Below are 56311 nucleotides of genomic sequence, written 5' to 3' on the forward strand. Positions count from 1 at the left end.
GACGGCATGACCCGCATTCTGGAGATGTTCTACAACGACGGCTCACGCCCCCATCCCATGCTGCGGGACGCCGAGGCGGCGAAGCGGACACCGCCCATGGTCGAGCAGGGCCTGCCCGGCAACGAGATCACCCTGGCCGAAGTGCTGAAGGCCCGCGGCTATCACACGGTCCATATCGGCAAGTGGCACCTGGGCGACACCGAGGAGTTCAACGCCAACGCCCAGGGCTTTGACGAAAGCCTGCTGATGGCCAGCGGCCTCTATCTGCCCGAGGACCACCCCGACGTGGTCAACGCCAAGGTCGACTTCGACCCGATCGACCGCTTCCTGTGGGCCCGGATGCAGGCGGCCGCCAAGTTCAACGGCGGGCCAATGTTCGCGCCGCGGGGCTATCTGACCGACTACTACACCGAAGAGTCGGTCAAGGTGATCGAGGCGAACCGAAACCGCCCCTTCCTGCTCTATCTGGCGCATTGGGGCATCCACACGCCGCTGCAGGCGACCCGGGCCGACTATGACGCCCTGCCGGAGATCAAGGATCACCGGCTGCGGGTCTATGGCGCCATGATGCTCGCCCTGGATCGCAGCGTCGGAAAGATCATGGAGGCCCTCGAGGCCCAGGGCCTGGCCGACAACACCATCGTGGTCTTCACCAGCGACAATGGCGGGGCCGGCTATATCGGCCTGCCTGAAGTCAACGCCCCTTACCGTGGGTGGAAGCTGACCTTCTTCGAGGGCGGCCTGCGGGTGCCGATGTTCATGAGCTGGCCCGACCGCATTGCGCCGGGCACGGTGATGAGCGACCCAGTCCACCATATCGACCTCATGCCGACCCTGGCCGCGGCGGCCGCCGCAGCGACGCCCAAGGACCGGATCATCGACGGGATCGACCTGCTGCCCTGGCTGAGCGGCGCGAGGCCGGCCCAGGCGCCTCACGACACCCTGTTCTGGCAGAGCGGCTATTATCGCGCGGTCCTGCACAAGGGCTGGAAGCTGCAGACCTCCGATCGGCCCAAGAAGGACTGGCTCTACAATCTCGTGGCCGATCCCACTGAGCAGACCAATCTGGCGGAGGCCAATCCCCAGAAGGTGGCCGAACTCAAGGCCCTGCTGGCCGCCCATCAGGCGGCCGGTCGCGGGGCCCTGTTCCCCAATGTCGGTTCTGTGCCGGTGACGGTGGATAAGACCCTGGAGGAGCCCGCCACCAAGGCCGACGAATTCGTCTACTGGCCCGGATGATGGCAAGCGCCGAGGCGAGGCGCAGGCCCCCTCCTCGGCGCCTCACCTGCCTCAGGCCAGGCTGGCGATCAGGCCGATGGTGGGCGGCGTTTTGCCCGCGACGAGGTCGCTGAGCGCCGTGCGGACCGCGTCAGGACCGGACACATGGCGCAGGGCCAGGCTGCCCTTCAGCTCTTCCACCATCCGCAGGGTTTCGGTCTGGGTGCGGCGCTGGATGACGCCCGGGCCGAGATCACCGTCGCGCTTGGCGATATGGGCGGGGATGAAGATGAAATCGTGGGAGGGCGCGCCCGCCACCTTGCCGGTGGAGCGGGGCTGGTCCCAATGGGTGGCGCCCACCGCGCAGCTGAGCTTCAACTGCGGCCCGAAGCGGCGGTGGACGGCGCCGATGACCGCCCCGTCCCCAGCCATGTCGACGAAGGCCGAGGGGACTGCGCCGTCCAGGCTGTCGATATCCCCGTAGGCGATGACCTGATCGCAGAGTCCCAGGCCCTCGACAAACGCCATATTGCCGGGCGACGTCAGGCCGATCACCTGGGGCCGTGGCGCCGGATGGCGGGCCAGCATGTTGAGCAGGCCGATGGCCGTCTTGGACGAGGCGCTGCCGACCAGCACCTGTTCGGCGCCGAAGAAGCCGTTGTCGACCAGATAGTCATAGAGCAGGTAGCCGGTGCCCAGCAGGGGCAGCAACAGGCACCGCTGGTCCTCAAGCGCCTTCATGGCCTCAGGCTCGCCAGTGGTCCGCTGATAGTGGTTGTAGAAGGCCGGCAGCTCCGCGCGGTGGGGCGCTGAGTCCACAAAACCCCGCGGACCCACCGCATCGGGCGCCAGGACGACGTGAGAGGCAGTGGGGAAGAAGCCATAGATCCGCTCGCCCACGGGCAGATCGGTATGGCGCGAGGCCACCACATCAGCAAACCCCCAGACCGGGACCAGGCCCCAGGGCTCGGGCGCCGGGAAGTAGCCCCAATAGCCGATGCTGGCGCCCGACAGGGCGTAGCTGACATTGTTGGCGGTCAGGGCGAACCGGTCGATGGCCAGCAGCACTTCGCCCTGCGCCAGCTCTGGCTGGGGAAGCTCCACAAGACGGCTCTCGGTCAGCGCGTCGCGGCGCAGCTGGAGTTGGGTGATCACGGCGTCACAACCTTTCGCGGGCGCATGGAGAGCAGCAGGAAAACCACGGCCAGGGCCGCCTGGGCAACCGTGGTGTAGTGCTCGGGCGGGTGATGATCACCCGCCCCGCGGCCGAACCAGGCGTCCAGGGCCACAAGTCCCCGTTCCAGGATGACCAGCAGCAGGAAGAGTGGGACCAGGGTGCGATAGCGCAGGGCCACCGCCAGCTGAGCCAGCCCGTGGGGGATCTGCAGGGCGCCGTACCAGGCGAAGACCGCCACTATGGTCTCCCGCCGGGTGGAGAGATCGATGCCGGCGATGGTCCCGGCCCCGCCGTCCGGCAAGCCGTAGTGGATCAGGCCCGGGACCAGGGAGCCAAGGGCCGAGAGCCCCAGAAACCAGGCCGAAACCGCCGCCCCGCCATAGGCCGCATTGGTGGACGGCGGCAGCAGGCCGGCCCAGCGCATGGCTAGCTGACCGACAGGAAGGCGGTGACCGCGGCCACCAGCGCGTCGGCGGCGTCCTCCTGGATGAAGTGACCGGCGCCCGGGATGATCTGGTGCTTCTGGCCCTGGGCGCCGGGGATGCTCGCCTGGGCGCGGACCTCCCAGCCCTTGGCCACCGGATCCAGTTCGCCGAACAGGGTCAGGAACGGCTTTTCAAAGCGTTGGAGCTTTTCCCAGGCGGCCTTGTTCAGGGGCACGCCGGGATTGTCCGGCTGGACGGCGATCAGCAGGGGGAAGGAGATCAGGCCCCACTCATAGTCCGAGGAGGGGAAGGGAGCGAGATAGGCCGCCCGCTCGGCCTCGCTGAGCTTGTTCTCCATGCCCTGGTCGAGCATGGGCCAGGGAAAGGCCGTGGCGGCGTTCATCATGCCGACCCACATCTTCATGAAGTCGCTCTCGCCCTCGCCGATGGGCAGGCCGGTATTGGCCGCCACCACCCGGTCGAACAGCTCGGGGTGCTGGGCCACCAGATAGAGGCCGATCGTGCCGCCCCAGTCCTGGCAGAAGAGCGTGATGTGGCGCAGGTCCATGGCGGTGAGCCACTTGCCCATCCAGTCGTAGTGACGGGCGAGCGTATAGTCGTCCTTGGCGGCCGGCTTGTCCGAGCGGCCACATCCCACCAGGTCGACGGCGATCACCCGACGCCCCGTGGCCAGCAGGCCGGGGATCATCTTGCGATAGAGATAGGCCCAGGTGGGGTTGCCGTGCATCAGCAGGATGGGCTCGGCGTCCCGTGGCCCCTCGTCCACATAGTGGATGCGGATATCGGTCCCATCGTCATCCTGGATGGTGAGATAGTGGGGCGCCCACGGGAAGTTGGGCAGGTTGGCGAAGCGCTCGTCGGGGGTGCGCAGGACGTTCATGGCGGTCTCCAGGAGCCAGCCGGTCTCAGCCGGCCAGGATCGGGGTCGAATTCAGTTGGGCGTGAAGGAGGGCGAGGTGGCCGAGCGCCGCGGCGAGGGCCAACGCCAGGGCAAGCCAGACTTTGGGCCCGGCCAGGGTCATGATCTGGGGCTTGGTCGGGAAGGAATAGGTCTGCGGCATGGCCGCGAACTTGAACTCATGGGCGCCTGCGAACCGGGGATCGACCACCAGGGCGGCCAGGTCGCGGCGGCTTCGGTAGCGCATGTAGCCGATGATCGACCAACCGGGGTCGGCCTCCACCCCCCAGGCGTCGAAATAGCCGCCGACCTTGCGCGCCGCGATGGCCGGATGACCGCCCCTTGCGAACAGGGCCGGCAGGAACATGCGGGTATAGCCCTCCATGACCTGGCGAGCCGGCTTGGCCTGGCCGGTAACCGGATCTGGAATGTCGCCTGGCGCGATCCGCACCAGGTTGAGCATGAAGAACTCACGGCCGTCGTCGGCCTCAAGGAAGGCCTGCAGGGTCGCCAGATCATTGCGCCCATCCATCTCCAGACCTGTGGCGACCAGATCGGCCAGGACTGACTGAACCTCGGCCTTGGACAGGGGTCCGCGCCAGTTGACGTACCAGGCCAGGAACAGGGCGTAGGCCAGGAAGGCGAGGCCCCAGGGCAGCAAAAGGATCGCCATCAAGCCCCCAATCGCGCGCCTTTTATGACACGCATAATGTCATTATATTCGCAAGCTTCGCCTTGGCAACCGCCAAGCCACTGGCGCGACTCAGCGCTGGGCGTTCATGCGCCGCCCCAGGCGGACCTCGTCGCTTCCCGCCGGCAGGGAGATCAGGTCTCCGTCCCGGCCGACCTTCAATGGACCGGAAAACTGGCCGCGGGCCTCGCCCAGGAAGGGGCCTTCCAGGGCGCGGATCGGCAGGGGCGGCACGATGTGATTGAGCAGCAGAAACTTGACGCCGGCCCGCTCAGCCAGCTGCGCGGCCTGTTCCGGCGTGGTGTGGTAGTCGGTGATGTCCTCGAAGATCCGGGCGAGGTTGGCGCGCCCCGCCGCCTCGGCCGCTGCGCGCTGGCGGTTCACCAGATCGATGGACAGGGCCTCGTGCACCAGCAGGTCAGCGCCCCTGGCCTGGGCCTCCACCACCGGCGAGGGCGTGGTGTCGCCGCTGATCACGGCGCTGCGCCCCTTGTAGTCGAACCGGTAGCCGACCGCCGGCTCGATGGGATCGTGATCGACCCGGAAGGCAGTGATCTTCAGGTCTTGCTCGTCGAGGATCACAAGACTCGTCTCGCCCTCGGGGATGGCGAAGGGGCGCGGCGTCGCGCCATAGCCGGCCGGCGGGGTGACGTCCGGCCCGTGGTGAGCGATCCGGTAGCCTCGGTCGAGGCTGTAGGCCTGGGCGAAGCCGGCCAGCACGGTCTCGACGCCCGGCGGGCCATAGACAGGGGTCGGGGCCGCCGCCGAACTGGACGCCCAGCGTTGCATCAGGAGCTCTCCCAGTCCGTCCATGTGGTCGGAATGGAAGTGGCTGAGCAGGATGGCCTCCACCCGGGCCGGGGGTAGGCTCATCAGGGTCAGGTTGCGGCTGGCGCCGGATCCTGTGTCGACGATGAACAGGCGCTGGCCAGCCACCACCGCCGTGCAGGGACCGCCGCGGCTGACATCGGGCATGGGCGAGCCGGCGCCGCACAGGGCCACATGCAGTCCGTCCGGCAGATCGGCCAGGGGATCAGCCGCCATGTTGCGCGCCATCACCCGGTCCATCAGGGCGAGCGCGAGGGGGCCGCGGGCGAGCCAAAGCCCTCCCCCGGCGATCAGGACAAGAGCCAGAAGGATCAGGGCGAGCTTGGTAGGCCAGCGCATGGCGAGGCTCCGAGTGTGGATATTGAGCTGGGGATCAGCTGGCCTCGGGCGCGGCCGGGATCCTCAGGACCGTTCGGAACCCCACATGGGAGGCGCCGCTGTCATGGGGCCCGGGCGCCCGGGCTGCGGGGCGATAGCGAAAGCAGAAGTTGTCGGCGCACAGGAAAGAGCCGCCCTTGATCACATGCTTGGGCTGGCCCGGTTCGTCCGGGTCCCGGGACATGGCCCGGGACGGGCCGCCCTGCTCCAGCACCGAGGCCGGAACCAGGCCCGGCCGGTACCAGTCCGACGTCCATTCCCAGACATTGCCGGTGATGTCGTAGAGGCCATGGCCATTGGCCGGGAAGCACCCCACCGGCGCAGGCTGGGCCTTGTGTCCGTCCTCGCCACTGTCGGCGACCGGGAAGACCCCCTGCCAGGTGTTGGCGAGCGGCTGGGTCTTCGGCGCCGGATCATCGCCCCAGGCGTAGCGCGCGCTGTCGAGCCCGCCCCGGGCGGCGTACTCCCACTCCGCTTCGGTGGGCAGGTCGCGGCCGAGCCACTGGGCATAGGCCTGGGCGTCCTCCCAGCCAATATGCACCACCGGCCAGGACTCCTTGCCCGCGATCGAGCTGCCGGGACCCTCGGGATGTCGCCAGTCGGCCCCGGGAATGATCCGCCACCAGGCCGCCGGGTTTCCGCCCGCGGCGCCAGCGCCGACAAAGACGAGGGAAGCTGGCCGCCGCTCTTCAGTCGAGAGCCCCGGATAGGCCGCCTCCGGCAGGGGGCGCTCGGCCTGGGTCACATAGCCGGTGGCGTCGACGAAGCGGGCGAAGGCCGCATTGGTGACCTCGGTCTGGTCGATCCAGAAGTCCCCCACCCGCACCTGGCGCGGCGGACCTTCTTCGGGATGTTCGGCCGAAGCCCCCATGGCGAAGACCCCACCGGTCAGCCGGACCATGCCGGCGGTGGGCTCAGCCGGATCAGGGAGGGTCAGGTCGGCCAGACAGGCCTTCTGCGCTTCCACGCCCTGCTCGCAACCGCCCAGGGCGCTGAGGACCGTCAGGCCGAGGCCAAGGGCCAGGGGAGGTCGCATGCCCCGTCCCGTTCGCTGGCCGCCCCGCCTCACCTGCGCCTCCCTCGAGCCTTGCGCTCTTCGCAACTATTGGCATAGTTCGTGCTGAGATCAAGCGGAGCTGACCGATGCCCGACCGCCAGCCCATCGCCTTCTCCGGCTCGCCGGGATCGCCCTATACCCGCAAGATGCTGGCCCTGTTGCGATATCGGCGCATTCCCTACCGCTATCTGATGGCCAACAGCGCCGCAGTCGCCGACCTGCCCCAGCCCAAGGTCCGGCTGCTGCCGACCTTCTACCTGCCCGACGAGGCTGGCGCCTTGCAGGCCGTGGTGGATTCCACCCCGCTGATCCGCCGCCTTGAGCGCGAGGCGGAGGGACGCTCGGTCATCCCCGACGATCCGGCGCTGGCCTTCCTCGACGAGCTGATCGAGGACTATGCGGACGAATGGCTGACCAAGGCCATGTTCCATTACCGCTGGGCCTATGCGGACGACATCGACCGGGCCGCCCGCATCCTGCCGGCCTGGTCGGGACTGTCGATCCCAGACGATACCCTCGCCCAGAGGGGCGCGATGTTCAGCCGTCGGCAGATCGACCGGCTCTATGTCGTGGGCTCCAACCCCGTCACCGGGCCGGTGATCGAGGCCAGCCACCGCCGCTTCCTGGAGGCCTTCGAGGCCCACCTGACCCATCAGCCTTACCTGCTGGGGCGCAGGCCAGGGGCCAGCGACTTCGCCGTCTATGGCCAGCTGACCCAACTCGCCCAGTTCGACCCCACGCCCATGGCTCTGACCCTGAAGATCGCGCCCAGGGTGTTCGCCTGGGTCAGCCTGCTGGAAGATGCGTCTGGCCTGGAGCCGCAGGCTAGCGACTGGACGCCGCTCGGCGACCAGCCGGAGACCCTGGCGGCCCTGCTGGCGGAGATGGGTCGGGTCTATGTCCCGGTCATGCTGGCCAATGCCCAGGCCCTGGCGGACGGCGCGGCCGAGGTGCGCACCGAGGTGGACGGCCTTCCCTGGACCCAGTCGCCCTTCCCCTATCAGGGCAAGTGTCTGCAATGGCTGCGCGCTTCCTATGCGAAGCTGGAAGCCAACGCCCGATGCGCCGTCGATCCGCTGCTGTATCGGTCCGGCCTGATGGCGATTTTCGCCTGAGCACTGGCGCCCGCCTCCGCTGCGTTCTAATCAGCCCTTTATGACTGGGCAGAGCCTCCAAGCGTGAACGCGCCCCGCGCCATCAAGGTCGAGGTGTCGACCCCTGCGCCCGCCGCCCCCGAAGCGGATGGCCGCCGCCGCCGCTCGCAGGACAGCCGCGCCCGCATCGTTCAGGCCATGCTGGAGCTGGTGCATGCGGGCGAAACCTCGCCGGCCGCCGAGCTGGTGGCTGACCGGGCCAAGGTGGGCCTGCGCACCGTCTTCCGGCACTTCAACGACATGGACAGCCTCTATCGCGAGATGTCCGCGGTGATCGAGGCCGAGCTGCAGGGCATCATCAGCCAGCCCTTCAAGAGCGCCGACTGGCGCGGCCGGATGGTTGAACTCGTCCAGCGCCGGTCGACCGTCTATGAGCGGATCGCCCCGTTTCGGCGGGCGGGCGACATCCACCGGCAGCGCTCCCAGGTCCTGGCCGCCGACTATGCCCGGTTCGTGGCTCTGGGTCGGGAGATCCTGCGCCGGGAGTCGCCCCCGGAGCTGCTTCGCGACAAGGTGCGGTTCGAAGCCCTCGACATGCTGCTCAGCTTCGACGCCTGGAACCGGTTGCGGCGGGACCAGGGCCTGTCGCCCCGCCGCACGGTGGAGGCCCTGGAGACCGCCGTCTCAGCCCTGGTCGACGCGCTCTGAGGCTTTAGAGCCCGCGACCAGCCTTAGAAGCTGGCGCGGACGCCGGCCATGACAAGACGCGGCGCGCCCGGCCGCGCCCCGGCCGGCGAGAACGAGACGTTGTAGGTCTCATCGGCCAGGTTCTGGACGGTGGCGAACAGGGCGAAGTTCGCGGTGAGGGCGTATTCCGCGGCCAGATCGATGATCAGGCGCTCGTCGATCTTGTCGCCAGCCGCGATGGGGCCAGAGCCCGCCGTCTCCCGGGCCTCGGACACCCAGTTGAAGCCGCTGGTGAGCTTCAGCTTCGCCAGCTCCAGACCCACGGTGAGGTTCAGCTGGTGCTCCGGCAGATAGGGCAGCTCGTCCCCGGCGGCGACCGTCCCCCAGGGGCCATAGGCGCTGGCGAAGGCCGATTTGAATTCCGCATCCGTCAGCGTGTAGGCCAGCGAAACCGGCACGGCGAAGCCCCGGGTCGCCAGGTCGGCGAAGGTGTGCGAGGCGGTGACCTCCAGGCCGCGCACCTCGACGGCGCCGCCATCGAACTGGTCGCCGATATTGCAGCCGCCCCCGGTGGAGGCGGTGCAGGTGCCCACCAGATTGTCATAGTCGTTGAGGAAGGCGATGGCCTCGGCCTGCCAGCCGCCGCGGCTCCAGCGGGCGCCGGCCTCATAGGACCAGCTGGTCTCGGCGTCGGCGGTGGAGCCAGGACCCGGATTGGCGAAGCCGCGATGGGCGCCGGCCAGCAGCAGCACCTCCGGGCTCAACCGCCAGGTGGCAGAGACGCCGGGGATGAGAACGTCGGCCTTGGAGTGGATGACGCGGGTGGGGGTGGCCCGGGACAAATCGCCCAGGGTCCAGTCGGTGCGCTTAAGGCGGATGGTTTCGTAGCGCAGGCCAGGGGTCAGGGTGAAGGCGCCGAACGCCATCTCGTCGCGCAGGAAGAAGGACCAGGCCTTGGCCTCGCCCAGACGGTTCTCCTGGCTGCCGGGCGCGCCGGCCGAGGCCAGCACCATACGGCCGTTGACCATGGTGTAGCGGTCGTCCTGCTGGAAGCGGTCTTCCTCGTCCCGGTGATGGCGGACGGAGAACTCGATCCCATGGTCGATGGCGCCGGTCTGGACATCCACCGCCACGACGCTCTGAACGCCGCTGGCAGAATAGAGCCGGTTGTTGTTGCGCACCCGCAGGGCGCCCGCGCGCCCGGTGAAGCCCGGCGCGCCGATCAGGTCGGCCATCTGCAGGGCGTTGGCGCCCGGATTGGCCACCACCGAGCTGATGCCGACCCAGCCGGTGTTGGCGTTGTTGCGCACGTCATTGAGCTTGTACCAGGCCCGCGCGGTCTCGTGGTGGTAGGCGAGCGTCGTCAGGCTGACATTGGGCGAGATCTGGAAGCGGTGGGTCAGCTGGAACGTCTCATGGTCGACGTTCATCACATCGGCGCCGCTACCGTTGTAGCGGCGATAGGGACTGGCGGTGAAGTCGCTGAGCGTCAGGCCGAGATAGGTCTCGTCGCTGGTTTCGTCATAGCGCTGGTACTTGGCCTCCCACTGGTGGCGGCGGTCGGCAGAGCGCAGGCCCACCTTCACCAGACCGTCGGAGATCTCAAAGCCGGTGACGCCGCCGGCGTCGATGACCTTGAAGCCGTCGGAGGCCTCGTACAGGCCCTCCACCAAACCGCCGATCTCCCAACCGCCGCCCAGGGCGGCCCAGCCGCCCACGGAGCCCAGGGCGCGGCGGCCGCCGTACTCGCCAGCCAGCAGGTCGAGGCGACCGGAGACCTCGCCATTGGCCACGTCCGGGATCGGGGTCGAGAACAGGTTCAGCGCCCCGCCCACGGTCAGCGGACCGTACTTGATGGCGGCCGGCCCCTTGCTGACCTCCACGGCGTGGATGCGGGTCATGCGCGGGAAGTAATAGGCCGCCGGCGCCGCATAGGGGGCCGGGGCGATCAGCACCCCGTCCTCCATCACCGCGATGCGACTGTTGCGGTCCGAGCCCGAGCCGCGGATGCCGATATTGGGCCGTAGGCCAAAGCCCTCCTCTTCCTGCAGATAGACGCCGGGCGCCTGGCGCAGGATGCGGTTCACGTCGCTATAGGCGAAGGTCGACAGGGTCTCGGCGTCGATCACCTGCACAGACCCGCCGATCTCCCGCACATCGGTGGTCGAGCCGGTGACCAGCACCGCGTCCAGCAGCGGCGCGCCGGCATCGTCCATCACCTCCGCCTGCGCAGAGGCCAGCGTCAGGGCGCAGACGGCGGCGCCGCAGAACAGGGCGGTGAGACGGTGTGCGGACATGGATCCCCCAGGGCGAATAAGAATGCTTCGCACTCGCCCTAGCGCCAGACCCCCGGAATTGCAAGCAATTCGCATTCTCTTGATATTCCAGTCGAGGGCGGCGCGCGGGGGCGGCGCGGCATTGCGCCGCAGGCGAAACGGTTGAGCGGCCACGCCCTTCAAAGGTCGGCTGAATTCACTGCGTCGGCGGCGATGGCAAACCGGCTGGAAGGGCCATGACGGCCCTGTCACGGTTGCGTTGACGCGATCTTTACCACGCAAGGGTGACGCAAGACCTGCCGCCCACCGCACAGGACCTTCCCGTGAGACTGATGAAGCTGAACAAAATCTCCGCCAAGCTCATGCTCGCGGCCGGTCTGACCATCGGTCTCTTGCTGCTGATCGGGGCCGTCATCCTGTCGCAGCGGGTCCACGCGACCACATCCAGCCTGTCGTCCGACTATGCGCAGGCGGTCGGCAAAGGCGCCGCCGAGAGCGTGGCGGCTGATCTGGACACCCTTCAATCCACAGCCTCGGCCATGGCCAGCGCCATTGGCGTGCTGCATGAGCGCGGCGTCCGCGACCGCGCCGTGGTCACCCAGATCGCCCGCGAGAACGCGGCGGCTTCACCGCTGGTGATGGGCAGCTGGTTCTTCGCCGCGCCGGACGCCTGGGACGGGCGGGACGCGGAGTTCGCCGGCCTGACCGAAACGGGATCCAACGCCCAGGGGCGGCTGGAACCCTACTGGGCCCGGGTCGAGGGAAATCTGGTGCTGGAGCCGCCCGCTGATGAGCTGGTGTTTGGCGAGCCCTTCTTCCGTCTGTCGGCGGACTCTGGAAAACCCGCGATCACCGAGCCTTACATCTATCCGGTGAACGGCAAGGACGTGCTGATGACGTCGATCACCGCTCCTGTGTTCTCGGACGGCAAGATCATCGGCGTGGCCGGCCTGGACATCGCGCTGGACACCTTCTCCAGCGAGCTGGCCGAGCTGCGGCCCCTCGGCGACGGCAGGGTCACCCTGCTGTCGGCGGCCGGCGCATGGGTCGCTCACCCGGACGTCAATCTGCTGATAAAGCCCTATGAGGGCGAAGATCTGGCGCAGCTGAAGTCGGTGCTGGCCGAGGGGCAGCAGGCGCTCCTGCCCGGCCTCGATCTGGATGGCGTGAAGACCAACCGCCTGATCCTGCCGGTGGATCTGCCGGCCTCCAACGCCCGGTGGGCGGTGATGGTCGATGTGCCTCAGGCCACCGTGTCGGCGCCGGCGCGCCAGCTGGTGATGGGGCTGCTGATCGGCGGCCTGGTGCTGACCGCCCTCGTCCTGGCCGGCCTGTCGTTCGCCGCCAACCGCATCGTCGCCCAGCCGCTTGGCCGCCTGACCCGCAATGTGGCCCAGCTGCGAGAGGGCAAGTACGACGCCGACATTGACGGCGTCGGCGGTAGGGACGAGGTGGGCGAAATCGCCCGCGCCCTCGACGCCTTCCGCCATGACCTGGCCGGCGGCCAGACCGCCCGGCGCGAACAGGAGCAGCTGCGCGCCCAGGCCGAGGCTGATCGCCGACGCAACGAAGAAGGTCAGCAGCGGGCCGCCGCCGAACAGGCTGTGGTGGTCGAGGCCTTGGAGAGCGCCCTGTCGCGGCTGTCCGACGGAGACCTGACCGCCCGGGTCCAGGCCGACTTCGCCCCGGAATACGAGAAGCTGAAGGTCGACTTCAACGCCGCCATGGGCAAGCTGCAGTCGGCCATGCAAGGGGTCGTGGCCAACACCTCGGCCATCACCTCCGGCGCCCAGGAGATCAGCCAGGCGGCGGACGATCTGTCCCGGCGCACCGAGCAGCAGGCCGCCAGCCTGGAGGAGACCGCCGCGGCCCTGGACGAAATCACCGCGACGGTGCGCAAGACCGCCGCGGGGGCGCAGCACGCCAGCACCGTGGTCAGTCAGGCCCGCGCCGACGCTCGCGAAAGCGGCCTGATCGTGGGCGACGCCGTGGGCGCCATGAGCGAGATCGAGCGGTCGTCCAGCCAGATCGGCCAGATCATCGGGGTCATAGATGAGATCGCCTTCCAGACCAATCTGCTGGCCCTCAACGCCGGCGTCGAAGCCGCGCGCGCCGGGGATGCCGGCCGAGGTTTTGCGGTGGTCGCCTCCGAGGTCCGGGCTCTGGCCCAGCGCTCAGCCGAGGCCGCCAAGGAGATCAAGTCCCTGATCAGCGCCTCGACCGAACAGGTGGCCGGCGGGGTGGAGCTGGTGGGCCGCACGGGCGAAGCCCTGCAGCGGATTGTCGCCCAGGTGGGCGAGATCACCCAGATCGTCGATGAGATCGCCGCCTCTTCAAAGGAACAGGCCACCGGCCTCCACGAGGTGAATGCCGCCGTCAACCAGATGGACCAGGTGACCCAGCAGAATGCGGCCATGGTCGAACAGTCCACCGCCGCCAGCCACGCCCTAGCCCGCGAGGCCGCCGATCTGGCCAAGCTGATGGCCCAGTTCCGCACCGGCGGCCCCGAGACCGCGATCAGCGGGGCCCGGGGCCAGCAGGCGCGGCTGGCCCAGGCCATGGGCGATCGCCGCCGGGCCTGAGCCTTGGGTGAGCGGCTGCCCTTAGGGCGCGGTCGCCGCTTCGCGCACCGCCGTCAGGAAGGCCGAGCGGGCGAGCGAGAGGTCGCGGCCCGTGGCCCGGGGCCAGGCGGAATTGATGACGATGACCAGGCCGTCGTCGCGATAGGTGGTGATCGACTGGCCGAAGATGCCCGAGGCCTGATAGGCGCCGTCCCGGTTCATCCACCAGAAATAGCCGTAGCCGGCGTCGCCATTGTCGATCTGGGCGCTGGTGGCCTGCGCCACCCAGCCCTCGGGAACCACCGCTGTGCCGCCCGCCACGCCGCCCTCGAGCATGAACTGCCCCACCCGGCCGTAGTCGCGGAGCGTCATGGAGATGCAGCAGCCGCCGCGCTCCAGGCCCGAGGGATCGAGCATCCAGATGGCGTCGCGCTCCATGCCATAGGGCTTCCAGATCTTCTCCGAGGCGTAGGCCGACAGGCTCTTTCCGGTGGCGTTGGCCACCAGCACGCCAGCCAGGTCGGTCTCGCCGGTGTTGTAGTTGAACACCGCGCCCGGCGTATTTTCCCGCGGCAGCTTGCGCATATAGCTGACCATGGCGTTCATGCCGGGCTCGGCGGGCGTGGCGCCTGCGTTGGCGACGTCGGACTTGGGATCGGTATAGTCCTCGTTCCACTTCACGCCCGAGCTCATCATCAGGAGCTGGCGCACGGTGACCCCGTCATAGCCGGAGCCCTTCAGCTCGGGGATGTAGTCGGTGACGGGGGCGTTCAGGCCCGCGATCTTGCCGTCCTGGATGGCCGCGCCCACCAGGGTCGAGGTCAGGGACTTGGCCACCGAGAACGAGGTCCAGCGGTCGGCCGGCTGGCGGCCCAGGCCATAGCGCTCCAGCAGGATCTGACCGTCCTTCAGCACCAGGACGCCGGAGACGTTGAAGGCCGCCATATAGGAGTCCACCGTCCAGCTCTTGCCCTCATGCTCGAAGGTGGGATCGATCTGGCGATCAGCCATCGAGAGCGGCCGGACGCGCTCGCCCCGCTCGATGGTGTTGACCTGGAAGACGTCCTCAATGGTCCGGTAGCCGCGGCTCTGCAGCTCCGGCGACCACATGAGGAAGTTGGGCGTGGCCGGGTCCAGCGGCACCTGGGCCAGGGCGGGTGTGGCGATGAGGCCTGCGGCGGCCACGGCGCCGGCGAGGGCGGCTTTGCGGATCAGGGGGCGAGTCATGGAGCGTTTCCCGTTGTTGTTTTGCGGCCAAGCTAGCCCATTGCGCGGCCGCCGCCAGGGACCTGCGCGCATGACGTTGCGGCAGCCTTCCCGACGGCTGGCGGGAGGTCGCAAAGCGATGCTATCCCAGACGTCAATCAGAAATCCGATCAGGACATTGGGGAAGAACAGCCATGGGCAATAAGCGACTGGGCCGCAGCGCCATCGTGGTCTCCGACATCTGCATGGGCACCATGACCTTCGGCGGCCAGGCCGACGAGGCCATGGCCCACCGCATCCTGGACAAGTCCTTCGAGGCCGGGATCAACTTCTATGACACGGCCGAGAACTATCCCGTGCCCCCCAGCCCCGAATGGGCCGGCCGCACCGAAGAGATCTTCGGACGCTGGCTGAAGACCAAGAACCGCGACGCCGTCATCATCGCCACCAAGGTCTGCGGGCCGAGCCACGGCTGGATCAAGGGCTCCATGCGGGCCGGCATGACGGCGCTCGATCGCCACAACATCACCCGCGCCATCGAGGGCAGCCTGACCCGGATGGATGTGGACTATGTGGACCTCTACCAGACCCACTGGCCCGACCACGGGACCGGCTATGAGGAAACGCTTCGCACCCTCGATGACCTGGTCCAGGCCGGCAAGGTGCGCATCATCGGCTGCTCCAACGAAACCAGCTGGGGCCTGACCAAGTCGGTGGCCGTGGCCGAGCGCGAGGGCACGGTGCGCTATGAGACCATCCAGAACAATTTCAGCCTGAACAACCGCCGCTTCGAGGACGAGCTGGCCCAGGCCTGCCGGCAGGAGGGCGTCAGCCTGATCCCCTATTCGCCGCTGGCCGGCGGGGTGCTGTCAGGCAAGTACAAGGACGGCGCGCGGCCGCAGGGCGCGCGCTTCTCCAACTATCTGAACCTGGGCGGGCGCCAGGCGGCCATGGCCAAGCGCTTCGTCAACGACAAGTCCCTGGAGGCCACCGACCGCTTCGCCGCCATCGCGGCTGAGGCCGGCGTCTCGCTGGTCACGCTGGCGACGGCCTGGAGCAAGCAGCACGACTTCGTCGCCTCCACCATCGTCGGCGCCACCCACGAAGACCAGCTCCCCGACATCCTGGCCGCCATGGACCTGACCCTGAGCGACGAGGTGATGAAGGCCATCGACAAGGTGTCGAAGGAGATCCTGTACCCGATGGGGTGAGGGGGACGGGCACCTAGGTCCACCGTGCGACGACAATACTTCGCTCGAAGGGCTCGAATCGGGCGTCGGGCTGCTCTGCTGTTTAACGTCACCGCATTCGAAAGAGCTTCAAGGTCGAAGTGATTTCGATATTCGCGCGCTGGAAAGAGGCGTCACCGAGATTATGCACTCAAGAAAGAGCGGTTTTCCACCCTAGCAAATCAGGTTTCTCTGCTCATCTGACGACCGTGTTCGGGGGCACCACGTGGCAAGTATCGGCGACCATGAGTTCGGCAGCGGGCTGACCGACCTCAAGCTGTCCATTATAGCGGAGTACCTGCAGCGCTATAATACCGCACTCTCAAGACAGCCCTTCTTCGAGCGCTGGTATTTTGATGCCTTTGCTGGGACAGGTGAGCGAACGGTTCGGCTCTCAGGATCGGCAGAGGACCTCCTCAATGAGCGAGTCGAGGAGCGGATTGAGCGACGACGGGGATCGGCACGGATCGCGCTAGACACGATCCCACAGTTTCACCGCTGCATCTTTATGGAGCAGAAGAAGCGCCATGCGCTTGCCCTTGAAGCACTCTGCTCTGAGCCTTCATACGCGTCGAGGAAGACATTCGTATTACGCGGCGACGCCAACAGAGCTATCCAGGACCACATCCAGACCGTGAACTGGAAGAAGGCGCGTGCGGTGATGTTTCTCGACCCGTACGGGATGAATGTCGAGTGGCAGACGCTCGAAGCAATCCGCCGAACCGAGGCTATAGACCTCTGGTATCTCGTCTCACTGTCCGGCCTCTACAGGCAAGCTACGCACAGGGGGTCTGCTCTTGACGAAAAGAAGCGGGCCGCCCTCTCACGTATGCTGGGCACGCCAGCTTGGGAAAAAGCTTGGTACGAGGAAGATAGACAGCGGGACCTCCTCTCGATGCTAGATTCAGAAGAGACGCGGCGTACGGCTAGTCTAGACCTTATGGAAGATTTCGTCTTACAGCGCCTCAGGAGCCTTTTCCCAACGGTCCTAGAGCCGCTACGCCTGAAGAATGACCGCAATGCCCCTATGTTCTCGCTCTTTTTCGCGATGTCGAATCCGAGCCCTGCGGCGGCCAGAGTGGCAATACCCATCGCCCAACATATTCTGACTCAGGCCCGGAGAAGGCGCTAGGCGGTCGCTGTCGGCAGGTCATCCCAATGTCGACCGCGGTAGGCACGTCCAGTAGCCTTCTTGTTCCGGCCGCCCCATTGCTTGAAGAAGAACTTGGCGCCGGCGTCCTCGGCCATCTCATGGATTTCGTCGACCCACTCCTCGAGCATTGGCCGGGCACGAGGCCCGCTTTCCCCGCCAACGATGCTCCAGTGGATGTCCCGCAAGTCACCGCCTGCCACTGAACCGATTAGAGGCTCGAACGACACGAACCTAACGGCCGCTGGCGTGGCTCGCAGATGATCAAGCCGATCCAGCACGGCCGCGTTTTCGACACTTGTGCCGAGCCAGACGTTCGATAGGAGTTGCAGATCAGGTGCGACCCTTGCCATCCGGTCAGGGCGCTTCGTCAAGATTTGGTATGTGTGTTGCGGCGTCGCGGACATGGTATCCCAAACACGCCGTATGAACTCGACCGGCACGGCTTCCTGAAACAAGTCCGACATAGAGTTGACGAAGATCAGCCGAGGTTTGCGCCAAGCTTTCGGCGTTTCCAGGGCAGCGTCATCGAGCGAGACCGCACCGGTCCAAACGTGGCGCTCGCCGCTCCTTCTGGTAAGCCCCCGGTACTTGGGAACGCCCATCGCCTCAAGCCGGGCTGCCATGCGCATTGCATAACAGTTCGTGCAACCTGCTGTCAGGACGGTGCAACCGGCAACCGGGTTCCAGGTCGCATCCGTCCATTCGATTGACGTCTCTGCCATGCTCGCCTCTCGCAACGATAGTTGGGGAGTTCGCCTAACTGCGCATTAACGGGTCGGCCCGTGTAGAGGGTCATGCAGCTGGCCAAGGGGCACCTCCCTCATGGGTGAAGTCGAGCCTACATCTGGACATTCGCGGCATACCTCGCAAGCGGCGGGCGAAATGCCTAGCCTGCCACGAAGCTGGGCCTCAAAGCGGATCGCCGGGAGATGCGCTTTAAGCGGAAAGCCGACCGCTACCTTCACCCCACGCCCCGCTAGACGCCTCCCCCGCCCTGCCCCTAACTTCGCGGCCGAACCGCGGCATCATCTGCGGGCGTGAGAACGGGGAAACACATGTTCAATCACATCATGGTCGGGACCAACGATATCGAGCGGTCCAAGGCCTTTTACGACGCCGTGCTGGCAACGCTGGGGGCCGGGCAGCCGATGGCCAATGCGGCGCCCACCGGGCACAAGCGGCTGTTCTACATCCACAACGGCTCGGTCTTCTGCGTCAGCGAGCCGATCAATGGCGAGCCGGCCACCTTCGGCAATGGCGGCACCATCGGCTTCAAGTGCGACAGCCCTGAACAGGTGAAGACCTTCCACGACGTGGCCGTGGCCCACGGCGGGGTCTCCATCGAGGACCCGCCGGGCCTGCGCGAGGGCGACATGGGCTCCCTGCACCTTTCCTATGTGCGCGACCCCGACGGCAACAAGCTCTGCGCGCTCTACCGCCCGTAAGCCTCTAGAAGCCCTGGCCGCGTCGCTTCAGGATGCGGCCGGGATGGCGGCGGCCAGGTCGTGGCCAGACCGCCAGGCGGCCTCTACCCGGGCGCCGGCCAGCCAGTCGCCGCAGGCGCCGATCCGCATCTGCCCCGACCACAGGGGCGCGCCGCCCTGCGCCGTGGTGCGGGCGTAGCGCCAGCGGTGGGCCTGGAGGGACAGGACCTCGGGCAGGGGCTGGCCGTTCGCCTCGGCGAGGGCCGCCAGCAGGGCGTCGGCCACCTGATCAACCCCCGCCTCCAGATGCGTCCGCGACCAGTCGGGAGAGGCCTGGACCACCCAGGCCTCCGGCCCCGTGCGGCCAGGCTTGGCGCTGTTGCGGGCGGCCCAGGCGAGGGGGCCGTCCTGACGCACCACATCGGCGGTGAGGCTGAGCGGACCTGCGAAGGCCGCCATCATCGTCCAACAGGGTTCGGAGACGATGGCGCCGGCCTGGGCGGCCATGTCGGGGGCGACAGTGGCCAGCAGGACGGCGGCCTGTTCGCTGGGGGTGGCGACCACCACGGACTCTGCGCTGAAGGGGGCGAACCCCTCCCCGCTCAGGCGCCAGGCCTCGCCGTCCCGTACGACCTCTTCCACGCGGGCCTGCCAGGTCACGTCCAGGGTCTCTGCCATCGCACGGATGGGGGCGTTCATGCCGGGAACGCCGACCAGGGCCTCAGGGCCTGCGGCGGGCCAGGGGGCGGCGACGCCGTCCGCCTGCCAGGCGGCCGCGCGGGCGGCGAATTCTGGGTCGCGGACGGTGAAGAACTGCGCCCCGTGGTCGAAGCTCACCTGCCCCTGAGGCGTCTCGATCCTGCGAGTGGACATGCGACCGCCCGGCCCCCGGCCCTTGTCCAGCACCTGGACCGCGTGGCCGGCGTCGCTAAGCGCCTCTGCGCAGGAGAGGCCAGCCATGCCGGCGCCGATGATGGCGATCTTCATCTCTCTTGGTCCTTCATCAGCCGGCTTCGCGCAGGACGGCGGCGGGACGGCGCGACAGGGCCGCGAACGCCGCCAGCGCCCCGCCAAGCGCGCCCAGCGCCGTGGTGCCGCCAAGAATGCCTAAGATCACCGGCCAGTCGACGCTCCAGGTGGCGTTGAACACCTGGGTCACCACAGGCCAGGCGCCAGCGGCTCCCAGGCTTGCGCCGGCCAGGCCTGCGATTACGCCCACCAGGCCGTACTCCACCAGATAGGCGCTGACGATCTGGCTTCGGGTTCCGCCCAGAACCTTCAGCGTCGCGGCCTCCCGGGCGCGGAACCGGGCGCCCGCGGCGATGGCGCCGATCAGCACCAGGACGCCGGCCGCGCCGGCCACGGCCGCAGCCCCGCGGATGGCGAGCGCCAGGCGGTCGAAGAGGGTGGCGGCCTGTTCCAGCTGGTCGCGGATGCTGATGACATTGACGCCGGCGAAGTCGGCGGCGAGCGCTCCCGTCACCGCGGCCTCCTCGTCGCGGCTGGCCATGGCGATGGCCACGTGCCGGGGGCTCGCGCCCGCGATGGCGCCGGTGTTGAGGATGACGCCGAAATTGGCGCCGAAGCCGCCCCAGTCCACCTCACGCAGCACGGCGATCTCAGCGTCGATCTCCCGGCCCAGGACCTGCAGGGTGATCATGTCACCGACCTTCAGGCCCGCGCCCCTGGCGGCGTCCTGCTCGAAGGCCACCAGGGGCGGACCGGCATATCCGGGCGTCCACCAGGCGCCGGCCGTGACCTTGGACGCCTCCGGCGCCCCGTCCAGGGCCGATAGGGTCAGGTCCTCGTCAAAGGCCCAGCGTTCGCCCCGGTCGATGGCCTCGATGTCCACCGGCTGGCCCTTCAGGCGGGTGATGCGGCCGGTGATCAGCGGCAGGCGGTTGTAGCGGTCCATCCCGGGATCGTTCAGGGCACGGTCGATCACCGCGTCAAAGGCCGCGACCCGCTCGCCGGGGATCTCGGTGAAGACCAGGGACGGGGCGGTGCGCGGCGCCACCACGCTGACCTGGGCCAGCAGGCTCGACTGGATCAGGACGATGGCCGAAAGGAGCGCGACGCCCAGGCCGATGGCGGGCGTCGCCGTACGGGCGGCCGAGCGCGGACCGGCCAGGTTGGCGAGACCCAGGCGCACCGAACCTCGGGCGAACCGGCGCACCCGCCCGGCTCCCCAGGCTGCGGCCAGACCCAGCAGGCTAAGCGCGAGGAAGGCGCCGGCCGCGCCACCGATCAGACCTGCGGCGGCCCAGCGGCTGGGGGCGGTGAGGATGGCCAGGCCCGCGAGGCCGAGCGCCGCGGCCACCGCAAGGGCGGTCTCGAGGCTGAGCGTCGGGCGGCCGGACATCTCCTTGCGGAACAGGGACGAGGGCGGCGTGGTCCGGGCTCTGGCCAGCGGCCAAAGCGAGAAGGCGGCCGCGGCCAGCACGCCGAAGGCTGCGGCGCGGACCAGGGGCTCGGGATAGACGGCGAACAGCGCCGGCACCGGCAGTTGCTCGGCGGCCAAAGCCCCGATGATCAGCGGCGTCACCGCGCCGATGGCCAGGCCAATGCCCACCCCCAGCAAGGCGAGCACGCCGATCTGGATCAGATAGATGTCGCGGATCAGCACGCCTGACGCCCCCAGGGCCTTCAGGGTGGCGATGGAGGCCTTGCGGCCCTCCAGATAGGACGACACCGCGCCGCCCACGCCTAAGCCGCCGGCCACCAGTGAGGCGAGGCCGATGAAGCCCAGGAAATACTCCAGCTGGTCGATCAGCCGGCCGGCGCCGGCGGCGGCCTCGGATCGGTCGCGGGCCTCGAGCACCGCGTCGGGGAAGGTCTCGCGGACCTCCTCGATCACCGCCTTGGGGTCGGCCTCGGCCGGCAGCACCACCCGCACCGCCTCGCCAAACAGTCCCCCGGCGCCCAGCAGGCCCGCAGCCTCCACCGTGGTCACATCGGTCAGCACCCGGGGACCCAGCGCAAAGCCCCGGCCGATCCGGTCGGGCTCGGAGATCAGCACGGCGCCGACCCGCAAGGTCTGGTCGCCGACGGCGAAGGTGTCGCCGAGGTTCAGATCCAGCCGGTCGAGCAGGGCCTGCTCCACCGCAGCGCCGGGTACGCCGCCTGCGGGGGCAAGCGCAGCGGCGAGGCTGGCCGCGCCGTTAAGCTGGACCACGCCCACCAGGGGATAGGTGTCGGCGACCCCGCGCACGTGCACCAGCCGGCGCGCGCCGGTCGGGGTCTCCGCCATCGCATTGGCGCGCACGGAGTAGGCGCTAGGGCCCAGGGCCTCGAACACCGCGCGTTCCGCTTCAGTGAAGCGGCGCTGGTCGATGCTGAAGACCACATCGCCGCCGAGGATCTCCCGGGCCTGACTGGCCAGACCCTGGCGGAAGGCTTCGGCCGTGGAGCCCGCCGCGGCGATGGCCGCGACGCCGAGCGCCAGACAGGCCAGGAAGATGCGGAAGCCCGCGACCCCGCTTCTCAGCTCCCGCCCGGCGAACCGCAGGGCGAGCCTCATGCGGCGGCCTCAGGCTGGGCCGAAACGATCAGGCCATCAGCCATGCGCACGATGCGGTCGGCCCTGCGGGCCAGGGCCTCGTCATGGGTGACCAGGACGAGCGCCGCGCCAGCTTGGGCCAGCAGATCGAACATCAGGTCGGCGACCATGGCGCCATTGGCGCCGTCCAGATTTCCCGTCGGCTCGTCGGCGAACAGCAGCTCGGGCTGGACGGTGAGCGCACGGGCCAGCGCCACCCGCTGCTGCTCCCCGCCCGACAGCTGGTGCGGATAGTGGGTCAGCCTCGACCCCAGGCCCACCCGCCCGAGCCAAGCCTCAGCCTCGGCCATGGCGTCGTCCCGCCCGGCCAGCTCCAGAGGGGCGGCGACATTCTCCCGCGCGGTCATGTTGGGCAGCAGGTGGAAGCTCTGGAAGACCAGCCCCACCCGACCGCGACGCAGGCGGGCGCGGCCGTCCTCGTCCAGGGCGCCGAGGTCCTGGCCAAAGAGGCGCACCGTCCCGCTGGTGGGCGTCTCCAGCCCTGCCGCCACCGAGATCAGGGACGACTTGCCCGAGCCCGAGGGGCCGATGATGGCCACCGTCTCCCCGGCCGACACGGTCAGGTCGACGCCGCGCAGGATGTTTACCGAGCCGGCCACAGACGGCAGGCTGAGCGTCAGGGCCGACAGGCTGAGCGGCGGCGGGGCGGGCGGGGATTCTGTCATGGGGCTCCCGAGGGCGGATTGGGCGTTTCATGCCCGCCCGGCCGACCTATATGGGGAAGCACAGCCATGATCGCACCCCAATCCTTGCTCTCCCGCCGCACCCTTCTGCTCAGCGCCCTGGCCCTGGGCGCCAGCGCCTGCAGCCGGGAGGCTGACGCCCCGGCTTCAGCCGTCTCCGACGAGGCTGCGCCCCCGCCGCCGCCTCAGGCCGCCGGCGACCTGCCGGTGGTCGCCCTGCTGGGAGACTCCATCACCGCCGGCTACGGCCTGCCGGCGAAGGACGCCCTGCCCGCCCAGCTGGAGGCCGCCCTGGCGGCGGCCGGAACGCCGGTGCGGGTGCGGGCCGCCGGCGTGTCCGGCGACACCACGGCAGGCGCGCTGGCCCGAGTGGACTTCAGCATTCAGGACGACACCGACCTGTGCGTCGTGGCGCTCGGCGGCAATGACCTGTTGCAGGGGATCGAGCCGGCGACCATGCGGGCCAATCTGGAGGGGATCATCACCCGGCTGAAGGCCCGCAACATCCCGGTCCTGCTGGCTGGCATGCAGGCGCCCCCAAGCTACGGCGCCTACGCCACCGACTTCGCCGCGGTGTTCGAAGGCCTCGCCCGCGACCACGACGTCGCCCTCTATCCCTTCCTGCTGGACGGCGTCGCCCTCGACCCCGCCCTGAACCAGGACGACGGCATCCACCCCAATGCGGCCGGCGTAAAGGTCATCGCCCAGCGCCTCGCTCCGGCAGTCGCGGGCGCGCTGGCGGGGGCGTAGGGGCGGCCTTCGAGCGAGTTGACCCAACTCTCCATTTGTTCTGCTTTTGTTCTTTACGCGCTCTGGGCTTCGTGAGAAAGTCGCGAGGTGGTGGTGGCGGCCCGAGAGGCGCGCGCGCTTAGCGTTCAAAAAATTGGTGGGGCGACATGGTCAGATTTCAGCTGGCGCGCGATGGCGTGCTCGGGGCAGTCGACGCGTTGGGCAATCACGCCAGGCAAGAGGTCGCCCGCGCCCGTCAGGAAGCTCAGGCGGCCGCTGAGCGGGCGTTCCGTCGCACCCAGCAGAACGCGGCAGTGGCCGCCGCTCGGTTGCAAAAGGAGGCTGCCCGCGTCCAGGCGCAACTCGCTCAAGCCACTCAGCCGGCCGTCAGACGGCAGCAGTCCGGCGGGTCGCCGCGACCGGCCCCTCGATCGATAGATAATCTGAGCCTCCCACCTTTGGCTCAGGCCGCGGCGATCCATTTGGCGCAACAGGGAGGTCGAGCGGTTGGCGTTGTGAGAGGCGGCGTTCACGCGGTGGAGGGGCTGGCCAAGGGTGCGGCCTTCGTCGGACGTCTGGCCAGTGGTCCACTTGACGAATGGCTGAGCCCTCCCGGCGAATCGGCGAGCGATCATCTGCGTGGAGCTTTTGCAGAGGGAGCCAACTATGTTCTGGAAGCAGTCGAAGACCCTCGGCGAGTGGTTCAGGATGTTCGAAACGCCGCCAACCAATTGAGAGTGGAACTAGATCCGAGCTTCACATCCGCTGCATCGACCTTGGAACAAGAACTTCAGCGCCAACTCGAAATCGGCATGAATCAAGGAGAGCTCGCATTCGATGTGGGCACACTGGCCGTCGGCGGCCCACTCGCCAAGGGCGCAAAGCGCCTAGGCGGCATTCCCAAGCCTTCAACGGCTGAGAAGTACATCGCGCAAGGGTTCACGCCCGCCGAGGCTGCACATCTGGCGGCCCCCTACCCTGCGCGAAACAGGGGTCATCACTACATTCCCCTGCGTGTCAAACCCCCTCCGATTTTCGCCGAGAGCGTATTTAACGTCCTGAGACCTGAAGGGATCACACGCGGCGATTTCTACGAGCTTCACTTTAAGGTGGATCCAAAATTTAACACTACCGGCCTCCTCGACGGAGTGTGGAGCGGCGAAGCTCTGGGTCTCAAGAAGTATGGCCAGCTAGGCCGAATTTGGCACGGCAGCCCTGCGCCTCTGAAGGCACGTGTAGGGGGACTTGGAGCGACCACGGGATCAACTGTCCATTCCGCAGAGGTTGAAGGGGACGCCAGGTGAAGATCAGGCCGCAAGCTGAGTTCGAGACCTCCCTGCCGTACGATGCTGTCGATGGCGATGAGGACAACGACTTTGATCAAATCGATCCTGGAGGCCGCAATATTGCTGAGGCCGTAGGTGAATTGCTCAGGCCGCTAGGCTATGATGTATCAGCGCCTATTCACGAAGATGATCACGGATGGCGATTAGATATCGCCTCTGGCAAGAGGAAATTCTGGCTGCTTATCAACCGGGTGATTGAAGAGAAACCTTACCTCATGGCGGATGAATCTCGAAATTTCTGGCATCCACCGCATTTCGAAGATTTTCTGACACAGTTGAACACGGCCATGAGCAGCGACCCGCGCTTCAGCAACGTCCTTTGGTACAAGGACTGGAAAGACCGAACACGGACCTCAACGCCCGTCATCCACAGATGATGTTCTTCGCCTCAACCAGCCCCCAGCTATGCCTCTTGAAAATGCTGTGACGCCCCGTTCGTGAGCAGGGTGTTGCCAAGGCGCTGAATGGCCGCCCTACTGTCTCCATGAGCGAAGACAGCATCCGAGACCGTTCCCGCCGCACCCTTGAGCGCGCCCAGGCCCGTTATGAGGCCGATCCCTCCCTGGCCGCCACCGTCTGGTACGGGCGGGTGCTCGGGTTCCGCTACCGGATCGAAGAGGCCATCGCGGTGTTCAGCGAGGGCCTGGAGCGGTTTCCGGACTCCTTTGAACTGCTGCGCCAGCGGGGCCATCGCTATCTGTCGACCCGGCGGTTCGCCGAGGGCAAGGCCGACCTCGCCCGGGCCGCAGACCTGATCGAGGGTATGGCCGAATGGATCGAGCCTGACGGCCCAGACAACGAACTGCCTGTGCCGCCCACCAGCATCCAGTTCAACACCTGGTACCACCTGGCGCTCGCCCACTATCTGCTGCGTGAGTGGGACGCGGCCGAGGCCGCCTATCGCCAGTGCATCAAGTGGGTGCGCGAGGATGATTACGACGGCCTGACCGCCTGCCACGACTGGCTCTACATGACCCTGCGCCGCAAGGGCGACGAGGCCGCCGCCACTTCGGTGCTGGCCGCCATTCCGGAAGGGCTGACCGACGAGGCCTTCGTCGAGGGACCGTCCTATTACCGCCGCCTGCGGATGTACCGCGGCGAGCTGGCGCCCGAGGACCTGTTGAGCCCCGACAAGGGATCCCAGGTCATCCATGACGTCGAAACGATCTACGCCACCCAGGGCTACGGGGTCGGGAACTGGCATCTCTACAATGGCGAGACCAACCGCGCCCGGGCGGTCTTCGAAAAGATCTTGCAGGGCCGCAGCCGCTTCGCCTTCGGCTATATCGCCGCCGAACTTGACCTGCGCGAGATGGCTGAGGGTTGAGGATCTGATGTTGGCTGGGGTTCGCCCCCGCCTGCGACTTGGCGCGAGACGGTGGCGGTGAGAGAGGGATTCGAACCCTCGATAGAGTTTCCCCTATACACGCGTTCCAGGCGTGCGCCTTCAACCACTCGGCCACCTCACCACACCGGTCGGGGGCGGGCCCCCGGCGGAAGGGGGTCTATATAGCGAGGTGGGCGCCCGGGGCAAGCGGCCCTGTTCGTCGGGCGTGCGGCGTCCTATCTGTAGGGCCAGATCCATCCCTATCCGTCCGAGGTCGCCATGTTGTTCCGCAAGCCTGCTGAGATGCCGACGGCGCAGACCGCCCTGCCTGGCCGCAGCCAGCCGATGCCCACCGCCAAGACCCATTTCGTCAACGGCCAGCCCCTGCAGGGCCCATATCCGGAAGGATCCGAGACCGCCGTTTTCGCCATGGGCTGTTTCTGGGGGGTCGAGCGCCTGTTCTGGCAGATCCCCGGCGTGCATGTGACGGCGGTGGGCTATGTGAACGGCTTCACCCCCAATCCCACCTATGAAGAGGTGTGCAGTGGCCACACAGGCCACACCGAGGCGGTGCTGGTGGTCTATGACCCAAAGGCTGTGACCTATGAGCAGTTGCTGAAAGTGTTCTGGGAAGGCCACGACCCGACCCAGGGCATGCGCCAGGGGGGTGATGTCGGCACCCAGTACCGCTCAGGCATCTATGTGGCCAACGAGGCTCAAGGCGCCGCGGCGGCCGCCAGCAAGGGCGTCTATCAGCAGGCCCTGTCGGCCAGGGGCCTGGGACCGATCACCAGCGAGATCGTCGAGGCTGGCCCCTTCTATTTCGCCGAGGACTATCACCAGCAGTATCTGGCCAAGAACCCCGGCGGCTATTGCGGCATCGGCGGCACCGGCGTGACCTGCCCCATCGGAACCGGCGTCGAGGCGTGAGCCTGGGGGCTGCAGGCGAACAGATCCTGGCCCAAGCGCTGGCCCTGCCGGGCGCCACCTTGAGCATCCAGTGGGGTGACGCCCGGGTGGCCAAGGTGGGCGGCAAGGTCTTCGCCATCCTGTCCCTGGATGGGGGCTGGTCGTTCAAGGCCTCGGACATCGCCTATGAGGCCCTGGTGGAGGGCGGACGCGCCCGGCCCGCCCCCTATCTGGCGCGGGCCAAGTGGGTGCGGTTCGATGATCTCTCATCCCTGGAGCCGCAGGAGACCGCCGACTGGCTCGCCCAGGCCCACGCCCTGGTGAGCGCAAAACTGACCCGGGCGCAGCGACGGGACCTCGGCCTCACTCAAGCTTGACCATAGACCCCCTCCCCATGCCCGGTTGAACATGCTTAGCTCGGCGTGCGAAGTCCCATCGCACAACTTCTGGATGTGTGGCCGGCCGTGCCTGAGCCCAATGACCCGCCTGCGTGGACTCCCCCCTGGCCGAGGTGGCTGAACCTGTCATGGCTGGGCGGGATCGACCCCTGGGTGCGGCTGCTGACGCGGCTGGTGGTGGGCGTGTTCCTTGTGTGGAGCGTCTGGGATGAGGTGACCCAGGCGCCCGCCATGCAGGAGCTGGCAGATGCCCTCGCACGCGAAGGGGCGCCCTGGGCCGGGCTGGCGGCGCGGATCAGCGTCTATACCCAGATGGCCTGCGGCCTGGCCTTCATCGCCGGCCTTGTGACCCGCTGGGCCGGGGTGATCTGTGCGATCTTGTTTACGGTCACGGCGGCCTATGCTCTGGGTGACAGTATCGAGAGCGCCATGCCAGCCGTCCTCCTGGCGCTGATCGGCCTCGACATGCTCGCCCGAGGCCCCGGGCGCTACAACCTGCGGACCCTGCTGGTCGGCCGCTGACGCCGGTCAGGCCTGCGGAGACTCTTCAAGGGGCCTGGCAGGCGGTCGACTGGCCGTCACTGCGGGCGTCGTCTCAAGCACCTCACGGATCTCGGCGATGGCGCGGGCGGCGGAAGAGGCCCGCTGGCGCCACACCAGCACTGCGACGGCCGCCAGGGTGGCGATGATGAAGGTTGTGGATCCGAAGACCCAGCTGGCGGCGGCGAGGGCGAAATAATAGCCGCGCACCCCGGCATTGAACGCCGACAGGGCGGGGTTGAGCAGCCGGCCCGCCGCCGCGCCATAGACCTGCGCCACCCCGGCCGCCTCGTCGGGCGCGGCCCCGATCACCGCGATGGTGTAGTTCAGCTGACGGATCGCCCAGATGAAATCGAGCAGCCCGCGGGCCAGGGTCACCAGCACCAGGGCCACCTGCACCTCGAACAGCAGGCGGGTGGAGGTCTCGATAACGATCAGGCTGGAGGCGCTGCGAAAGGCCGACTCACCCCCAAACAGCACGCCCGCAGCGCCCGCGATCAGGATCAGGTTGGAGGAGGCGAAGAAGGAGGCCGAGTTGATGGTGTGGCCGAGCAACTGGCTATCCATCAGCCGGCTTTCGCGGCGGGCCATGGCCCTCATCCAGCCGCTCCGGATCACCGCCATGTCGAGATTGATCATGTGGCGCCGGCCAAGCGCCGCCTTGACCAGCGGCTCGTAGGCCAGCCAGGCCACCGCGAAGATGGCCAGGGCGACGGTGTCCAGGGGGGAGAGCGGAAGGCCGAGCATGGGCGGGCGTCTAGTCCTCCAGAATGCGGCTGTGACGGCGGCTGTCGCGCAACAGCAATGATGTGATCAGGCCCACGCCCATGATTGCCGAGACGTAGATGTAGAAGGCGCTTTCGACCCCTTGGCCCTTGAAGCCCAGGGCGACGGCCTCGGCGGTGCCGCCGAACACCGCATTGGCCATGGCGTAGGGCAACGCCACCCCCAAAGCCCGGACGTGAGCGGGGAACAGCTCGGCCTTGGTCACCGCGCTGACCGAGGTGTAGCCGGCGATGATCACGATCAGCACCACCATCAGGGCGAAGGCCATGAGCGGTTCGGTGACCCCGGCCATGGTGTTCATGATCGGATAGGTCAGCAGCATGCCGGCGCCGAAGGTGAAGGCCAGGTTGGTGCGCCTTCCCCACTTGTCCGACAGCCAGCCGAACAGAGGCAGGATGAACAGATAAACGACCAGGGCGGCGGCCGTGATGTTGGTCGCCGTCTCCTTGCTGAAGCCTGAGGTGTTGACCAGGAACTTCTGCATGTAGGTGGTGTAGGCATAGAAGGCGAGCGAGCCGCCGGCGGTCAGCAAGAAGATGGCGGTGGTCTCCCACGGGTGGTGGGTGAACAACATCATGGTCCGCGCCCGCTCAGCCCCAGAGGCCTGGGCGTTCTGGAAAGAGGCGCTCTCCTCGAGGCCCCGGCGGATCCAGAACACCACCACCGCCAGCAGGGCGCCGATGACGAAGGGGATGCGCCAGCCCCAGGATTCCAGGTCCTCGGTGGGCATGACCCGCTGCAGAAGCATCAGGATGCCAAGCGCCAGGAGTTGGCCTGAAATCAGGGTGACAAACTGGAAGCTCGACCAGAATCCCCGCCGGGCCTTGCCGGCCATCTCCGAAAGATAGGTGGCGCTCGCGCCGTATTCGCCGCCCACGGACAGGCCTTGCAGCAGGCGGGCCATGAGCAGGATGGCCGGCGCCGCAACGCCGATCATCGCATAGTCGGGGATGATGGCGATGATCGCAGAGCCGGCGCACATCATGGCCACCGACAGGCTGAGCGCCGCCTTGCGGCCGGCCCGGTCGGCATAGAGGCCCATCAGCCAGGCGCCGAGCGGTCGGGCCAGAAAGCCGATGGCGAACACGGCGGCGGCCTGCAGCAATTGCGAGGTCGGATCGCCGGACGGAAAGAAGTGCGGGGCGAAATAGAGAGCGAAGGACGAATAGGCGAACCAGTCGTACCACTCGACCAGATTGCCCGCCGACCCGCCGGCGATGGCTTTCAGGCGCTGAAGTGGGGTGAGCCCAGGAACGAGCAGCCCGGGCGGAGCCTGTGAGTCCGCGCCTGTTTCCGTCGCCGTCATGCCCGTCTCCCCCGCGGCCCCGATTTGCGCCGATGCTAGGGAGGTGCGGCGGTGAGCGGAAGCCCCGTCGGGGCTTCCGCCGCCGGGAGGTCTAGATTCGACCCATCAGGACCAGGATCAGGACGATCACCAGAACCAGGCCCAGGCCGCCGGACGGGAAGTAACCCCAGCTACGGCTGTGCCCCCAGGTGGGCAAAGAGCCCACCAGGGCGATAATCAGGATGATCAGGAGAATTGTGCCAAGCGACATGTGCGTGTCCCGCCTCAGGAGCGCACCCCAGCGGGCGCTCGCGGCAAAGGAAACGGCAGCGCCCGGTCAAGGTTCCGGCTGATGGCGCCTGAGATGAGCGCCTGGGTCGACCGACCTAGTCTGCGGCGTCGGCCGTGTGCATTGCGCTGTCCTTCTCCTTGACCCCCAGAGCGTAGAGCCCGCCGATGAAGGCGCCCTTGATTCGCGGCAAGAGCAGCAGCGTCGCGCCGGTCAGGGGCAGAAGGGTTGAGGCCAGGACGACGGCCACCGGCGCCTGCCAGATAAAGGGGAACAGCAGGAGCGGGGCGACGATCACATGCCCGACGATGAGGATGGTGAAATAGGCCGGGCCGTCATCGGCAGGGTATTGCGCCAGGTCGTGAGCGCAGGCCGGACAGGTCGGCTCAACCTTCAGGTAGCGCCAGAACAGCTTGCCTTCGCCACAGGCTGGGCAGCGACCCTTGAGGCCACGGTTGAGAGCGGTCAGGAAGCCGGGGCGCTGGGGTGCGGTCATGGGGTCCATATGCGACCGCCCAGGTCGGGATGGAAGGGCGACGGAACCCAGCAGGACGCTTTTCCGTCGCCGGGTCATGACCTAACGGCGCACATCCTCGGCCGTGTTCTTCACCGCCGTCCCGGCCGCCTGCATATCGCGCCCCACGCCGGCGACCGTATTGCAGCCCGCAACCAGCAGGGCCGCCGCCACGGCGGCCATGATCAGCACCTTGCTCATGAAAAGATCGCGCTCCATTCAGGCCTGCCCCTGTGGCCCGGCTTCGCCCGATCTAAGCCGGGCCAGGGGCGGCGATCAACGGGGTAGAGCGCCCCTAAGCCGCGCTCTCGTCCACGACCTCCGCGTCCGGCGCATTCTTCTTGATCGACTCGATCATGTTCTTGGCGCTGGCCTTGGCGGCGTAGCCTTCCGACGAGAACATGATCTCGCCGTTAGAGGCGCGGAAGCGCACCCGGAACTCACCCGCCTTGTCTTTGAAGATCTCGAACTTGTAGGCCATGTCGTCCTCCCGGCGCCGCCTTGAATGGAAGCTAAGGCCAAGCTTAGCCGCGCATCGGCGCGACGAGCAACCGCCTGGACGAATGGCGCAGGTGCGCCATTGTTGAGGCGCAGCGGGCGCCAACCATGGGGCGGGGCGTCAGCGGATCAGACAAGCCCCCAGGGAGACGCCTGTGCCTGAGCTTGTCCACCTTTCCGCCGACGCGCCCACGGCCACCATGGCCGAGGTCCTCGATCGCGACGGCGCCCTGATCCTCGACCGCGTGCTGACGCCAGAGGCGGTGGCCGGAATGGTCGCCGAGCTTTCGCCCTATGTGGCGGCCACGCCGGCGGGACGGGACGGTTTCACCGGCGTCAGAACCACCCGTACAGGCGCCCTGGTGGCGCGCTCGCCCGCCGTCCGTGACGCCGTGACCGATCCCCGCATCGCCAGGATGTGCGAGCATCTGATGAAGGCCAACTGCGAGCGCTGGCAGCTGCATCTGACCCAGCTGATCAGGATCATGCCTGGCCAGGGCGCCCAACCGATCCACCGGGACCGCTGGGCCTGGGGCGCGCATCTCAAGGGGATCGAGCCGCAGCTGAACACCATCTGGGCCCTCACAGACTTCACGGTGGAGAACGGCGCGACCCAGGTGGTCCCCGGCTCCAGCGCCTGGCCCGACGACCGGAGGGCGGAGGCTCACGAGATCACCCAGGCGGTCATGCAGGCCGGCTCGGTGCTGGTCTATACCGGCAGCGTCTTCCACGGGGGCGGCGCCAACCAAAGTGACCAGGACCGCTGGGGCCTGAACCTGACCTATGCGCTGGGCTGGCTGCGGCAGGAGGAAAATCAGTATCTGGCCTGCCCGCCGGAGATCGCCCGCACCCTGTCGCCCGAGCTGCAGGACCTCCTGGGCTACGCCCTGGGGGGCTATGCCCTGGGCTACTACACCCCGCCCCTGCCGCCGGGCGAAGGGCCGGAGCTGGTTCCTCCGAGCTTCGCCCTGCGGGGCGAGGCCGAGGGCGCGGTCTTTGGCTCAGCCCAGGACCTGGCGGCCATCGGCGCCCAGGTGCGAGGCGGTTAAGGGCGCGCGGAACGCCGGGGGCTCCGGCGCCGTTCGGCTGGGATCAAACCCTCATTCCAAGGAGCCCCCCCCGTGGCCGATCTCGCCAAACTCGAAGCCAAGTTCTGGAAGGCGCTGAAGTCCGACCGCACGCTGATGCTCGGCCTCACCGACGTCGAGGAGGGCCACAGCCAGCCCATGACCGCCCAGATCGAAGGCGATGAGGGCGGCCCCATCTGGATCTTCAGCGCCAAGGGCGTGGATCTGGTGCAGGCCACCGGGGCCGGCCATCGGGCCATGGGCCACTTCGCGTCCAAGGACCACGAACTGTTCGCCACCATCCACGGTCGTCTGGTCCCGGACAATGACCAGGACACCATCGAGCGCCTGTGGAACCCCTTCGTGGCGGCCTGGTACGAAGGCGGCAAGGATGATCCGAAGCTGCAGCTGCTGCGGTTCGAGCCGGAACGGGCGCAGATCTGGCTCAACGAGCACAGCCTTTTCGCAGGGGTGAAGGTGCTGATGGGCCGCGACCCCAAGCAGGACTATGCCGACAAGGTCGGCGAGGTCCGCCTGAGCTAGACGCCTGGGAACGCAGGTCTGCGGCCCCGGGCGACCGGTCAGGGGCCGCAGGTCCAAAGGCCCTGGAACACCCGGCTGGCCCCGTCGGCCCGCTGATAGGTCAGGCTGGCGGGCCGCGGCGGTGACTCCCCGCCCCCTTGCGCCGCACCGGTGACCTCGATCATCACCGTCTTGCCGCGCCCGGCGAAGCTCGCCCCATTGAGCATGCCGTCAAAACCGCCCGGGGCGGCGACGCGCTCCACATAGCCTGAGACCTTGACCACACCGACCGCCGGCTCGCCGGAGGCCACGTCGCCTCGGGCCAACAGCAGAACCGCCTCATCGTCGCCTGAGAAGCTGCAGGCGAGTTCGCCCACCAGGGTCTCGGCGCTCAGATCCTCCGCCATCAGGCTCTGCAGATCGATGGCCGAGCCATCGCCACCCACCGTCCCACCCGGCGGGTCAGCGGCCGGTGCGAGCTCAGGCGACAAGGCGGGCCTCGCAGGCGCCGGCGGCTGGGACGGCGCGTCCTCCGCCGGTCCGGGCGAGCAGGCGGCCAGGGCGAGCGCGACAACAAGGGGCGAAAGGCGCAGGGCGCGAGGGAACCAGGTCATGTCGCCACAAGGGTCCGGGCGCCGTTTGGTTCCCCGACAGCGCAGCGTCACGATTGCCTCCGGCGGCCGTTTGCGGGCAACCTTCACCAGGTGGCGGCGCCAAGACCGCCCCGGGAGGTCTCATATGCCGCGCAAGCCCAACTTCATCGTCATCCTGGCCGACGACCTCGGCTATGGGGACATCGGCTGCGATGGCGGGACGTTGATCCGCACGCCGCAACTGGACCGGATGGCGGCGGAAGGGGCGCGGCTGACCGACTTCTACGCCTCGGCCAATGTCTGCACGCCATCCCGGGCAGGCCTGCTCACCGGCGGCTACGCCATCCGCCACGGCCTGGCGCGCGAGGTGATCCAGCCGGCCGACACCAATGGTCTGCCGCCGGAAGCGCCGACCATTCCGCGCCTGCTGAAGCCCAACTACGCCACCGCCCTGATCGGCAAGTGGCACCTGGGGCACGTCTCGCCCCACTGGCCGCCGCAGCGGTTCGGCTTCGACCGCTTCATGGGCCTGCCCTACAGCCACGATATGCGTCCCCTCACCCTCTATGACGGCCAGGGCGAGGCGCCGATGAGCGAGTCCAAGGCCGACTTCGCCAAGCTGACCGAGCACTTTTTCGACGAGACGACCGCCTTTGTCGAAGCCCACCGGGACGAGCCCTTCTTCATCCTGCTGGCCCTGACGGCCCCCCACGTACCCCTGCGCCCCAATCCCGACGACCCGATGGGGTCTCCGGCCGGCGACTATGGCGAGGTGGTGGAAGAGGTGGACGCCCAGGTGGGCCGCCTGCTGCGCAGGCTGGAGGCTATGGGGCTGGCGGAAGACACGCTGGTGGTCTTCACCTCCGACAATGGGCCGTGGTTCGAAGGCTCCGCCGGACCTTACCGCGACCGTAAGGGCGGCGCGGCCTGGGAGGGCGGCTACCGGGTGCCCTTCATCGCCTGGCGGCCGGGGACAATCCCTGCTGGGACCGTCTCCGACGCCCTGGCCAGCAACCTTGATCTGCTGCCGACGATCGCGGCCATGGCGGGCCTGGAGGCGCCGGCCGAGGGGATCGACGGGGCGGACCTCTCAGGCGTGCTGACGCGCGGCGAGCCCTCGCCCCACGACCAGGTGATCCTGTTCGACAATCTGCACGTGGCCGCCGTGCGCACGCCGCGATGGAAATATGTAGCCAGGTCCTACTACCGGACCATGGACATCCCGCTGGACCAGCACCGCTACCCGCTGCTTTTCGACCTCACCACCGATCCGGGCGAGACCTATTCCCTGGTGTCCCGCCATCCCGACGTGGCCGAGGACATGGCCCGCCGCGTCGCCGAGGCCCGCGCCAAGTACGCGCCCTTCGCAGAGGCCAAGCCGCCGGCGAAGGCGCCGGAGAGTGCGGAGACCTGGAAGGACTAGGGGCCTAATCCGCGTCCATCTTCAGGGCGGCGATGAAGGCTTCCTGCGGGATCTCCACCTTGCCGAACTGGCGCATGCGCTTCTTGCCGGCCTTCTGCTTGTCCAGCAGCTTGCGCTTGCGGCTGGCGTCGCCGCCGTAGCACTTGGCCGTCACGTCCTTGCGCAGGGCGCGGATGGTTTCGCGGGCGATGATCCGGCCGCCGATGGCCGCCTGGATCGGGATCTGGAACTGGTGGGGCGGGATCAGGTCCTTCATCCGCTCCACCATGGCCCGGCCGCGCATCTCGGCGCGGTTGCGGTGGACCAGCATGGACAGCGCGTCCACCGGCTCGGCGTTGACCAGGATCGACATCTTCACCAGGTCGCCCACCCGGTACTCCTCGATGGCGTAGTCGAAGGAGGCGTAGCCCTTGGAGATGGATTTCAGCCGGTCATAGAAGTCGAACACCACCTCGTTCAGGGGCAGGTCGTAGACCACGAGCGCCCGGGACCCCACATAGGACAGCTCCCGCTGTTCCCCGCGGCGGTCCTGGCAGAGCTTGATGATCGAGCCCAGATGCTCATCCGGGGTAAGAATGGTGGCCTTGATCCAGGGCTCGGCGATGGTGTCGATGCGCACCGGATCGGGCAGGTCGGCGGGGTTATGGAGCTCCATCTCCTCGCCATTGGTCAGCTGCACCCGATAGACCACGCTGGGCGCGGTGGCGATCAGATCGAGATCGAACTCGCGAGACAGCCGCTCCTGGATGATCTCCAGATGCAGCAGTCCCAGGAACCCGCAGCGGAAGCCGAAGCCCAGGGCCGCGCTGGTCTCCATCTCATAAGAGAAGCTGGCGTCGTTCAGGCGCAGGCGGCCGATGGCCGCGCGCAGGTCCTCGAAGTCGTTGGCGTCCACCGGGAAGAGGCCGCAGAACACCACCGGCTGGGCCTCGCGGAAGCCGGTCAGGGCCTGGGCCGTGGGGCGCTTTTCGTCGGTGATGGTGTCGCCGACGGCGGCGTCGGCCACTTCCTTGATCTGGGCGGTGATGAAGCCGATCTCGCCGGGGCCAAGCTCCTCGGTCTCGGTCTGTTTGGGCAAAAAGACGCCCAGCCGGTCCACCTGATAGGTGGAGCCGTTCTGCATCATCTTCACCCGCTGGCCGGCCTTCAGCGTGCCGTCGATGACCCGCACCAGGACGATGACGCCCAGATAGGCGTCGTACCAGGCGTCGACCAGCAGGGCCTTCAGCGGCGCCTCGCGGTCGCCCTTGGGGGCCGGCAGGCGCGTGACGATGGCCTCGAGCAGATCACCGATGCCGACGCCGGTCTTGGCCGAGCAGAGGATGGCGTCGCTGGCGTCGATGCCGATGACGTCCTCGATCTGCTCGCGCACCCGCTCGGGCTCGGCGGCCGGCAGGTCGATCTTGTTTAGGACCGGCACGATCTCGTGATTGTTGTCGATGGCCTGATAGACATTGGCCAGAGTCTGGGCCTCGACGCCCTGGCTTGAGTCCACCACCAGGATGGAGCCCTCGCAGGCGGCCAGCGAGCGGCTGACCTCATAGGCGAAGTCCACGTGGCCGGGCGTGTCCATCAGGTTCAGGACATAGGTCTCCCCGTCCTTGGCCTTGTAGTTCAGACGCACCGTCTGGGCCTTGATGGTGATGCCCCGTTCGCGCTCGATCTCCATGGAGTCGAGCACCTGCTCCTTCATCTCACGCTGGGTGAGGCCGCCGGTCTCCTGGATGAGCCGGTCGGACAGGGTGGATTTGCCGTGGTCGATGTGAGCCACGATGGAGAAGTTGCGGATGCGCGAGAGCGGGGTCGACATGGCCCCGCCTCTAGCACACCTGTGAAATTCCGCGAGGGGTCGAAGGGCCTCAGTCGCCCATGCCCAGCGTCTGGGGCCTGGCGCTGACCTTGGCCACCACCTGGTCTTGATAGGCCGGCCGCGCGCAAAGGCGCTGATGCCAGGCGTGCAGCGCGGGCAAATCCGGCCGCTCCAGCGCCTCAGGGATGCGGAACCAGCGATGGACGATGACGCCCAGGGCGAGGTCAGCGACGGTGAACTGGTCGCCCATGACGAAGGCCTTGTCTTTCAGCCGGGCGTCGAGCACGGCGAAGGTCTCCGCCGCTGCGGCGATGGTCCTGGCCATTTCGGCCGGGTCAGGCTCCGCACGCCGATATGCGGTGCGCACCGGACCGATCACCCGGCCGGGCGCCGCCGACCAGTCCATCCAGGCCTGCGCCTGCCAGCGGGCCGCCTCGTCCGCCGGCCAGAGCCCCGCCTCGGGACAGGTGGTGGCCAGCCAGCGGATGATGGTGTTGGACTCCCACAGGCTGAAGCCGTCGTCGCGGGTAATGGCCGGGATGCGGCCGTGCGGGCTGAGCGCACGATAGGCCGGGTCATCCCCGCCCCCGAACCGCCCGCCCCAGTCCCGCCGCTGGTGGGCGACGCCGGCCTCGCCCAGCGCCCACATGACCCGCGCCGTGGCCGATGACTCCGGCCGTCCCCACACCGTCAGCATGCCGCGCTCTCCCAACCGCAGAGCGAGCATAGGACCTGCCCTGCGACGCCTTGTTGTCGGCCCAGGTCCGGGATGCGCCAACAAGGCGACGGCCTGTCGCCTCGACCGCCAAGGGAAGGGACTGGACGGAACCCGCAAAGCCCGTGACCTTCGCCCTCGCGCCAGGGAGAGGCTTGCAAAATGAACGGCTTGTGGGACTCGATCGCCTACTTCTTCGACTCCAACGCCCTGAACCCCCACGGCATCTGTCTGATGTGGCGGCCGGAGCTGATCTGGACTCACGCCATCTCCGATATCCTGATCGGGATCGCCTATTTCTCGATCCCCTTGGCGCTGGGGGTCTTCCTCTGGCACCGGCGGGACGTGAAGTTCAGCTGGGCGATCTGGATGTTCGTCGGCTTCATCATGCTGTGCGGCGTGACCCATTTCATGATGGTCTGGACCCTGTGGAACCCCGACTACGGGATCGAGGCCCTGATCAAGGCCAGCACCGCGGCGGTCTCGGTGGTCACCGCCTTCGCCCTTTGGCCCCTGCTGCCCCGGGTCATCGCCCTGCCCTCGCCCATGGAGCTTGAGCGCCGTATCGCCGAGCGGGACGCGGCGCTGGCCGAACTGCGGGCGGCCATGGACACTATGGTGGAGATGCGCGAGCACGAGGCCCGCCAGAAGCTGCTGCTGGACGAGCTGAACCACCGGGTGAAGAATACGCTCGCCTCGGTCCAGTCCATCGCTGTCCAGACCCTCAGCCGCGAGGCCGAGCCTGAAGTCGCCAAGGCGACCTTCGTCGAGCGGCTGATGGCCCTGTCCTCGACCCACAACCTGCTGGTCAAGCGCAGCTGGGAAGGTGCGTCCTTCGCAGACCTGGCCGAGGCGAGCCTTCGCCACTACGGCCAGCCCTTCACGCTGGAGGGGCCTGATCTGGTCATGGCGCCGAACACCGCCGTCAGCCTGGGGATGGCCCTGCATGAGCTGGCCACCAACGCCGTGAAGTATGGCGCCTGGTCTCAGGGGGGCGAGGTGCGCATCATCACCCGCCTTGGGCCGGCCGCGGACGAGACGACGATTATCTGGCAGGAGTTCGGTGGGCCGGCCATCGAAACCCCCGGGCGGCGGGGTTTCGGCTCCCGCCTGCTTGAGCAGGGTGTGGCTGGCGAGCTGGGCGGTCGGGTCGAGCTCGACTTCGGGCCAGACGGCCTGACCTGCACGATCAGGACGCCGATCAGCCGCGCCCTGCACCCTGACGACTGGACCTTCCCCACCGCCGCCCTGGCCTGAGGCGAGCCTGAGGGTTTCGATGGCGCACGGCCGCATCGCCGTGACATGTTCAGCATCCAGCCGGAGATTCAGATGTTCAGATCGCTCAGCCTCTACGTGCTCGCCGCCCTGGTCGGCGGGCTTGTCCTGGGCGCGGTCATCCATGCGGCGGAGTCGCCGGTCCTGACCACGGGCGCTGAGACCTTCGAGGCGGTGGGCGCCCTGTGGCTGAACGCCCTGCGCATGACCATCGTGCCGCTGGTCTTCTCCCTGCTGGTCACCGGCGTCGCCTCCGCCGCCGACGCGGCCGCCACCGGCCGTCTGGCGGCCCGGGCCTTCATGATCTTCGCCGCGGTCCTGTTGGTCGCCGCCCTCTATGGGGCGGGCGCCATGAACGGCTTCCTGGCGCTCTGGCCTATCGATCCGGCGGGCGCCGCGGCCCTGACCAGCGCGGCCCAGGCCGGCGAGGTGGTCGCCACCCCTACCGGCTTCCGCGAGTGGCTGCCGACCCTGGCCCCGGCCAATCCGGTCCGCGCAGCCGCCGAGGACGCCATTCTGCAGATCGTCGTGTTCGGCCTGGTCTTCGGCTTCGCCGCCACTCGCCTGCGCCACGACCTGCGCACCCCGCTGATCGCTTTCTTCAGGGCCATCTCGGAGACCATGATCATCATCGTGCGCTGGGTTCTGGTGGCCGCGCCCCTGGGCGTCTTCGCGCTCGCCCTCGGCATCGGGCTACGCACAGGCCTGGATGCGGCCGGCGTCCTCACCCAATACGTTCTCATGGTCTCAGCCGTGGCCATCGGCGCGCTGATCATCCCCTATGCCCTGGTGGCCGTTCTGCGTGGCCAGGACTTCGGACGCTTCGTCCGGGCCTGCGCGCCGGTGCAGGTCCTGGCCTTCAGCACCCAGAGCTCGCTCGCCTGCCTGCCGGCCATGGTGGAGCGCACCCGCGATGAGCTGGGCGGCTCGACCCGCGTGACCGGCGTCGTCCTGCCGCTCGCCGTGGCGGTGTTCCGCATGACTAGTCCGGTGGCCAACCTGGCCGTGGCCTTCTTCATCGTCCGCCTCTACGGCCTGGAGCCCGGGGGCGGCCAGATCGCCGCGGCCATCGCCGTGTCCCTGGCGGTCAGCATCGGGACCGTCGGCCTGCCCGGCCAGATCTCCTTCTTCACCAGCATGGCGCCCATCTGCCTGGCGCTCGGCGCGCCCCTGGAGATCCTGGCCATCCTGCTGGCGGTGGAGGTGATCCCCGACATCTTCCGCACCGTAGGCAATGTCACCGCCGACATGGCCGTGGCCGCCGTGGTGTCCGAGCCCGTCGACGCCGCAGAGGCCGACGACGCACGCATCCCTTCGCAGACTTCAGGCGTAGTCTAGGGCGAGAGGCGTCGCCGACGCCGGACGACGGAGACGCCTGTGCCCCTCTGGCAACTGCTCGCCCTCAACGCCCTGATCCTGGTCGCCGCCTATCTGGTGCTGTGGGTCATCGCCATCCGCCTGCGCGACGTCAGCTTCATCGACGCCTGGTGGCCCACCGGCATGGCGCTCCTGGCCTGGACCAGCATGGCCCTGTCGGGAGGGTCAGGCCTTCATGGCTGGATCCTCGCCCTGCTGGTCACCGCCTGGGCCCTGCGGCTGGGCCCGCACCTCCTGCGCCGCTGGCGGGCCCATGGCGCCGATCGCCGCTATGAGGAGATGCTGGCCGACGGCCAGGCCCGCGGCTGGAGCTTTGGCCTTTCGGCCCTGGTCTTCGTCTTCGCCCCGCAGATGCCCCTGCAACTGCTGGTCGCCCTGCCCGTCCAGATGGGGCAGGTGGAGACGCCGCTGGGCCTCGGCCCGCTGGCCGTTATCGGGGCTGCGCTGGCCCTGTTTGGACTGGTCTTCGAGGCCATCGGCGACGCCCAGCTCGACCGGTTCAAGTCCGACCCGGCCAACAAGGGCAAGGTGTTGGACACCGGCCTGTGGCGCTACACGCGCCATCCCAACTACTTCGGCGACGCCTGCCTCTGGTGGGGGCTCTATCTGGTGGCCGCCGAGACGGGCCTGGGCGTCTGGTCGTTCCTGGGTCCCATCCTCATCACCCTGCTGCTGACCAAGGGCAGCGGCGCGCCGACGGTGGAAAAAGGGATGGAGAACCGGCGGCCTGAATACGCCGCCTATATCCGCCGCACATCCGGCTTCATCCCCTGGCCGCCACGCAAGGATTGAGCCGCCCCGCATTGCCACGGCCTCCCCCAGCCGCTTAGCTGACTGGCAAAAGCACGATAGGGGAGCAGCGGCCATGGGACAGGATCTGGGACGACAGGCGCGACGTAGCCTCATGGGTCTGGCCCTGGCCAGCCTGGCCATGCAGGCCGCCGCCGAGCCCGCCCGCAGCACCCATCAGGTGGCGGGGCTAGAGGCGCCGGCCGAGATTCTCGTGGACCGCTGGGGCATCGCCCACATCTATGCGGCCAGCGTCCGCGACGCGTTTTTCCTGCAGGGCTATAACGTCGCCCGCGACCGGCTCTGGCAGATCGACCTGTGGCGCAAACGTGGCCTGGGCCTGCTGGCTGAGGATTTCGGGCCGGACTTCGCCGCCCAGGACCGCGCCTCGCGCCTGTTCCTCTATCGCGGCGACATGGACGCCGAATGGGCCGCCTATGGGCCTCCGGCCAAGGGCTATGCCGAGGCCTTCACCGCCGGCATCAACGCCTTTGTCGGCGAGATCCAGAGCGGCGCCCGCCCCCTGCCCGAAGAGTTCAAGATCACCGGGACCACCCCAGATCTCTGGGCGCCGGAAGATGTGGTGCGCATCCGCAGCCATGGCCTGACCCGCAATGCGGCGGCCGAGGTCGAGCGGGCCCGCATCACCTGCGCCGCGGGTCTTGAGGCCAACGCCCTCAATCGCCGGCTGGAGCCGGACCATAGGCTGAGCGTGCCCGAAGGCCTCGATCCCTGCACGATTCCGGCCGAGGTGCTGACCGACTACCGGCTGGCGACCCAAGGGGTGACCTTCAAGGCCGGCCAGGTGGTGGCGCTGGCCGAGGACATCCCCGCCGACGCCATAGGTTCCAACAACTGGACCGTGGCGCCCGCGCGAACCGCGACAGGTCGGCCGATCCTGGCCAATGACCCGCATCGGGCGCACGGCGTGCCCTCCCTGCGCTACATCGTACACATGGAGGCGCCGGGCTTCTCGGCCATCGGCGCCGGCGAGCCGGCCCTGCCGGGCATCTCCATCGGCCACAACGGGACCATCGCTTTCGGGCTGACCATCTTCCCGGCCGACCAGGAAGACCTCTATGTCTATGAGACCGACCCCGCCGATCCCAACCGCTACCGCTATGGCGAGGGCTGGGCGACCATGGAGGTGGTCACCGAAACCGTTGAGGTCGCAGGCCAGGCCCCGCGCACGGCGGAGCTGAAGTTCACCCGGCACGGTCCCGTGGTCTTCGAGGACCCGGAGGCCCACCGCGCCTATGCGGTGCGCAGCGTCTGGAGCGACCCTGGGACCTCGGCCTATTTCGGCTCGGCCGACTACATGACCGCGCAGAACTGGAACGAATTCTCCACCGCCATGGGACGGTTCGGGACCCCCAGCGAAAATCAGGTCTATGCCGACACGGACGGCAATATCGGCTGGATCGCAGCGGGCCGCGTGCCGGTGCGCCAGGGCTGGGACGGCCTGATGCCCGTGCCCGGCGACGGCCGCTATGAGTGGCATGGCTTCATGGACGCCGCCGACCTGCCCAGCCGCTACAACCCCGAGCAGGGTTGGCTCGCCACCGCCAACCAGTTCAATCTGCCCGGCGACTACCCGACTGACCGCGTTGTCGGTTTCGAGTGGTCGAACGCCGCCAGAATGACCCGCATCAGTCAGGTTCTCGAGGCTGACGCCTCTGTGAGCCTGGCGGACGCCATGGCCCTGCAGACCGACCCGACCAACGTCACCGCCGCCGATCTTGTGCCGCTGCTGCGCGACATCGTCGCGCCGGAGCCCCGCCTGGCGAAGGCCATCGCCTTGTTGCAGAGCTGGGACGGCCGCACTGAGGCCGATAGCGCAGCGGCGGCCCTCTATGAGGTCTGGCTGTTCAAGCATCTGGGTCAGGCCACGGTGCAGGCCGCCGCGCCGGCGGCGGCTCGCGCCCTGATCGGCGGGGGCGACCAGCCCGCCGTCAGCGCCTATCTGAACGCCGCCAGTCCCGCCGCACGGGGGCCCATCCTGGCCTCAAGCCTGACGGCGGCCATTGAAGAGGTCACCGGTAAACTGGGTCCCGATCTTTCGGCCTGGACCTGGGGCGACCTGCACCAGGCCCGCTTCGAGCACGCGCTCGCGCCACTGCTGCCCGCGGACGCCGCCGAGCGCCTGGCGGTCGGCCCCGCCCCCATGGCCGGGACCATGCTGAGTCCGCTGGCGGCCAGCTGGCGGGGCAGCGACTATCGGGTGGTGTCAGGCGCCTCATTCCGAATGGTGCTGGACGTGGGCGCCTGGGACAACAGCGTGGCGATCAATACGCCTGGCCAGTCCGGCGACCCGGCCAGCCTCCACTATCGCGACCTCTTCCCCCTGTGGGTGAAGGGCGAATATGTGCCGCTGCTCTACAGCCGCCCGGCCATCGAGGCGGCGGCGTCGACGGTGCTGACGCTCACGCCGAAAGCAGGCCCCCGATGAGCTGGTCCGGCAGGTCGATGGACGACGCCTGCCCCTTGGAGGACTGACACCGTGAGCGCCAAGGTTCCTGTGGAGCTCACCGGCGTCTGGCGCCGGGAGGAGATCACCGCGCCCGGCGGCCACCGAGACGACACCACGCGCGTCTTCTGGGTCCAGGCCGACAGCTGGTACGGCGATATCAGGCTGAGGATCGACATCCCACGCCGGGACGGGGCCACGGGCTTCGATGACTATGCCGACGCTGAGCTGGTCGAGCTGGCCGAGGCCCAGGGCTTCGCCGGCCAGCTAACCGTGACGCCCAAACTGTGCGCCTGGCGACGGGACATCGACTATCAGCCGCCAGGCCCAGTTCCCGACGAAGGGACCTGGAAGATCGAGGGCGACATCCTCATCGAAGGCGGCGTCCACATCGAATACGAAGAGATCTGGCGGCTCGAGCCGGGCAGTCGGGGCCTTCGCGCCGCCTTCGCCCAGGACGAAAGTCAGGGGCTACTGGTGCTGGCCGGCGACCACTTCCTGAGGATCGAGGGCCGCAGAACCCCGCTGCCTCCGGGGGAGTCTCTGCCGGCCCTCGTGAAGGCGGCCCTCGCCACGGGCGACCGGGAGCGCGCCTGCGCCCTGCTGGACATGCCCATCAGCTACGGTCGCATCGGGGATGGTTGGCGGATTGTGCTGTCCACATTGCCCTGGCGCGAGGGGCGCCCGCTCTGGTCCTCGGCACCTCGGTATTCACCGGAGAGGGGGGAGGTTATCGACGACCGCGGCGCGGTCTGGCGACCGCTTGAGGTCCATGATCCGGAGCGGCGCCTGGGGCACCTCTTCACCCTGGCCTCAGGCCCGGATGAGGCTGGCTAGCTTCAGGACGGGACGGAGTCCAGGCGTCCGAAACGCGGCTGGTCCTCCGGCAGCAACAGCTCGCCGCGGGCCCGCCTTGCCTTCAGATAGCCGAAGGTCCGCGCCGTCTGGGCGAACAGGTGCTCGCCCGAGATCAGCCGGTCATAGCGCGCCGGGCGCTCGGCGCTGACCAGACGGGGATCGGGCTCGACCACGGTCTGGTAGTCGCAGGTGGCGAAGAAGGGAAAGCTGTAGCGCTCCTGCGCCACCTTGCGGACACGGTGCGTGGTGGCGGTGAAGGTCCCATTGGTCCAGGCCTCCAGCATGTCGCCGATATTGATGACATAGGCGCCGGGCACGGGCGGCGCGTCGATCCACTGCCCCGCGCCATTCAGCACCTCCAGCCCCGGCGCGGTGCCCCGCAGGATGGTGAAGAACTCATAGTCGGTGTGGGCGCCGATCCCCTCCCGATCCTGGACCGTGGGATCGAAGGGATAGTGAATCATCCGCAACTGGCTCGGTGGCTGGCGACGGTGCGGCTCGAAGTGATCCTCCGGCAGATCGAGCGCCAGGGCGAAGCCGCGGAAGAGCCGCTGCGCCAGTTCGGACACCGCCGAATAGTAGGCGCTGGCGGCCTCCCGGAAACCGGCCTGGTCTGGCCAGAGATTGGGGCCCAGCATCGGCGAGCCGGCGCCCGCGCCAGGCAGGTCGAGGTTGAGGTCAAAGGCCTCCTTGCGGTCGATGGTCCCGCCGGGGAAAACCTCCTCGCCCTCGGGCACATAGCCGCTGTGATTGACCGACCGGCCGATATAGCTGGCCATCTTGCGGTCGATCGGCTGGGCGAAGAAGGCCTCGGCGGCGGCCAGCACGTCCTCGAACAACACCTCATCCAGACCATGGCCCGACACATAGAGAAAGCCGACGTCACGGGCCGCGGCCCCCATCTCGGCGGCCACGGCGCGCCGGGTGGCGAGGTCGGGAGACCCTAGTCCGCTGATGTCGACCAAAGGGATGCTGTCGAAGTTCGACCCGTGCATGTCTGGCCTCCGAGCCGGCGCCCATGATTACGAATTCTGCATTCCGTAATAACGCGGAGGCTGCAAGCCAGGCCGTGGCGGAGGGACTCCGATGCGCAGGAATTGGGCGCGGAGGGCGCATGGCGCCTGGATTCCGGGCGACCGGCCGCCCCGGCTTTCCCCGCCAGGCGAGCCCGTTGGAATATTACGTTTTGTTCTGATTGTAATACTCAGGGGCGCGCCAAGGCGGCGCGGCCAAGGATGGAAGGGGTATCCGAATGAAGTGGGTCAACGGATTACGCGCCTTGGCGATCGCCGCCGCAGGCAGCCTGGCGCTGGCGGCATGCGGTCAGAACGCCGAGGAGACGGCCAAGGGCGCCGACGCAGTCAAAGAGTACACCATCGGCTGGACCATCTATGCCGGCTGGATGCCCTGGCCCTATGCCGAGCAGGCCGGCATCGTGAAGAAATGGTCGGACAAGTACGGCGTCAACATCAAGCTCGTTCAGGTGAACGACTATGTGGAATCCCTGAACCAGTTCACGGCCGGCACCCTGGACGGGGTGACCTCCACCAATATGGACGCCCTGACCATTCCCGCCGCCGCCGGCAAGGACACCACCGTGGTGATCGTCGGCGACTATTCCAACGGCAATGACGGCATCATCCTGAAGAATGGATCGACCCTGGCCGACATCAAGGGCCGCTCGGTGAACCTCGTCGAGAACTCGGTCTCGCACTATCTGCTGGCCCGCGGGCTGGAGAGCGCGGGTCTGGCCATGACCGACGTCTCGGTGGTCAACACCTCCGACGCCGACATGGTCGCCGCCTTCACCGCCCCTCAGACCACGGCCGTGGTGCCCTGGAACCCGCAGCTCGCCGAGATCAAGAAGCAGCCGGGCGCGGTGGAAGTGTTCAACTCCACCCAGATCCCCGGCGAAATCCTCGACATGATGATCGTCTCCACCGAGGTCCTGGCGGCCAACCCGAACCTGGGCAAGGCTCTGGCCGGCATCTGGTACGAAACCATGGCTCTGATGAGCGCCGACACCCCTGAGGGTCAGGCCGCCCGCGAAGCCATGGCCCAGATCTCCGGCACGGACCTGGCCGGCTATGAAGGCCAGCTCGCGACCACCTTCATGTACTACACCCCCCAGGACGCCCTGGCGGCGATGCTGAGCGAGGACATGGTCGCAGCCAATGACAAGGTCCGTCAGTTCAGCTTCCAGGCCGGACTGTTTGGCCAGGGCGCCCGGTCGGTGGACGACATCGGCATCAGCTTCCCCGGCGACAAGATCCTGGGCAACGCCGAAAACGTCATGCTGCGCTTTGATCCGACCTATACCCAGATGGCGGTCGACGGCGCCCTCTAGCGCCCCGCCCGCCCCCGTAGCCTGAGTACCCCTGATCGAGGTGACCACCCCATGCGCCGACTGCTGAACGCCAGGCCGCGTGGCGGCGGTCGCCTCCTTCTGGGCCTCTTGCCCATCGCTGTCCTGGTCCTGCTCTATCTGGTGGCCTCCCAGGCCCGCCACGCGGAAAACCCCCGCGACAAGATCCTCCCGACCCCGGCGGCCATGGCCCAGTCCATGCAGATCATGGCCCTGCAGGAGGATCCCCGCACCGGCGAAATCCCCTTGGTCGCCGACACCAAGGCCAGCCTCACCCGCCTCGGGATCGCCGTCGCCGCCGCCGCCGCCACCACCCTGGTTCTGGGTCTGTCGATCGGACTTTTGCCCTATGCGAGGGCAGGACTTGGGCCCCTGGTGGCGACGATCTCGGTGATCCCGCCCATCGCCGTCCTGCCCATATTGTTCATCGTCTTCGGCCTGGGCGAGACCGCCAAGATCGTACTGATCTTCGTCGGCATCACGCCCTTCATGGTCCGGGACCTCGCCTCCCACGTGGCGGCCATCCCCGAGGAGCAGATCGTCAAGGCCCAGACGCTGGGCGCCTCCACCTGGCTGGTGGCCCTGCAGGTCGCCCTGCCCCAGGCCATGCCGCGGCTGATCGACAGCGTGCGCTTCTCGCTGGGTCCGGCCTGGGTGTTTCTCATCTCCGCCGAAGCCATCGCCTCGGATGTGGGCCTCGGCTACCGGATCTTCCTCGTTCGTCGATACCTGGCCATGGACATCATCCTGCCCTACGTCGCCTGGATCTCGCTGCTGGCGGTGATCATCGACCTACTGCTGCTGACCTGGAGCCGTACCGCCTTCCGCTGGGCCCATGCGCCGGGAGGCCGCCGATGACCCCGGTCCTGTCGTTCCGCAATGTCTGGGTCGAGTACGGCGACCATGTGGTCCTGGAGAAGGTCAGCCTGGATGTGGCGCCCGGCGCCTTCGTCTCCATCGTCGGACCCTCCGGCGCCGGCAAGAGCACCTTCCTGAGGCTGGCGCTCGGTCAAGAAGCCCCCAGCCGCGGCGAGATCCTGCTGGACGGGGCGCCCATTCCCCCTGAGCCCGGCCCCGACCGCGGCGTGGTCTTCCAGCGCTATTCCGTCTTTCCGCACATGACCGTGCTGCAGAACGTGATGTTCGGCGCCCGCTGCGACCAGGCGCCATTCACCGGCCTGCTCACCGGCGCCGCACGACGTCAGGCCAAGGCCGAGGCCGTGGCCATCCTGGAGCAGGTGGGCCTTTCGGCCTCCCTCAAGGCCTTCCCCAGGGCGCTTTCTGGCGGCATGCAGCAGCGCCTGGCCATCGCCCAGGCCCTGATCACCAGGCCCCGCATCCTATTGCTGGATGAGCCCTTCGGCGCGCTGGATCCTGGCGTGCGCCTGGACATGCACGAGTTGATCACCGGGCTTTGGCGCGAGCATGGTCTGACCATCCTGATGGTCACCCACGATATCAAGGAGGCCTTCAAGCTGGGCACCCGGGTCATCGCGGTGGACAAGCGCCGCCATGATCCCCACGCGCCGCACCGCTATGGCTCCACGGCGGTCTATGACTTCCCGCTGGACGACAAGCAAAAGACCGCGATCCCCAGGGAGATCGCGGCCATGGCGGGCGAGGCCTGAGCCCTGAGTTAGGCCAGGCTGGCGATATAGGCGCGCCAGCCGCCCAGATGGGTGATGTCCGTCGCGCCTGCCAGCGCCCGGGGCTCGGCGACAAAACCCTTCACCGTGGTCCCGTCCTCCAGGCTCACCGTGCCGATGGCCAGCGGCGCCGGCACTTCGGCAGTGAACCCGCCGAAGCCCGCCACATCCAGCTCATAGACCTCCACCTCGATGGCGGCGCCGTCGGCCTCGCCCACGTGAATCAGGGCTGGTTTCGGCGGCGTCGTCTCGGCCATCGCATAAAGCCTATAGGCCGGCGCGGTGCGGGTGCGGGCCACCAGACGGGCGTCGCGGGAGGTCAGCTGCCAGTGCAGGGGCATGCCGGCCAGATGGGCGCCGACGACGCTCAGTCTGACGGTCTGGGGCTTGCCCGTGGTGTCGAGCTCAGGGGCGGCGGGCATGGGACGGATCTCCTCATAGCGACGGGCGAGGTCGAGCAGGGCGGCGTCGGCCCAGGCTGGACCGATCAGGGTGACGCCAAAGCCCGTGCCATTGTCCCGGTAACCGGCGGGCACGGCGATGGCGCTCATGTCGAGCAGGTTCACGAAGTTGGTGTAGAGACCAAGATTGGCGTTCAGCGCGAAGGGCTCTGCGAGCACTTCGCTGATCCGGTAGATGGTCGGCGCCGTGGGCAGTAGCAGGACGTCTATGGTCTCCCAGAGCGCCTGGGCCGCCCGGGCGTGGTCCTGAAGCGCATAGAGGCCCCTGAAGGTCTCCAGCCCCGAGACGCCAAAGCCGGTCTGGACGATGGCCCGCACCACCGGGTGGACCGCGGCAGGCTTCGTCCGCAGCAGATCCTCGATGGCGGCGGTCCGCTCGGCGACCCAGGGGCCGGCATAGAGGAGCTGGGCTGCCTCCAGCAGGGGCGCGATGTCCACCTCCACCAGGGTCGCGCCGGTGGCCGCCAGGCGGGCGACGGCCTGGTCGTAAAAGTGCTCGGACGCCGCATCGCCCAGATAGTTGAGCTGGTCCAGACGGGGCACGCCCATGCGGTAGGCCGGACCCAGGGCCGGTGCGGCGGGGCCGGGCTGGCGGGAATAGGGATCGGCGGGGTCGAAGCCTGCGGCCACGGAGTCCACCAGGGCTGCATCGGCGGCGGTGGCGGTGAAGACGGTGATGCAGTCGAGCGACCGGCAGGCCGGGACCAAGCCCGTGGTGCTCCAGCGTCCCTTGGTGGGCTTGAGACCCACCAGGCCGTTGAAGGCGGCTGGCACGCGGCCAGACCCTGCGGTGTCGGTGCCCAGCGCAAAGGCCACCAGCCCCGCCCCCACCGCCACGGCGCTGCCCGAGCTGGAGCCGCCGCTCACATAGTCGCGATTGAACACGCAACCCGGGATTCCATAAGGCGTGCGGCTGCCCACCAGGCCGGTGGCGAACTGGTCGAGATTGGTCTTGCCCATCATAACCGCCCCGGCCGCCTGCAGGCGGGCGACCACCGTCGCGGTCTCGTCCGGGCTGTAGGCATAGGCGGGGCAAGCTGCGGTGGTGGGCAGGCCGGCGACGTCGATATTGTCCTTTACGGCAAAGGGGACGCCGGCCAGGGGCAGGTCCTCACCGGCGGCGAGCCGGGCGTCCACCGCCCGGGCGGCAGCAAGGACGTCCTCGGTCTTTGGACGTTCGATCCAGGCCTGGGATTGGACCGCATCATGGGCGGCGATCCGCGCCAGGCTGTCGCGGGCGACCTGCTCGGCGGTCTGGGCGCCCGACCGGACCTCGGCGGCGATGGCGGCGACGGACAGGCGGTCCATAGGCGGGCTCCGGCTCAGGCGGGTTCGATCGCGATCATCGGCGCGCCGGGCGCGATGGCCTGGCGTTCCTGGGCGTAGACCTGGCGGACGACGCCGGCGGTGGGGCTGGCCACATCGCACTCGGTCTTCATGGCCTCGATGATGGCGATGACCGCGCCCTTCTCGACCCGGTCGCCAGGCTGGACCAGCATCTTCCAGACGCTGCCGCCGAGCGGCGCCTCCACCAGCTCAGCGCCCTCGGGGACGACGATCGACTCAGTCTCGGCCACATCGTCGGCGGCGCTGGCCAGGGCCTCGACCCGGGCGAACTCGCCGCGGCGCTCCCACTCGGCGCGCTCGGCGTCGAAGGCTGCCTCCCGGGTGGTCTGAAAGGCCTCGATGCTGCCGGCGTTGTCGGCCAGGAAGCGGCGATAGTCCGACAGGCGGAAGGTCTCGTGGTCGATCTGGATTTCCCGCCGGCCCAGGGGGAAGTCGCGCCGCCACTCGGTCAGCTCGTCGTGGCTGACGGGGAAGAAGCGGATCTGGTCGAAGAACCGCAGCAGCCAGGGCTTGCCCTCGGTGAAGGCGTTCGTCTGGCGATAGGTGTTCCAGACCTGGATGGTGCGGCCAAACAGCTGGTAGCCGCCCGGCCCCTCCATCCCATAGATGCACATATAGGCCCCGCCGATACCCACCACATTGGGCGGGGTCCAGGTGCGGGCGGGGTTGTACTTGGTGGTCACCAGCCGGTGGCGCGGGTCGATGGGGGTGGCCACCGGCGCGCCCAGATAGACGTCGCCCAGCCCCATCACCAGATAGCGCGCGTCGAAGACGATGCGATGGACATCGTCCTCGCTGGCCAGGCCGTTGATCCGCCGGATGAACTCGATGTTGTCCGGGCACCAGGGGGCGTCATCCCTGACCGAGGCCATATACTTGTCGATGGTCTCGTAGATGGCCGGGTCCTTCCACGAGAGCGGCAGGTGGACCACCCGGGACGGGATTTCGAAGTCGTCGAGGCCGCCTAGCCGGTCCTCGGCGTCGGTCAGCGCGCGCAAGAGCTCGGCCTGCGATAGCACCCGGCTGTCATAGTGGACCTGCAGCGAGCGGATGCCCGGCGTGATGTCGATGACCCCGGGTAGGGCCATGTTCTGCAGCTCGAGCATCAGAGCGTGGATGCGCAGGCGAAGCTCCAGGTCGAGCACGATGGGGCCGTACTCCACCAGCAGGTGGCGGTCCCCCTGGCGGCGATAGACGGCGCGGGGTCGATGGCCGGCGGCCTCAATAACGCCCAGGATCGGGCTGTCGCTGGAGAGTACGGCGGGCGCGGGCGGCTGCGGCGTGGCCGGCGGCGGGACGCCGGCGATCAGGGCGTCCTGGGCCTTTTCCGCGGCCACCGCCTCATCGTCACTGACCACCTGGAAGCTCACCGTATCGCCCGGCGCCAGCTGGCCGGCCTTCCAAAGATCGGCCTGGATAATCACGAAGGGGCAGACAAAGCCCCCCAGGGAGGGACCGTCCGGCCCCAGGATGATCGGCATGTCGCCGGTGAAGTCCACCGCGCCGATGGCGTAGGCGTTGTCGTGGATGTTGGAGGGATGCAGGCCCGCCTCCCCCCCGTCGCGCCGCGCCCATTGCGGCTTGGGCCCGATCAGCCGCACGCCGGTGCGGTTGGAGTTGTAGTGGACCTTCCACGGGGCGCTGGCGATCATCGCCACGTCGGCCTCGGTGAAAAAGTCTGGCGCGCCATGGGGACCGGCCAGCACGCGCACGGTCCAGGCCTTGGAGAGTGACGGCTTCTGATCCTGCGCGAGCGCCGGGCGCGGCGGCCCGACCAGACCATCGCCGACCCGCAGCACGTCGCCGGCGGCCAGGGTGCGGCCGGCATGACCGCCGAAGCCGCCGAGGGTGAAGCTCGCCCGGCTGCCCAGATAGGCCGGCACGTCAATCCCGCCGCGCACCAGCAGATAGGCTCGAAGCCCCGCCCCCTTCACCCGTCCGAGCTTCAGGGTCTGGCCGGGCGCGATCTGGAACGGGACATAGGGCTCGATCGGCGCGCCATCGAGGCTCGCCTCCAGGGCCGCACCGGCAAGGCAGACTGAGGCCGTACGATTGAACAGAAGGGTGGGGCCAAGGGCGGTGATCTCCAGCCCCGCGGCGGTCTCCATATTGCCCAGCAGCCGATTGCCCAGCCGGAAGGCGAGCGCGTCCATCGGCCCGGACGGCGGCACACCCACATCCCAATAGCCCTGACGGCCGGGATAGTCCTGGACGGTGGTCGCCGGCCCACCGCTCAGTACACGGATAGTCTGAGGCTGGAAGTCGATGTCGGCGAGCGCCCGGGTCGAAACCTGGCCCGAGACGAAGGCCTCGCTGCGGGCCACCTGGCGCAGCCATTCCAGATTGGTCTCCAGCCCCGCCAAGCGCGTGTCGTCGAGGGCCTGCTGCAGGGCCGCCACCGCCTGCTCGCGATCCGGCGCGGTGACGATCAGCTTGGCTAAGAGCGGGTCGTAGAAGGCGCTGACCTCGGTCCCGTCCACCACCCAGGAGTCCGCGCGGACGTCGTCGGGGAAACGCACCTGAGTCAGCACGCCGGAGCTGGGCCGATAGTCCTGGCCCGGGTCCTCGGCATAGAGCCTGGCCTGAATCGAGGTGCCGCGGAGGGCGGCTTCGAAACCCTCGAGGAAGCCGTAGTCCCCCGCCGCGCCGCGGATCATCCAGGCCACCAGGTCGACGCCGGTGACCTGCTCGGTGACCCCATGTTCGACCTGCAGCCGGGTGTTCACCTCCAGGAAGAAGAAGTCGTCCCGCTCGGCGTCATAGAGGAATTCCACCGTACCGGCCGAGCGGTAGCGGGCCGCAGACGTCAGGCGCACGGCGGCCTCGATCAGCGCGGTCCGGGTGGCGGCCGGCAGATGCGGGGCCGGCGTCTCCTCAATGACCTTCTGGTTGCGTCGCTGGAGGGAGCAGTCCCTTTCGCCGAGCGCGACCACATGGCCCTCGCCATCGCCGAAGACCTGGACCTCGATATGTCGGGCCTGACGCACATAGCGCTCCAGGAAGACCCCGCCGTCGGAGAAGTTGCTGCCGGCCAGGCGGGTGACCGCGGCGAAGGCCTCGGCCACGGCGGCCGCGTCCTCGCAGACCCGCATCCCGATGCCGCCGCCGCCGGCGGTCGCCTTCAGGATCACTGGGAAGCCGATCCCCCCGGCTGCAGCCAGCGCCGCGTCGGCGTCGGTGAGCAGGTCGGTCCCCGGCGCGAGCGGCACACCCTGGGCCTGGGCCAGGTCTCTCGCCGTGTGCTTAAGGCCAAAGGCGCGGATATTGTCCGGCGTCGGACCGATAAAGGCGATCCCGGCGGCCTCGCAGGCCTCGGCGAAGGCCACGTTCTCGCTCAGAAAGCCATAGCCCGGATGGATGGCCTGGGCGCCTGTGGCACGGGCGGCGGCCAGGATGGCCTCGACGTCCAGATAGGACTGGGCGGCTGGCGCCGGCCCGATCCGCACCGCCTCGTCGGCCTGGCTGACATGGAGGGACCCCGCGTCTGCGTCGGAGAACACCGCCACAGAGGCCACGCCCATATCCTTGAGCGTGCGCAGGATGCGGCAGGCGATGGCGCCGCGATTGGCGACGAGAACCTTGGTGAACACTGGAACGACCCTGCTCAGGCGGCGATGATCATGCGCACCGGCGTCGGATTGAAGCCGTTGCAGGGGTTGTTGATCTGCGGGCAGTTGGAGACCACCGCCACTAGATCCATCTCAGCGCGGATGTCCACAAAGAGACCCGGGGCCGAAATGCCGTCCACGATGCCGAGCGCGCCGTCGGCCTCAACGGGTACATTCATGAACCAGTTGATGTTGGAGACCATGTCGCGCTTGCCCCGCCCGTGGCGGGCGTTGGCCTGCAGAAAGTTCTCGACGCAGGCGTGCTGGCCCTTGGTGTGATGGCCATAGCGCAGGGTGTTGCTCTCACAGGAACAGGCTCCGCCGATAGTGTCGTGATAGGCCACCGAGGTGCCCAGCACCGTGGCCATCGGGTTTCCTTCGTTGGACAAGAGCACCGAGCCCGTCCGCAGGAAGATGTTGCCCTGGGCGGCGATGGTGTCCTGGGCGCTGTAGCGCTCGGCGTCGTCGGCGAGCGCGTACATCAGGAAGTCCACCGCCTGGTTTCCCTCCAGGTCGATGATTCGCAGGACCTCGCCCTTGCGCACCACATGGTCCCAGGGGGCCAGGGCCGGCACGATCTCGTCATGCAGCACAGGACCAGGCAGTCCGGCCAGAGCAGTGTCGGTCATGGCGGAGGCCCCTCTTAGCGACGGAAATAGTCTTCGACGTTCAGGAAGGCCCGCAGGCCCTCCGGCGTCGCATTGCGGATGGGATCGTCCTGCGCTGTCACCGGCCCGCGCCAGGCGCTGACCCGCAGCGGGGTGACGCTGTAGCCAGGGCGGGGGTCGCGAACATGCGGGCAGTTGGCCAACACCACGATGACGTCCATCTCCGCTCTCAAGGTCAGGCTGCGACCGGGCGGATAGGGACCGACGTGGGTCTCCACTCCGCCATCGGCGTCGATCTTCACGCCCTTGAACCAGTTGATGCAGGGGTGAATGTCCTTCCGCCCCAGGCCGAACTTGGCGAGCGCCAGCGAGAAGCGGTCCCGCGCATTGGGGTGCGGTCCCCAGTTGTCGCCGGTCCCGTACTGCCGGGCGTTGGACGCCGCATTGGACGCCCCGCAGAAGGCGTCGTGGGTTTCGGCCCCGTCCTCCAGCAGGCTCATCATGACCCGGCCCATGTCCGAGAGCAGCAGGCGGCCCTGGCCGAGATAGGCGTTCCACTGCACCTTGACCGTATCGGCCACATTGAGCCGCTCCACGGGGTTTTCGGCGTTGAACACCAGCATGGAGGCGCAGGCGTCGCCGGCGAGGTCGACCAGGCGCAGCCGCGCGCCGCGGTTCAGGCGTTTGGCGGCGTAACCGCCAGCCCCGATCGTCTCTTCCCAGAGCATGTCGTCGGCCGCTACGCTGGCCGGCCGGTCGCGCGCCTCGCTCGGCGGCAGGGTCGGCATGGCCTCGACGCGGGTCGATCCTTGGGCGCGGGCGTGGGCCTGGGCGCTCTTGGGGTCAGCGGTGGAGGAGGCGCTCATGCTGCGCCTCCGATCTCGGCGGTCTTGCTCCCGCGGCCATGGGCGTGCAGCGGCGGCAACAGGGCGCGGGTCGTCACCAGGCGGATCTGATGCACGCCGCGGATCCGGCGCAGCTCGTCGCAGAGCAGATGCAGGCGCTCCGAAGGTCCCTGGACCAGCAGCACTTCCAGGGACTGATCGTCCTCCAGGAAGACGTGTTGCGAGGAGATGACCTCCTTCAGGAACAAGCCTTGCGCCTGGGCGAGCGCCTGGCGCACCCGGCCGCTCTCGGCCCGGTAGATCAGGGTGATGGTGCCGGCCAGGATCGCGCCGTCGCGGCCCTCGCTGTGCTCGGCCAGTTCGTGCCGGATCAGCTCGGCGATCATCTGCGACCGGCTGGGCAGGTCGCGCTCGGCCACCATGGCGTCGAGCTGGGCCAGGAGTTCGGCCGGAAGGCTGACGCTGAGGCGCGCGAGCTGGGAAATCGGTTCCACGGTCATGGGGCGATCTTGGCTCCGGTATTACGTTCGTCAATTTTCGTAATACCGAATGGGTCTCCGGTCCAGGCCCCGCTCGCCGCTTGGGCGCCCGAGGACAACGGGCGCCTAGCAGACAGGCGCCGGTCGGCCGCCGCCGTCCCGCCGCACGCCGAGGCGCTGGGCGGTCTTGTCCGCCGCCCCTCGGAGGATCAACGGGGCGAGAGTCGTTGGCGCGGGGCCATAACCTCCCTAACCTGCGCTGAACCGCCGCCGTAATGCGGCCCCTAGTATCAAGAGAGTCGCATGACCGATTCGCCGCCGCCGAGCCCCGATGACGAGGCGCCCGTCAAACGCACCCTGCTTCAGCGCTGGTGGTTCGACGTCGTCCTCTGGAAGCGCATCTTGCTTGCCCTGGTCCTCGGCGTCATCGCCGGCCTTCTGCTGGGCGAGCAGGCCAATGCCATCAAGTGGGTCGGCGACCTGTTCGTGCGGCTGATCCGGATGATCGTCGTGCCCCTGGTCTTCGTCTCCATCGTCGCAGGTGTGGCGGGCATGGGCGACCCGAGACGCCTGGGCTCCATCGGCGCCAAGACCATCTTCCTCTACCTGCTGACCACCGCCATCGCCGTGGGCGTCGGCATGACCATGGGCCTGCTGTTCGGGCCAGGCCAGGGGGTCAGCTTCACCGACGTCACTCCGGAAATGGTCGGCACGGCGCCGCCGGTCAGCGAGCAGCTGCTCGGCATCGTCCCGCTCAACCCCATCCAGGCCCTGGCCAACGGGGACATCCTGGCGGTGATCTTCTTCTCCTTCCTGGTGGGCGCCGCGATCCTGGCGCTGGGGGAGAAGGCCGATCCGATCCGCAAGCTG

54 protein-coding genes and 1 tRNA gene (1 of these 55 cut by a window edge) are annotated in these 56311 nt (G+C 68.2%); 26 read left to right on the forward strand and 29 right to left on the reverse strand.

Annotated features, from left to right (window positions below; all coding sequences use genetic code 11):
- Positions 1-1239, forward strand: a 1239-nt coding sequence (locus Q8N19_RS04575; RefSeq protein ID WP_305588448.1) for a sulfatase-like hydrolase/transferase, incomplete at its 5' end; no start/stop codon positions are given.
- A 51-nt stretch (positions 1240-1290) separates the two neighbouring features.
- Here Q8N19_RS04575 and Q8N19_RS04580 read toward each other — a convergent pair.
- From Q8N19_RS04580 to Q8N19_RS04605, 6 genes are all read right to left on the reverse strand, one after another.
- The gene (locus Q8N19_RS04580) at positions 1291-2373 is read right to left on the reverse strand and encodes a DUF2855 family protein (protein WP_305588449.1); all 1083 of its coding nucleotides are present in this window, start codon (positions 2371-2373) and stop codon (positions 1291-1293) included.
- Entirely contained in the window at positions 2370-2819 is a 450-nt protein-coding gene (locus Q8N19_RS04585; protein WP_305588450.1) for a hypothetical protein, read from the reverse strand. The genes Q8N19_RS04580 and Q8N19_RS04585 overlap by 4 nt, the downstream gene beginning before the upstream one ends.
- A gap of 2 nt (positions 2820-2821) precedes the next feature.
- Positions 2822-3721 (reverse strand): haloalkane dehalogenase, encoded by a 900-nt coding sequence (locus Q8N19_RS04590; RefSeq protein WP_305588451.1) that lies wholly within the window; start codon positions 3719-3721, stop codon positions 2822-2824.
- A 25-nt stretch (positions 3722-3746) separates the two neighbouring features.
- Entirely contained in the window at positions 3747-4412 is a 666-nt protein-coding gene (locus Q8N19_RS04595) for a hypothetical protein (protein ID WP_305588452.1), read from the reverse strand.
- A 90-nt stretch (positions 4413-4502) separates the two neighbouring features.
- Positions 4503-5597, reverse strand: coding sequence for an MBL fold metallo-hydrolase (locus Q8N19_RS04600; RefSeq protein WP_305588453.1), 1095 nt, complete (start codon positions 5595-5597; stop codon positions 4503-4505).
- A 34-nt stretch (positions 5598-5631) separates the two neighbouring features.
- Positions 5632-6672 (reverse strand): formylglycine-generating enzyme family protein, encoded by a 1041-nt coding sequence (locus Q8N19_RS04605; protein WP_305588454.1) that lies wholly within the window; start codon positions 6670-6672, stop codon positions 5632-5634.
- 107 nt (positions 6673-6779) lie between these two features.
- Here Q8N19_RS04605 and Q8N19_RS04610 point away from each other — a divergent pair, with 107 nt between their 5' ends.
- Both Q8N19_RS04610 and Q8N19_RS04615 read left to right on the forward strand, forming a co-directional pair.
- Positions 6780-7808: a glutathione S-transferase family protein gene (locus Q8N19_RS04610; protein ID WP_305588455.1), complete on the forward strand. Its 1029-nt coding sequence runs from the start codon at positions 6780-6782 to the stop codon at positions 7806-7808.
- A 63-nt stretch (positions 7809-7871) separates the two neighbouring features.
- Positions 7872-8495 (forward strand): TetR/AcrR family transcriptional regulator, encoded by a 624-nt coding sequence (locus Q8N19_RS04615; protein WP_305588456.1) that lies wholly within the window; start codon positions 7872-7874, stop codon positions 8493-8495.
- Positions 8496-8518: 23 nt separating this feature from the next.
- On the opposite strand, the gene Q8N19_RS04620 is transcribed toward Q8N19_RS04615, so the two are convergent.
- On the reverse strand, positions 8519-10771 hold the full coding sequence (locus Q8N19_RS04620) for a TonB-dependent receptor domain-containing protein (protein ID WP_305588457.1): 2253 nt from the start codon (positions 10769-10771) through the stop codon (positions 8519-8521).
- 311 nt (positions 10772-11082) lie between these two features.
- Between Q8N19_RS04620 and Q8N19_RS04625 the strand changes: the two genes are divergently transcribed.
- The gene (locus Q8N19_RS04625; RefSeq protein ID WP_305588458.1) at positions 11083-13332 is read left to right on the forward strand and encodes a methyl-accepting chemotaxis protein; all 2250 of its coding nucleotides are present in this window, start codon (positions 11083-11085) and stop codon (positions 13330-13332) included.
- A 21-nt stretch (positions 13333-13353) separates the two neighbouring features.
- On the opposite strand, the gene Q8N19_RS04630 is transcribed toward Q8N19_RS04625, so the two are convergent.
- Positions 13354-14538, reverse strand: coding sequence for a serine hydrolase (locus tag Q8N19_RS04630; RefSeq protein WP_305588459.1), 1185 nt, complete (start codon positions 14536-14538; stop codon positions 13354-13356).
- A gap of 173 nt (positions 14539-14711) precedes the next feature.
- On the opposite strand from Q8N19_RS04630, the gene Q8N19_RS04635 reads away from it, so the two are divergent.
- Positions 14712-15728 (forward strand): aldo/keto reductase, encoded by a 1017-nt coding sequence (locus tag Q8N19_RS04635; protein ID WP_305588460.1) that lies wholly within the window; start codon positions 14712-14714, stop codon positions 15726-15728.
- A 244-nt stretch (positions 15729-15972) separates the two neighbouring features.
- Positions 15973-16878, forward strand: a complete 906-nt coding sequence (locus tag Q8N19_RS04640; RefSeq protein WP_305588461.1) for a three-Cys-motif partner protein TcmP — start codon at positions 15973-15975, stop codon at positions 16876-16878.
- Here Q8N19_RS04640 and Q8N19_RS04645 read toward each other — a convergent pair.
- Positions 16875-17621 (reverse strand): DUF5131 family protein, encoded by a 747-nt coding sequence (locus Q8N19_RS04645; protein ID WP_305588462.1) that lies wholly within the window; start codon positions 17619-17621, stop codon positions 16875-16877. The genes Q8N19_RS04640 and Q8N19_RS04645 overlap by 4 nt on opposite strands.
- Positions 17622-17954: 333 nt before the next feature.
- Here Q8N19_RS04645 and Q8N19_RS04650 point away from each other — a divergent pair, with 333 nt between their 5' ends.
- Positions 17955-18344: a VOC family protein gene (locus tag Q8N19_RS04650; RefSeq protein WP_305588463.1), complete on the forward strand. Its 390-nt coding sequence runs from the start codon at positions 17955-17957 to the stop codon at positions 18342-18344.
- Between the two features lie 27 nt (positions 18345-18371).
- Here Q8N19_RS04650 and Q8N19_RS04655 read toward each other — a convergent pair whose 3' ends face one another.
- Genes Q8N19_RS04655 through Q8N19_RS04665 form a run of 3 tightly spaced genes read right to left on the reverse strand, consistent with a single transcriptional unit; the run spans position 18372 to position 22547 of the window.
- Positions 18372-19310, reverse strand: a complete 939-nt coding sequence (locus tag Q8N19_RS04655) for an NAD(P)/FAD-dependent oxidoreductase (RefSeq protein ID WP_305588464.1) — start codon at positions 19308-19310, stop codon at positions 18372-18374.
- 16 nt (positions 19311-19326) lie between these two features.
- Complete coding sequence (locus tag Q8N19_RS04660; protein ID WP_305588465.1) at positions 19327-21843, reverse strand: ABC transporter permease; 2517 nt, start codon at positions 21841-21843, stop codon at positions 19327-19329.
- On the reverse strand, positions 21840-22547 hold the full coding sequence (locus Q8N19_RS04665; protein ID WP_305588466.1) for an ABC transporter ATP-binding protein: 708 nt from the start codon (positions 22545-22547) through the stop codon (positions 21840-21842). Before Q8N19_RS04665 ends, Q8N19_RS04660 begins: the two co-directional genes overlap by 4 nt.
- Positions 22548-22613: 66 nt before the next feature.
- On the opposite strand from Q8N19_RS04665, the gene Q8N19_RS04670 reads away from it, so the two are divergent.
- Positions 22614-23315 (forward strand): arylesterase, encoded by a 702-nt coding sequence (locus Q8N19_RS04670; protein WP_305588467.1) that lies wholly within the window; start codon positions 22614-22616, stop codon positions 23313-23315.
- A gap of 125 nt (positions 23316-23440) precedes the next feature.
- Here Q8N19_RS04670 and Q8N19_RS04675 read toward each other — a convergent pair whose 3' ends face one another.
- Positions 23441-23665: a hypothetical protein gene (locus tag Q8N19_RS04675; RefSeq protein ID WP_305588468.1), complete on the reverse strand. Its 225-nt coding sequence runs from the start codon at positions 23663-23665 to the stop codon at positions 23441-23443.
- A 165-nt stretch (positions 23666-23830) separates the two neighbouring features.
- Here Q8N19_RS04675 and Q8N19_RS04680 point away from each other — a divergent pair, with 165 nt between their 5' ends.
- The 3 genes from Q8N19_RS04680 (at position 23831) to Q8N19_RS04690 (ending at position 25967) form a co-directional block, all read left to right on the forward strand.
- Entirely contained in the window at positions 23831-24598 is a 768-nt protein-coding gene (locus tag Q8N19_RS04680) for a hypothetical protein (RefSeq protein WP_305588469.1), read from the forward strand.
- Entirely contained in the window at positions 24595-25017 is a 423-nt protein-coding gene (locus tag Q8N19_RS04685) for a hypothetical protein (RefSeq protein ID WP_305588470.1), read from the forward strand. Before Q8N19_RS04680 ends, Q8N19_RS04685 begins: the two co-directional genes overlap by 4 nt.
- Before the next feature lie 107 nt (positions 25018-25124).
- Positions 25125-25967, forward strand: coding sequence for a tetratricopeptide repeat protein (locus Q8N19_RS04690; protein WP_305588471.1), 843 nt, complete (start codon positions 25125-25127; stop codon positions 25965-25967).
- 52 nt (positions 25968-26019) lie between these two features.
- Here Q8N19_RS04690 and Q8N19_RS04695 read toward each other — a convergent pair.
- Positions 26020-26109 (reverse strand) — tRNA-Ser (locus Q8N19_RS04695).
- Between the two features lie 137 nt (positions 26110-26246).
- On the opposite strand from Q8N19_RS04695, the gene msrA reads away from it, so the two are divergent.
- The 3 genes from msrA to Q8N19_RS04710 all read left to right on the forward strand — a co-directional run bounded on the left by msrA (position 26247) and on the right by Q8N19_RS04710 (position 27796).
- Positions 26247-26897 (forward strand): peptide-methionine (S)-S-oxide reductase MsrA, encoded by a 651-nt coding sequence (gene msrA / locus Q8N19_RS04700; protein ID WP_305588472.1) that lies wholly within the window; start codon positions 26247-26249, stop codon positions 26895-26897.
- Complete coding sequence (locus Q8N19_RS04705; RefSeq protein WP_305588473.1) at positions 26894-27253, forward strand: MmcQ/YjbR family DNA-binding protein; 360 nt, start codon at positions 26894-26896, stop codon at positions 27251-27253. Before msrA ends, Q8N19_RS04705 begins: the two co-directional genes overlap by 4 nt.
- Positions 27254-27340: 87 nt before the next feature.
- Positions 27341-27796, forward strand: a complete 456-nt coding sequence (locus Q8N19_RS04710; RefSeq protein WP_305588474.1) for a DoxX family protein — start codon at positions 27341-27343, stop codon at positions 27794-27796.
- 6 nt (positions 27797-27802) lie between these two features.
- On the opposite strand, the gene Q8N19_RS04715 is transcribed toward Q8N19_RS04710, so the two are convergent.
- The 6 genes from Q8N19_RS04715 to Q8N19_RS04740 all read right to left on the reverse strand — a co-directional run bounded on the left by Q8N19_RS04715 (position 27803) and on the right by Q8N19_RS04740 (position 31169).
- Entirely contained in the window at positions 27803-28561 is a 759-nt protein-coding gene (locus tag Q8N19_RS04715) for a DUF599 domain-containing protein (RefSeq protein ID WP_305588475.1), read from the reverse strand.
- Between the two features lie 10 nt (positions 28562-28571).
- Positions 28572-29906: an MFS transporter gene (locus Q8N19_RS04720; RefSeq protein ID WP_305588476.1), complete on the reverse strand. Its 1335-nt coding sequence runs from the start codon at positions 29904-29906 to the stop codon at positions 28572-28574.
- A 91-nt stretch (positions 29907-29997) separates the two neighbouring features.
- Positions 29998-30156, reverse strand: a complete 159-nt coding sequence (locus Q8N19_RS04725) for a DUF3309 family protein (RefSeq protein ID WP_305588477.1) — start codon at positions 30154-30156, stop codon at positions 29998-30000.
- A gap of 115 nt (positions 30157-30271) precedes the next feature.
- The gene (locus Q8N19_RS04730; RefSeq protein WP_305588478.1) at positions 30272-30679 is read right to left on the reverse strand and encodes a DUF983 domain-containing protein; all 408 of its coding nucleotides are present in this window, start codon (positions 30677-30679) and stop codon (positions 30272-30274) included.
- A 72-nt stretch (positions 30680-30751) separates the two neighbouring features.
- Entirely contained in the window at positions 30752-30889 is a 138-nt protein-coding gene (locus Q8N19_RS04735; protein WP_305588479.1) for an entericidin A/B family lipoprotein, read from the reverse strand.
- A 94-nt stretch (positions 30890-30983) separates the two neighbouring features.
- Positions 30984-31169: a YegP family protein gene (locus tag Q8N19_RS04740; protein WP_305588480.1), complete on the reverse strand. Its 186-nt coding sequence runs from the start codon at positions 31167-31169 to the stop codon at positions 30984-30986.
- A 172-nt stretch (positions 31170-31341) separates the two neighbouring features.
- Between Q8N19_RS04740 and Q8N19_RS04745 the strand changes: the two genes are divergently transcribed.
- The gene (locus Q8N19_RS04745) at positions 31342-32235 is read left to right on the forward strand and encodes a phytanoyl-CoA dioxygenase family protein (protein WP_305588481.1); all 894 of its coding nucleotides are present in this window, start codon (positions 31342-31344) and stop codon (positions 32233-32235) included.
- A gap of 72 nt (positions 32236-32307) precedes the next feature.
- Positions 32308-32796 carry a pyridoxamine 5'-phosphate oxidase family protein gene (locus Q8N19_RS04750; RefSeq protein WP_305588482.1) on the forward strand — a complete coding sequence of 163 codons (489 nt, stop codon included), beginning with the start codon at positions 32308-32310 and terminating at the stop codon, positions 32794-32796.
- 38 nt (positions 32797-32834) lie between these two features.
- Here Q8N19_RS04750 and Q8N19_RS04755 read toward each other — a convergent pair whose 3' ends face one another.
- On the reverse strand, positions 32835-33389 hold the full coding sequence (locus tag Q8N19_RS04755) for a hypothetical protein (protein ID WP_305588483.1): 555 nt from the start codon (positions 33387-33389) through the stop codon (positions 32835-32837).
- A gap of 124 nt (positions 33390-33513) precedes the next feature.
- Here Q8N19_RS04755 and Q8N19_RS04760 point away from each other — a divergent pair, with 124 nt between their 5' ends.
- Complete coding sequence (locus tag Q8N19_RS04760; RefSeq protein ID WP_305588484.1) at positions 33514-34791, forward strand: sulfatase; 1278 nt, start codon at positions 33514-33516, stop codon at positions 34789-34791.
- Between the two features lie 4 nt (positions 34792-34795).
- Here the strand turns inward: Q8N19_RS04760 and lepA are convergent, their stop codons facing one another.
- Both lepA and Q8N19_RS04770 read right to left on the reverse strand, forming a co-directional pair.
- Entirely contained in the window at positions 34796-36601 is a 1806-nt protein-coding gene (gene lepA, locus Q8N19_RS04765) for a translation elongation factor 4 (protein WP_305588485.1), read from the reverse strand.
- Between the two features lie 49 nt (positions 36602-36650).
- Positions 36651-37298: a glutathione S-transferase family protein gene (locus Q8N19_RS04770; RefSeq protein ID WP_305588486.1), complete on the reverse strand. Its 648-nt coding sequence runs from the start codon at positions 37296-37298 to the stop codon at positions 36651-36653.
- Between the two features lie 180 nt (positions 37299-37478).
- Here Q8N19_RS04770 and Q8N19_RS04775 point away from each other — a divergent pair, with 180 nt between their 5' ends.
- From Q8N19_RS04775 to Q8N19_RS04795, 5 genes are all read left to right on the forward strand, one after another.
- On the forward strand, positions 37479-38573 hold the full coding sequence (locus Q8N19_RS04775; RefSeq protein WP_305588487.1) for a sensor histidine kinase: 1095 nt from the start codon (positions 37479-37481) through the stop codon (positions 38571-38573).
- A gap of 72 nt (positions 38574-38645) precedes the next feature.
- A complete protein-coding gene (locus Q8N19_RS04780; RefSeq protein ID WP_305588488.1) occupies positions 38646-39929 on the forward strand; it encodes a dicarboxylate/amino acid:cation symporter in 1284 nt (427 codons plus the stop codon).
- Between the two features lie 39 nt (positions 39930-39968).
- Positions 39969-40760 (forward strand): DUF1295 domain-containing protein, encoded by a 792-nt coding sequence (locus Q8N19_RS04785; protein WP_305588489.1) that lies wholly within the window; start codon positions 39969-39971, stop codon positions 40758-40760.
- A gap of 73 nt (positions 40761-40833) precedes the next feature.
- The gene (locus Q8N19_RS04790; protein ID WP_305588490.1) at positions 40834-43206 is read left to right on the forward strand and encodes a penicillin acylase family protein; all 2373 of its coding nucleotides are present in this window, start codon (positions 40834-40836) and stop codon (positions 43204-43206) included.
- A gap of 51 nt (positions 43207-43257) precedes the next feature.
- Positions 43258-44061, forward strand: a complete 804-nt coding sequence (locus Q8N19_RS04795; protein ID WP_305588491.1) for a hypothetical protein — start codon at positions 43258-43260, stop codon at positions 44059-44061.
- 2 nt (positions 44062-44063) lie between these two features.
- Here Q8N19_RS04795 and Q8N19_RS04800 read toward each other — a convergent pair whose 3' ends face one another.
- Complete coding sequence (locus Q8N19_RS04800; RefSeq protein ID WP_305588492.1) at positions 44064-45077, reverse strand: isopenicillin N synthase family oxygenase; 1014 nt, start codon at positions 45075-45077, stop codon at positions 44064-44066.
- Positions 45078-45334: 257 nt separating this feature from the next.
- On the opposite strand from Q8N19_RS04800, the gene Q8N19_RS04805 reads away from it, so the two are divergent.
- The 3 genes from Q8N19_RS04805 to Q8N19_RS04815 are packed head-to-tail and all read left to right on the forward strand — an operon-like array spanning position 45335 to position 48075.
- The gene (locus Q8N19_RS04805) at positions 45335-46429 is read left to right on the forward strand and encodes a putative urea ABC transporter substrate-binding protein (protein WP_305588493.1); all 1095 of its coding nucleotides are present in this window, start codon (positions 45335-45337) and stop codon (positions 46427-46429) included.
- 51 nt (positions 46430-46480) lie between these two features.
- Positions 46481-47305: an ABC transporter permease gene (locus Q8N19_RS04810; RefSeq protein ID WP_305588494.1), complete on the forward strand. Its 825-nt coding sequence runs from the start codon at positions 46481-46483 to the stop codon at positions 47303-47305.
- Entirely contained in the window at positions 47302-48075 is a 774-nt protein-coding gene (locus Q8N19_RS04815) for an ABC transporter ATP-binding protein (RefSeq protein ID WP_305588495.1), read from the forward strand. The genes Q8N19_RS04810 and Q8N19_RS04815 overlap by 4 nt, the downstream gene beginning before the upstream one ends.
- Positions 48076-48083: 8 nt before the next feature.
- Here the strand turns inward: Q8N19_RS04815 and atzF are convergent, their stop codons facing one another.
- The 5 genes from atzF to Q8N19_RS04840 are packed head-to-tail and all read right to left on the reverse strand — an operon-like array spanning position 48084 to position 55462.
- A complete protein-coding gene (gene atzF, locus Q8N19_RS04820; protein WP_305588496.1) occupies positions 48084-49862 on the reverse strand; it encodes an allophanate hydrolase in 1779 nt (592 codons plus the stop codon).
- 14 nt (positions 49863-49876) lie between these two features.
- Complete coding sequence (uca, locus tag Q8N19_RS04825) at positions 49877-53491, reverse strand: urea carboxylase (protein ID WP_305588497.1); 3615 nt, start codon at positions 53489-53491, stop codon at positions 49877-49879.
- Positions 53492-53505: 14 nt separating this feature from the next.
- Positions 53506-54138, reverse strand: a complete 633-nt coding sequence (locus Q8N19_RS04830) for an urea amidolyase associated protein UAAP2 (protein WP_305588498.1) — start codon at positions 54136-54138, stop codon at positions 53506-53508.
- 14 nt (positions 54139-54152) lie between these two features.
- Entirely contained in the window at positions 54153-54983 is an 831-nt protein-coding gene (locus Q8N19_RS04835) for an urea amidolyase associated protein UAAP1 (RefSeq protein WP_305588499.1), read from the reverse strand.
- The gene (locus Q8N19_RS04840; protein WP_305588500.1) at positions 54980-55462 is read right to left on the reverse strand and encodes a CopG family ribbon-helix-helix protein; all 483 of its coding nucleotides are present in this window, start codon (positions 55460-55462) and stop codon (positions 54980-54982) included. Before Q8N19_RS04840 ends, Q8N19_RS04835 begins: the two co-directional genes overlap by 4 nt.
- A 282-nt stretch (positions 55463-55744) precedes the next feature.
- On the opposite strand from Q8N19_RS04840, the gene Q8N19_RS04845 reads away from it, so the two are divergent.
- On the forward strand, positions 55745-56311 hold the 5' end (the start) of the coding sequence (locus Q8N19_RS04845) for a dicarboxylate/amino acid:cation symporter (protein WP_305588501.1). The gene runs 735 nt beyond the window's last position; the window shows 567 of its 1302 coding nt (coding positions 1-567); its start codon is at positions 55745-55747; its stop codon lies beyond the right edge, outside the window.

The sequence above is a fragment of the Phenylobacterium sp. genome (genome assembly GCF_030693405.1).
Classification (GTDB): domain Bacteria; phylum Pseudomonadota; class Alphaproteobacteria; order Caulobacterales; family Caulobacteraceae; genus Phenylobacterium.

Coding starts and splice junctions, on each gene's coding strand:
- Q8N19_RS04610 (WP_305588455.1), top strand. CDS start 6,780: ATGCCCGACCGCCAGCCCATCGCCTTCTCCGGCTCGCCGGGATCGCCC.
- Q8N19_RS04780 (WP_305588488.1), top strand. CDS start 38,646: ATGTTCAGATCGCTCAGCCTCTACGTGCTCGCCGCCCTGGTCGGCGGG.
- Q8N19_RS04810 (WP_305588494.1), top strand. CDS start 46,481: ATGCGCCGACTGCTGAACGCCAGGCCGCGTGGCGGCGGTCGCCTCCTT.
- Q8N19_RS04770 (WP_305588486.1), bottom strand. CDS start 37,298: ATGCTGACGGTGTGGGGACGGCCGGAGTCATCGGCCACGGCGCGGGTC.
- Q8N19_RS04690 (WP_305588471.1), top strand. CDS start 25,125: ATGAGCGAAGACAGCATCCGAGACCGTTCCCGCCGCACCCTTGAGCGC.
- Q8N19_RS04585 (WP_305588450.1), bottom strand. CDS start 2,819: ATGCGCTGGGCCGGCCTGCTGCCGCCGTCCACCAATGCGGCCTATGGC.
- Q8N19_RS04840 (WP_305588500.1), bottom strand. CDS start 55,462: ATGACCGTGGAACCGATTTCCCAGCTCGCGCGCCTCAGCGTCAGCCTT.
- Q8N19_RS04720 (WP_305588476.1), bottom strand. CDS start 29,906: ATGACGGCGACGGAAACAGGCGCGGACTCACAGGCTCCGCCCGGGCTG.
- Q8N19_RS04815 (WP_305588495.1), top strand. CDS start 47,302: ATGACCCCGGTCCTGTCGTTCCGCAATGTCTGGGTCGAGTACGGCGAC.
- Q8N19_RS04620 (WP_305588457.1), bottom strand. CDS start 10,771: ATGTCCGCACACCGTCTCACCGCCCTGTTCTGCGGCGCCGCCGTCTGC.
- Q8N19_RS04605 (WP_305588454.1), bottom strand. CDS start 6,672: ATGCGACCTCCCCTGGCCCTTGGCCTCGGCCTGACGGTCCTCAGCGCC.
- Q8N19_RS04830 (WP_305588498.1), bottom strand. CDS start 54,138: ATGACCGACACTGCTCTGGCCGGACTGCCTGGTCCTGTGCTGCATGAC.
- Q8N19_RS04595 (WP_305588452.1), bottom strand. CDS start 4,412: ATGGCGATCCTTTTGCTGCCCTGGGGCCTCGCCTTCCTGGCCTACGCC.
- Q8N19_RS04590 (WP_305588451.1), bottom strand. CDS start 3,721: ATGAACGTCCTGCGCACCCCCGACGAGCGCTTCGCCAACCTGCCCAAC.
- Q8N19_RS04790 (WP_305588490.1), top strand. CDS start 40,834: ATGGGACAGGATCTGGGACGACAGGCGCGACGTAGCCTCATGGGTCTG.
- lepA (WP_305588485.1), bottom strand. CDS start 36,601: ATGTCGACCCCGCTCTCGCGCATCCGCAACTTCTCCATCGTGGCTCAC.
- Q8N19_RS04600 (WP_305588453.1), bottom strand. CDS start 5,597: ATGCGCTGGCCTACCAAGCTCGCCCTGATCCTTCTGGCTCTTGTCCTG.
- Q8N19_RS04645 (WP_305588462.1), bottom strand. CDS start 17,621: ATGGCAGAGACGTCAATCGAATGGACGGATGCGACCTGGAACCCGGTT.
- Q8N19_RS04740 (WP_305588480.1), bottom strand. CDS start 31,169: ATGGCCTACAAGTTCGAGATCTTCAAAGACAAGGCGGGTGAGTTCCGG.
- Q8N19_RS04805 (WP_305588493.1), top strand. CDS start 45,335: ATGAAGTGGGTCAACGGATTACGCGCCTTGGCGATCGCCGCCGCAGGC.
- Q8N19_RS04635 (WP_305588460.1), top strand. CDS start 14,712: ATGGGCAATAAGCGACTGGGCCGCAGCGCCATCGTGGTCTCCGACATC.
- Q8N19_RS04730 (WP_305588478.1), bottom strand. CDS start 30,679: ATGGACCCCATGACCGCACCCCAGCGCCCCGGCTTCCTGACCGCTCTC.
- Q8N19_RS04715 (WP_305588475.1), bottom strand. CDS start 28,561: ATGCTCGGCCTTCCGCTCTCCCCCCTGGACACCGTCGCCCTGGCCATC.
- Q8N19_RS04760 (WP_305588484.1), top strand. CDS start 33,514: ATGCCGCGCAAGCCCAACTTCATCGTCATCCTGGCCGACGACCTCGGC.
- Q8N19_RS04775 (WP_305588487.1), top strand. CDS start 37,479: ATGAACGGCTTGTGGGACTCGATCGCCTACTTCTTCGACTCCAACGCC.
- Q8N19_RS04735 (WP_305588479.1), bottom strand. CDS start 30,889: ATGAGCAAGGTGCTGATCATGGCCGCCGTGGCGGCGGCCCTGCTGGTT.
- Q8N19_RS04665 (WP_305588466.1), bottom strand. CDS start 22,547: ATGACAGAATCCCCGCCCGCCCCGCCGCCGCTCAGCCTGTCGGCCCTG.
- Q8N19_RS04670 (WP_305588467.1), top strand. CDS start 22,614: ATGATCGCACCCCAATCCTTGCTCTCCCGCCGCACCCTTCTGCTCAGC.
- atzF (WP_305588496.1), bottom strand. CDS start 49,862: ATGGACCGCCTGTCCGTCGCCGCCATCGCCGCCGAGGTCCGGTCGGGC.
- Q8N19_RS04660 (WP_305588465.1), bottom strand. CDS start 21,843: ATGAGGCTCGCCCTGCGGTTCGCCGGGCGGGAGCTGAGAAGCGGGGTC.
- Q8N19_RS04755 (WP_305588483.1), bottom strand. CDS start 33,389: ATGACCTGGTTCCCTCGCGCCCTGCGCCTTTCGCCCCTTGTTGTCGCG.
- Q8N19_RS04725 (WP_305588477.1), bottom strand. CDS start 30,156: ATGTCGCTTGGCACAATTCTCCTGATCATCCTGATTATCGCCCTGGTG.
- Q8N19_RS04800 (WP_305588492.1), bottom strand. CDS start 45,077: ATGCACGGGTCGAACTTCGACAGCATCCCTTTGGTCGACATCAGCGGA.
- Q8N19_RS04655 (WP_305588464.1), bottom strand. CDS start 19,310: ATGAAGATCGCCATCATCGGCGCCGGCATGGCTGGCCTCTCCTGCGCA.
- Q8N19_RS04630 (WP_305588459.1), bottom strand. CDS start 14,538: ATGACTCGCCCCCTGATCCGCAAAGCCGCCCTCGCCGGCGCCGTGGCC.
- msrA (WP_305588472.1), top strand. CDS start 26,247: ATGTTGTTCCGCAAGCCTGCTGAGATGCCGACGGCGCAGACCGCCCTG.
- Q8N19_RS04625 (WP_305588458.1), top strand. CDS start 11,083: ATGAAGCTGAACAAAATCTCCGCCAAGCTCATGCTCGCGGCCGGTCTG.
- Q8N19_RS04835 (WP_305588499.1), bottom strand. CDS start 54,983: ATGAGCGCCTCCTCCACCGCTGACCCCAAGAGCGCCCAGGCCCACGCC.
- Q8N19_RS04650 (WP_305588463.1), top strand. CDS start 17,955: ATGTTCAATCACATCATGGTCGGGACCAACGATATCGAGCGGTCCAAG.